Below are 57,671 nucleotides of genomic sequence, written 5' to 3'. Positions count from 1 at the left end.
GGGCCGGGGACGCGCCGTGAACGGGGCCGGGGCGCACGCCCGGGGCGGGCGTGGCGACGCCGCGAGCCCCGGTGGCGGGGCTCCGGGCGGGCCTGGCGGAGCTCCGGGCGGGCCTGGCGGGACCCCTGACGGGGGTGCGCCTGCGGTCGGTGGCACTCCGGGTCACGGTCGCACCGCGCGCAGCACCCGCACCCCCGGCTCCGGCCGTGGCCCCGACCCCGGCTCCGGCCGCGACTCCGCCTCCGGCCCCGGCCCCGGCCCCGGCCCCGGCCCTGACCCTGTTCCCGCCTCCGGCCGCGGCTCCACCTCCGGCCCTCGCCCGGGACGCGGCCTCGACCCCGGGTCCGGCACCGGCCCCGGTCCTCGCCCCGGCCCCCGCGACCTCGCGCTTCGTCCGCCCGTCGACGTCATGCGGCCCCGCTCCGCCGACGAGATCCCCGGGCAGGGAAAGCCGCCCCGGGAGCTCCAGTACTCGCTCAAGCTCGACGGGTTCCGCGCCCTCGCCTTCGTCCTCGGCGACGGGAAGGTCGTCCTCCAGTCGCGTTCCCGTCGCGACCTCGCCCCCGAGTTCCCCGGGATCGCGGCGCACCTGCGTGACCAGCTGCCGCCCGGGATCGTCCTCGACGGCGAGCTGTGCGCCTACCGGGACGGGCGGCTGAGCTTCACCGACCTGCTGCGTTCCCCCGCCGACCGGGCGCGGGCCGGCGTTCCCGTCTCGTACATCGCCTTCGACCTGCTCGCCGTCCCGGGGCGCGACGTACGGGCGCTGCCGCTCCGCGACCGATGGGAGCTGCTCGGTACGGCCCTGCTCGACGCCGAGCCGCCGCTCCAGCGGGTGCTCGCCACCCAGGACGAGGAGACCGCCCGCGGCTGGTTCCGCGATCTGCGGGCCGCGGGCGTCGAGGGGATCGTCGCGAAGTCCCTGACCTCCACCTATCGGGCCGGCTCCACCTGGGCCTGGCGGAAGATCCGGCACATGGAGACGAGCGACGGCGTGCTGCTCGGTGTCGTCGGCCCGCCCGACCGGCCCCGGGCCCTGGTCGTCCGCCTCGCGGACGGTCGTACGGTCTCCACCTCACCCAGACTCACCCCGGCGCAGTCGCGCGAGGTCGGCTCCCTGGCCGGGGACCGCGCGGGGCCGCTCGCCCAGGACCCCGAACACGGGCCGGTGCGGTGGATCGACCCGCCGCTCCCCGTCGAACTGCGGCAGCTCGCCGTGCGGCAGCGGCAGGAGAACGCCACCTTCGTCCGCGTCAGGTCCGAGGGGTAGGCGGCCGCCGGACCCCGTTCCCGGGGTGGGCACTCAGTGCAACTGCCCCGCTGCGTACCGCACATGGCGCAAAGAGACCGCAACTGGGGGTCTACGCGCGCCCGGTGTTGTCGGTAAGGCCTTGCTACCCGTCCCGTGGTGCACACTTGCTGCCTGGTACAGGGCTCACGGGGAAGGCGGCCTGGCAAATGCTGACGGGGATCGAGGAGGTCGACTGGGCCTCGTTGGGGCACGCGTACGGCCCCGCGGACGACGTGCCGGAGCTGCTCCGCGGACTCGCCTCCGCCGATCCCGCCGAGCGGGAGACGGCCCTCGACGGCATGTACGGCGCCGTGCACCACCAGGGCGACGTCTACGACTCCACCCTCGCCTGCATCCCCTTCCTCCTCGAACTCGTCGCCGACCCCGCCGTCCAGGACCGCGGCTGCATCGTCGAGCTGCTCACCAGCATCGGCGGGATCGAGCTCGACGACGACGAGGAACTGGACGAACTCGACCCCGAAGACGAGGAGTTCATCCCCGCGGCCAACTACGCGATGGCCGCCGCCGCGATCGCCGCCGGCGCCGACGTCTTCCTCGGGCTCGTCTCCGACCCCGACCCGGAGGTGCGGCTCGCCGCGCCCTGCGCGCTCGCCTCGCTGCACCCCGAGCCCGCGCGGGTGCTGACCCTGCTGCGGGAGCGGCTCACCGTCGAGCGGGACACCGAGGTACGACTCGCCCTGGTCGCCGCCGTCGGGCGGATCGCCCTGCGCCACGCGTCGCTGCGCACCGAGACCGTCGACTGGCTGGGCTGGCTCGCCCGCGCCGCCCAGGACCCCGGCCTCCGGCTCGCGGCCCTCGCCCAGCGGGCGCGCTGCGCGCCCGGCGACATCCCCGACGACATCGTGCCGTGGGTGACGGGACTCCTGGAGGAGATCAGGACCTCGGCGCTGGGACCGGTCGCACCCGGCACCGAGCGCGCCGCGACACCGACCCTCATCGGGCAGGTCCGCGAGCTCCTGGAGGAGCACGCCGCCGGCCGCCCCGCCCCCTGGACGGAGGAGCTGCTCCGGACCCTGCACGCGGCGCTCGACGACCGGGTCGACGACCGCATCGCGCTCATCCTGGCGCAGCTGCGCAGCCCCGACTGGGGGCAGCGTTCGGACGCGATCTGGTTGTGCGGCGGGTTGATACGGATCTGGCGGGGGCGGTACGAGGAGGTCGTCCGGCTCGTCGGCGCCCAGCTCAACGACCCCGAGCCACGGCTCCGGGAGGCCGCGACCTCGTTCCTGGAGCGTCTCTTCGAGCTGGGAGCGCCCGCTGCCGACGCGCTCGCCGCGCGCCTCGCCGTGGGCACCGGCACCGGCTCCGGCACCGGCACCGCCCAGGGCAGCGGCAGCGGTCTCGGCGGCAGCCCCCAGAACGGCTTCGTCGGGCGGTCCGGCCGCGACGGTGCCCTCCTCGCGCTCGCCCGCGCCGGGGACACCCGCGCCGTTCCGCTGCTCGCCCGTGCCCTGGAGGAGCGCGAGGTGCGGCGCGAGCTGCTGTACGCGATGGACGGCCTCGGGCCCTCCGCCGCCATGCTGGCCCCGCTGCTGCGGCGCCGGCTCGCCGAGGTCGAGCTCGACGAGCGGCTGTACGACCGGGCGGCGCCCCTGCTCTACGCCCTCGCGGCGGTACGGGGCTCCCAGGCCGTGCCGGAGGTCCTGCGGGTACTGCGCGGCGCGCCCTCGAACCGGCGCGACTGGGTGCGCGAGTCCGCGCTGCGGACCCTGGCGGCGTTCGGGCCCGCGGCCCAGAAGGCCGTACCGGACATGCGCAGGCTCCTCGCCGCCGACTCGGCCACCGTCGCCACGACGGCGGCGCGTGCCCTGTGGGCGGCCGAGGGTGATCTGGGTGAGGTCCTGACCGCTCTGGAGCGGTGGCTCCGGCCGGGCGCCTCGGGCGCGGACTGGTGCTCCGCCGCGCAGGCCCTCGGCGAGATCGGCCCCGCCGCCGCCTCGACCGCCGCCGCCCTCAGACCGGGCCTGGCCTCGCGGGACCTGTGGGTACGGGTCCGCAGCGCCGCGGCCCTGTGGCGGGTGTCCGGGGACGCGGCGACGGCGCTGCCGGTGCTGCTCGCGGCCTGGGAGGAGAACCGGCACGCGCGCGTGGACGTGGCCGAGTGCCTGGCGGAGATGGGCCCGGCGGCCTCGGAGGCCCAGCTGGTGATCCTCACCGAGCTGACCCGCCGACGCCGTCACAACGCCCGCGAGGGCGCCTCCGGCAGCCATGACATCCACCTCGACGAGAAGCTGCTCACGGTGTGCCGGGCGGCCCTCGCGAGGATGGAGCGGGGCGCGTTCTAGGCTGCGGGGCCGGGCCGGCCGGGCGATGGAGTCCGGCGCGGGGCGATGGAGTCCGGCCGGTGGGCGGCGGAGTCCCGGCCTGTGGAGCGGCGGAGCTCCGGCCGGTGGGGCGGTCGGTTCCGGCCGATGGGACAGTGAGCGCTGTCGAACCGACCAGGTCCGAGGTCGAACCGACCAGGTCCGCGGTCGAGCCGACCGAGCCTATGAGTAGACAAAAGGGACTTCCCTCCGAATAAGGTCTACTGGAAGCGGTCCCGGACCGGTTCCGCCGCCCGGCTGCCCGGCCACGACGGCCACCCGGCCCGCCCCCACCGATCGACCCGTACGAGGAGCAGTGTGAGACCGCGCGGAGTGCAGCTCGCCGCCGCCGGTGTCCTGTGTGCCCTCGTACTCGGCGGCGCCGTCGGCTGTGGACGCAACGAGGGCGGGCTCCAGAGCGCCGGGGCCACGCCCACCGCCGTCGGGCCCGTACGGCTCTGGCCCGACCTGCCGCCCGCCACGGATCCGCCCTTCGACTACGGGGAGTCCGACACCGAGCGCGTCCCCGGCATCAAGGTCGCCGACAACGACGTCCACACCGTCGACGCCGTCGCGGTGGTCGACGCCGAGGTGCGGGCCCACCCCGGCACGTACAGCGGCGGCGACGGGCTCTACGACGAGACCGCCCGCGCGATCAAGGCCTGCGGCACCGCGCCGGCCGCCTGTCCGGTCATGCGGCCGTACTACCGCGACCTCACCGGCAACGGCCGGGACGAGCTGATCGTCGGGATCCGGATGCCGGACCAGCAGGTCGGCGTGCGCGTCTACCTCGCCGAGAACGGCGGGCTCACCCGCATCATGGCCACCGTCGACCAGGTCATCAGCGTGGAGCTGGCCGGCCGGGACCTGATCATGCGGGTCAGTTCGGCGGGCATCCCGGGGTACGAGTACCGCACCGCCTGGTCCTGGGACGAGCAGCAGCACAGCATGCTGCCCACCCGCGACGAGATCGTCCGGGTGAAGCCCGGCCGCACCGCGCCCCCGACCGTCCCCGCGCCCCGCCTGGTCAGCCCGACGCCGACCCCGGGGCCGGCCTCGACGCCCCTCCCCCTCCCGCTCCCCCCTGACGTGGCCGTTCCCGCCGAGCCGAGCCCGTGAGGGCGCCCCGGCTGCCCGCCTGGACCGCGACCCTGACCTGGAAGGCCGCGGTCTTCATCGCGGTGATGTGCTGCGCGCTCGCCGCGCTGCTCGGCATCCTCGTCCATGTGTCGGTGACCGGTCAGACCGTGAACGACTCCCGGGAGAAGGCCCTCGCGCGGCTCACCGACGTCACCCGGCTCTACGAGGCCGGCGAACCGCTCCCCCGGTTCGCCGGGGTCGACCCGCCCGGGCTCCCGCCCTCCCTGCGCGCGCTCGCCGTCCGGGGCGAGCGCGGCACGGTGGTCGCCGACGACCGGGGCCGACCGACGATGTGGGCGGCGGGCCCGGCGGACGGCCGCGCCCTCGCCGTACGCGTCGACTACACCCAGAGCGCCGAGACGATCGACGCGCTCGACCGCTCGATCCTCGGCTCCTCCGTCCTCGCGATCGGGGCGACGCTGCTCGTGGGCGCCTTCGCGGTCACCCGGGTCACCCGGCGGCTGCACCTCACCGCGCAGGTGGCCCGCCGGATCAGCGCCGGCGATCTCGACGCGCGCGTCGACGACCCCCGTACGAAGGACTCCTCGCGCCCCCAGGACGAGGTGGCCACGGTGTCCGGGGCGCTCGACACGATGGCCTCCTCGCTCCAGAGCAAGCTGCAGAGCGAGCAGCGGTTCACCGCCGACGTGGCGCACGAGCTGCGCACCCCGCTCACCGGGCTCTCGGCGGCGGCCGAGCTGCTGCCGGAGGGACGGCCGTCGGAGCTCGTACAGGACAGGGTGCGGGCGATGCGCGGGCTGACCGAGGACCTCCTGGAGATCTCGCGGCTCGACGCCCGCAACGAGACCGTCGACCTCGCCGTGCACGAACTCGGTCCGCTCGCCGAGCGGGTGGTGCGCGCCTCGGGCACCGAGACCGAGGTGCGGGTCGTACGGGATGCGACGGTGGAGACGGACCGGCGGCGTCTGGAGCGGGTACTGGGCAATCTGATCGCCAACGCGCACAAGCACGGGGCCCCGCCGGTGGTCCTGACAGTGGACGGGCCGGTGGTGTCCGTACGGGACCACGGGCCCGGCTATCCCGCGTATCTGATGGAGTCGGGGCCGCAGCGGTTCCGTACCGAGAGCGGGGGCAAGGGGCACGGCCTCGGTCTGACGATCGCGGTGGGGCAGGCGGAGGTGATCGGCGCCGAGCTCGTCTTCGCCCGCGCCGCCGACGGCGAGGGCGCCGAGGCCCGGCTGCGGCTGCCCGAGTACGTGAGCCTCGTGGACGCGACGTCGGAGGACTGACGGCTCCGGCGCCTCCCGGAAGGTCCGGGAGAGAGCAGCCGGGTGCGGCCCACGCATCCGGGGGCGGGCGGGAGCGGCCCGCGCATCAGGGAGCAGTCGGGAGCGGTCCCTGCATCCGGCAGCAGGCGGAGCGGTCCGGAGCATCCGGGAGGCGCGCCCGGGAGCCGCCCGAAACACGCGGAACAGAACCGCGCCACACGGCACACCGTCACACAAAAGGGACATAGGGCATACCGCTTGCTACGTTGCGGCCATGACCGCACCGCGCACGGACGCTCCCCCGCCCGGGGTACGCATGCCGAAGCGCCGCGGCGTGGAACTCTCCCTCCTCGTCTGCGCCGTCCTCATCTGCGTCTACGGGTACGCCGAGGTCGGCCTCGCCCGCAGCGGGGCCGTACCGCCCGACGCCGCGCGCTACGGGGCCGGGCTGGGTCTGCTCGCGCTCGTCGCCCATCTCGCGGTCCGGTTCCGCGCCCCGTACGCCGATCCGCTGCTCCTGCCGATCGCGGTCCTGCTCAACGGCCTCGGCCTGGTGCTGATCTACCGGCTCGACCTGGAGACGCCGAAGGACCAGGCGGCGACGACGCAGCTGATCTGGTCGACGCTCGGGGTCGCGCTCTTCATCGTGGTCGTGCTGCTGCTCCGCGACCATCGCGCGCTCCAGGGGTACGCGTACGTGTCGGTGGCCGCCGCGCTCGCCCTGATGATCCTGCCGATCTTCTTCCCTGCGGTGAACGGCGCCAAGATCTGGATCCGGCTCGGCGGTCTCTCCTTCCAGCCGGGCGAGTTCGCCAAGATCCTGCTCGCGGTCTTCTTCGCCGCGTACCTCGCCGCCAACCGCAACGCGCTCGCGTACACCGGCCGCCGGATCTGGAAGGTCCAGCTCCCGACCGGGCGGGTGCTGGGGCCGATCGTGGCGATCTGGCTGCTGAGCGTCGGCGTGCTCGTCCTCGAACGGGACCTGGGCACCTCGCTGCTCTTCTTCGGCCTCTTCGTGATCATGCTGTACGTGGCGACCGGCCGGACCGGCTGGATCGCGGTCGGGCTCGTCCTCGCCGCCGCCGGTGCCTTCCTCGTCGGCTCCCTCGAACCGCATGTGCACAGCCGGGTGCAGGACTGGCTCGACCCGTTCGCCTCGATCCGGGCGGGGGACGGGCCCGGACAGCTCGCCCAGTCGCTCTTCTCGTTCGCGGCCGGCGGGATGCTCGGCTCGGGGCTCGGGCTCGGCCATTCCGTCCTCATCGGCTTCGCCACCAAGTCCGACTTCATCCTGGCCACCGCCGGTGAGGAGCTGGGGCTCGTCGGCCTGACCGCGCTCTTCCTGCTGTACGCGCTGCTCGTCGCCCGCGGCTACCGCGCCGGCCTCTCGCTGCGGGACCCCTTCGGGCGGCTCCTCGCGATCGGGCTCGCCTCGATCGTGGCGCTCCAGGTGTTCGTGATCGCGGGCGGGGTGATGGGCCTGATCCCGCTGACCGGGATGGCGATGCCGTTCCTGGCGCAGGGAGGGTCGTCGGTGGTCACGAACTGGGTGATCGTGGCGCTCCTCATCCGGGTCAGCGACTCGGCGCGCGCACCGCAGCCGGACGACGCGGACACGGGGACGCTCGCACCGGTGAAGGAGGGGGCCTCGTGATCCGGCAGCACGCCCCGGGGGGCCTCGTGGTCAGGCCGCACGCCCCAGGGGGCCCCGCGATCAGGCCGCACGCCCCAGGGGGAACCCCGTGATCCGCTACGCCCGGCGGGCCGCCGCGCTCTGTCTCGTCCTTCTCGTGGCGCTCCTGGTCAACTCCGCACGCGTGATGGTCTTCGAGGCCGAGTCGCTCGACGCCAACCCGGCCAACCGGCGCATCGCGATCAACCGCTACGCGCAGCCGCGCGGCGAGATCGTCGTCGACGGGAAACCGGTCACCGGCTCCCGGGACAGCGGACAGCAGCTCCGCTGGGAACGGACCTACCGCCAGGGACCGTTGTACGCGCCGCTCACCGGCTACTCCTCGCAGACGTACGGCACGACCCTCGTCGAGCACGCCGAGGACGCGATCCTGGCCGGCACCGACCCGATGCTGGCGCCGCTGCCGCTCTGGAACGACCTCACCCGGGGCCGGCAGCCCGGCGGCGACGTCCTGACGACGATCCGCACGTCGATGCAGGAGGCGGCGTTCCGGGGACTCGACGGGAAGCGGGGGGCGGTCGTCGCGGTCGAGCCGCACAGCGGCCGCATCCTCGCGCTGGTCAGCTCGCCCTCGTACGACCCGGGTGTCCTCTCCGGTACGGGGAAGGGGGTCAAGGACGCCTGGAAGGGGCTCACCACCTCGCCGAACCAGCCGATGCTGAACCGGGCGCTGCGGCAGACGTACCCGCCGGGTTCCACGTTCAAGATCGTGACGGCCGCGGCGGCGCTCGACGCGGGGGTGGTACGGGACGTGGACGCGCCGACGGACACCCCGGACCCGTTCGTCCTGCCCGGCACCCGGCAGGTGCTGCCGAACGAGGCGAAGGGCTGCGGCGACGCGTCCCTCGCGTACGCGATCCAGTGGTCGTGCAACACGGTGATGGCCGGCCTGGGGGTGGAGGTGGGCCTGGAGGGGATGGTCGACACGGTGGGGAGGTTCGGCTTCAACGACACGGGGCTGCGGGTGCCGTCCTGGGTGGCCAAGTCCAACTTCGACCGGGAGATGAGCCCGGACCAGCTCGCACTGTCGTCGATCGGACAGTTCGACACGACGGCGACGCCGCTCCAGATGGCGATGGTGGCGTCGGCGGTCGCCAACAACGGCGAGATCGCCCAGCCGTACCTCGTCGACCGCACGACGACCTCGGGCGGGACGACGATCGACCGTACGGGCCGCCGCAGTTACCGGCAGGCGATGAACCCCGCGACGGCGATGCAGCTCCAGCGGCTGATGGTGAAGGCGGTGACGGAGGGGACGGGGACGAACGCGGCGATCCCCGGGGCGCGGGTCGGCGGCAAGACCGGCACGGCCCAGCACGGCTTCGGCAACACCGGCACCCCGTACGCCTGGTTCATCGCCTGGGCGCAGGCGGAGGACGCCGCCCAGCCGGCGGTCGCGGTGGCGGTGGTCGTCGAGGACGCGGAGGCGTCCCGCACGGACATCAGCGGGGGCGGCAGCGCGGCGCCGATCGCGCGGGCGGTGATGGAGGAGGCGCTACGGCTGGAGGAGGCGGCGCGGGGGTAGGAGGGAGCGCGGGGGTGCAGCCCTTGGGGACTGCGCCCCGGCGGACCCGGCACCCCCAACATGGCCCTCCGCCCTCCGCGCTCCGTCCGCGCCCCCGTCAGGCGTCAGGCGTCAGGCGATCGGCTTGCGGATCTCCGCGCGGATCTTGGCCGTCTTCTCGGCGAGGTCGGCCAGGTCGATGTCCTTCGGGTCGGCCGTGGCCTCCCCGGCGCCGACGAGGGCGATGGCGGCGGCGGTGTTCTCGTCGCCCCAGGCGCACATGGGCAGCGTCGTCGTGCTGAGTCCGTCCTTCGACGTGGTGACCTGGCAGCTGACGGTCACGCCGTACCCGGCGGGGGTGAAGTCCCTGGGCTTGACGACGAGCTTGGAGCCCTTGTCCGTGGCGGCCCCCTTGAGGATGGACGAGCGGGTGGTACCGGGGCTCTTGATCTGCCCGTACAGCCCGGAGAGGACGAGGACGGACTCGTCCTTGCCGCTGTACTGCCCGACCGCCGCCGTCGCGTCCTTCACGGTGAAGTCGGGTGTGTCCTCGATCTCCTTGCCCTGGGTGTCGGAGAGGTCGGAGACGAGGGTGAACTCGCCGTCGAGGACGGTCTGCGGGACGACCAGCTTGTGCGTCGCCTCGGGGAAGGGACCGGTGACGCCGTCGAGCCCGGCCTTGACCCCGTAACCGATGCCGCCGACCACGACCAGGGAGCCGACGACGATGGCGACGATCGCGCCGGCCGACAGCTTCTTCTTCGGCGGCGGCCCCATGGGCGGCCCGCCCCAGCCGCCGGGGCCGGGCCCCGGGCCCGCCGGGTACTGCGGCGGAACACCGTACTGGGGGTAGGTCTGTTGGGGGTGGCCCGGCGGCGGGAAGCCCTGCGGGGCGCCGTACGGGCCGGGCTGCTGCGGGGGCGGCACCGGCCCGCCGTACGGGTTGTGGGGCGGCTGGTTCGGCGGTGGCGGCATGGTCATGACGGGCACGCTACGTCACCCGTACGACAACCCGTTCTTCCGAGTGCGGGCCGGGCCGGATGACGGGGCTCGGCCCGGGGACTCAGCCAGGGCTCGGCCGGGGCTCGGCCCGGGGACTCAGCCCTGCGCCGCCCCGTCCGCGATCGCGTCCGCGACCTCCGCCACCCGGGCCTGCTCCTCCTTGGCGAAGCGCTCCGCGTCGAGCTGTTCCGCGATCTCCTCGTCCTGGGTCATGAGGAGATCGAGGTTGGAGTCGCCGAGGTCGAAGACGCCCATGTCGAGGTAGGCCTGCTGGAGGCGTTCGCCCCAGAGGCCGATGTCCTTGACGCAGGGGACGATCCGGCTGAAGAGCAGCTTGCGGAAGAGGTGCAGGAACTCGCTCTGCTCGGTCAGCTCCTCCGCCTCCTTCCGCGGGATGCCGAAGTTCTCCAGGACCTCGACGCCGCGCAGCCGGTCGCGCATCAGGTAGCAGCCCTCGATGACGAACTCCTCGCGTTCGCGGAGTTCGGCGTCGGACAGCTGCTTGTAGTAGTCGCGCAGGGCCATCCGGCCGAAGGCGACGTGCCGGGCCTCGTCCTGCATCACGTACGCGAGGATCTGCTTGGGCAGCGGCTTGTCGGTGGTGTCGCGGATCATGCCGAAGGCGGCGAGGGCGAGGCCCTCGATGAGGACCTGCATGCCGAGATAGGGCATGTCCCAGCGGGAGTCGCGCAGGGTGTCGTCGAGGAGGCTCTGGAGGTTGTCGTTGATCGGGTAGAGCATGCCGATCTTGTCGTGGAGGAAGCGGCCGTAGATCTCGGCGTGCCGGGCCTCGTCCATGGTCTGGGTGGCCGAGTAGAACTTTGCGTCCAGGTCGGGGACGGACTCGACGATCCGGGCGGCACAGATCATGGCGCCCTGCTCGCCGTGCAGGAACTGGCTGAACTGCCAGGAGGCGTAGTGCCGGCGCAGGTCGCCCTTGTCCTTCTCGGTCATCATCGCCCAGTGGCGGGTGCCGTGGAGGGTCAGGACCTCGTCGGGGGTGCCGAGGGGGTCGTACGGGTCGACCTCCAGGTCCCAGTCGATCCGGGTGGCGCCGTCCCACTGTTTGTCCTTGCCCTTCTGGTAGAGGGCGAGGAGGCGCTCGCGGCCGTCCTCGTACTCCCAGGAGAAGCGGGCCGCGCCGGTGGCGGGGACCTGCCAGCTCGGAGTGGACGGGGCCGTGGTGTAGAGGTCGCGCGTCGACACTGACGCCTCCTTGGGGGGGTCGGGCCTTTTCCCGTGGTGCGAGTCCTGTGGCCAGGCCAGGCTCACACGTTGGTAGACGGATCGTCAACAAGTCGCGCACAAGGGATTGACGACGCTACTGACGGGCAGTCTGATAAAGGGTGACCACCGGTGACGTCCCGCCGTCGCGACGAGCACAACGAGGTGCGCAGACCATGACCCCCTTCACCGAGTCCCCGGCGACCACGAGGTCCACGGAGCCGGACTTCAGCCTCCTCAGGGACGCCCTGGGGCCGCTGCGCGACCGTGAGCAGGTCGCCGAACGGCTCCTGGAGTCCTCCCGCAAGCACTCCTACGACCCGGACGTCGAGCTCGACTGGGACGCGCCGTTCGAGGACGGCAAGTGGTTCTGGCCGCCCGAGCTGCTCTCCCTGTACGACACGCCGCTGTGGCGCACGATGTCCGAGGAGCAGCGCATCGCGCTCTCGCGCCACGAGGCGGCGTCGCTCGCGTCGCTCGGTGTCTGGTTCGAGATCATCCTGATGCAGCTGCTCGTCCGGCACATCTACGACAAGTCGCTGACCAGTCATCACGTCCGGTACGCGCTGACCGAGATAGCGGACGAGTGCCGGCACTCGATGATGTTCGCGCGGCTGATCCAGCAGGGCGGGACCCCGGCGTACCCGGTGCCGAGGCTCTACCACAACCTCGCGCGCCTGCTGAAGACCGTGTCCACGACCCCGGGCTCGTTCGCCTCGACGCTGCTCGGCGAGGAGATCCTCGACTGGATGCAGCGGCTGACGTTCCCGGACGAGCGGGTGCAGACGCTGGTGCGCGGGGTGACCCGCATCCATGTGGTCGAGGAGGCGCGCCACGTGCGGTACGCCCGCGAGGAACTGCGCCGCCAGATGGTGACCGCGCCGCGCTGGGAGCAGGAGTTCACGCGGGTGAGCTGCGGAGAGGCGGCGCGGGTCTTCTCGACGTGCTTCGTGAACCCGCAGGTGTACGAGGCGGTGGGCCTGGACCGGCGGGAGGCGGTCGCGCAGGTGAGGGCGAGCGGGCACCGCCGCGAGGTCATGCAGTCCGGCGCGCGCCGCCTGACGGACTTCCTGGACGACATCGGGGTGCTGCGAGGGGTGGGGCGACGGTTGTGGAGGTCGTCGGGGCTACTGGCGTGAGCCGCGCGGCGCGGCGCCTGCCGGGGGTGGGGTGGGGTGGGGCTGCCGGGGGTGGGGTGGGGCTGCCGGCCCGCCCTCCGCGGGCCGCACCAGGTGGGGCGCGAAAGGGTCCCGCTACGCTGCGGAGCATGACTGCCGCCGCCACCCCCGCGTACCGCAGGCTCAGCGTCGAGGCGCGCCGCGGCCAGCTCCTCGAAGCAGCCCAGGAGCTCTTCGCCCACCGCACCCCCGAGGACGTCTCCCTCGACGACGTCGCCGAGGCGGCCGGCGTCTCCCGGCCCCTCGTCTACCGCTACTTCCCCGGCGGCAAGCAGCAGCTCTACGAGGCCGCCCTCCGTTCCTCCGCCGACGCCCTGAACCACTGCTTCACCGAGCCGCCCGTCGGGCCGCCCACCGAGCGGCTCGGCCGGGTGCTCGACCGCTACCTGGCCTTCGTCGACGAGCACGACGCCGGGTTCAGTGCCCTCCTGCGCGGCGGCAGCGTCGCCGAGACCTCCCGTACCACCGCGATCGTCGACGAGGTCCGCCGCGCCGCCGCCGAGCAGATCCTCGTCCACCTCGGCGTGGACCGCCCCGGCCCCCGCCTCAACATGCTGGTCCGCACCTGGATCGCCGCCGTGGAAGCCGCCTCCCTCATCTGGCTCGACGAGGACAAGCGGCCCCCGGCCCGCGAGCTGCGGGAGTGGCTCGTGGACCATCTCATCGCCCTCCTCGCCGCGAGCACGGCCAGCGACGAGGAGACCGCACGCGTCGTCGGACGCCTCCTCGCCCAGGAGACGCCCGAGGGACCCGTGGCCCGGCTGGCCCGCCGGGTGATCCCGGTGGTCGGCGAGGCCGCCCATCTGCTCTGAGCAGGAATCGGAAGCCGGAGGGGACACTGGAGGGGTGAGAAGCCAGAACACCTCCTTCCGTGGCGGCCCCCTCGACGGCCGGGTCCTGCCGATCCTGCTCGGTCCGACCGGCCACCCGCCGAAGTGGTACGAGATCCCGGTCCCGGCCCACGACGGGAACCCCCCGACCCTTCACACCTACCGCCGCGAACCCGCGGGCTACACGAAGCGACTGGGGCTCCAGCGCGGCTGGGTCTACGAGTACGCCCCCGAGGGCCGCGAGCGTCGCGAGCTGAAGTGGCCGTGGTCGAAGCCGAGCACCGGCACGACCGCTCCCCGGGACGCCGCTGAGCCGAACGAGTGAGGACGCCGGACTCGCCCCCATACGTACGGTAATCACATGAAGTGACGCGTCATCATCCCCGTGGAGGTGGTGACGTGTCGCGAAGGCTGCTGCGAACGGTCTGCACGGGGGCCCTGGCCGCCGCGACCGCCCTCACAGGCGTCCTCCCGGCGGGCGCCGCCGCTCCGGAGCCACCCGCCGACCCCCCGGTGGAGGCACCGATCGCCTGGGCGGATCCGGCTGCGGAACCGGTGGAACCGGTTGACCCGGACGCGACCACGACCACATCACCCAAGGCACCCACGTCTTCCACGGCTGAGACGAACGAGGCGGGCGAGACGGCTGAGGTGGGCGAGACGGCTGAGACGGCGGCCTCGCAGGACCCGGCCGGACCCGTCACCCCCGTCACCCCCGTCACCCCCACCGACCCCACCGACGACGCCGACGACGCCGCCGCCCTCCCTCCCCCCGGCGGCGACTCCGTCACCGCCCTGCTCACGCGGATGCGGACGCTCTACCAGCAGGCCGAGGAGGCGACCGAGCGGTTCAACGCCGCCGAGGAGGCGCTGAAGCTCCAGACCGCCGACACCAAGAGGGTCACCGCCCGGCTCACCGCCGCCCGTACCGCGCTGGCGCAGGGGCGCGCCGCGGCCGGACGGATCGCCCGGGACCAGTACCGGGGCGGGTCCGAGTTCTCCTCCTACCTGCGGCTGCTGTTCGCGCCGGATCCCCAGTCGGCGCTCGACCAGGGCCATCTGATGGCGCGGGCCTCCCGGGACCGGGCGTCGGCCGTGCCGCGGCTCGAGAAGGCCGAGCGGCAGGCCGGCAGCCTGGCGAGTGCGTCCCGCAAGGCGCTCGACCGGCAGCAGACCCTCGCCGCCACGCAGCGCACCCGGCGCGACGAGGTACGGGCCCGGCTCACGGAGGTCGAGAAGCTGCTCGCGTCGCTCTCTCCCGAGCAGCTGGCCCGGCTCACCGAGCTGGAGCGGGTCCAGACGGCGGGCGCACAGCGCGAGCTGCTCGACTCGGGCGTCCTGGGGGGCCGGCGCAGCCCGTCCGGGGCGGGTGCGGAGGCGCTGCGGTTCGCGGTGGGTCAGATCGGCAAGCCGTACGAGTGGGGGGCGGAGGGTCCGGAGACGTACGACTGCTCGGGGCTCACCCAGCAGGCGTGGGCGGCGGCGGGCCTGGAAGTGCCGCGGACGAGCCAGGAGCAGTGGGCGACGCTGCCCCGGGTGCCGCTCGCGGAGCTCCGTCCCGGGGACCTGGTGGTGTACTTCCCCGGCGCGACCCATGTGGCGGTCTATCTCGGCGAGGGCCTGGTGGTGCAGGCGCCGCGGCCCGGCGGGAAGGTGAAGGTCTCCCCGATCGCGGCGAACCCGCTACTCGGGGCGGTGCGCCCGGATCCGCACGGGGAGGTCCTGGCCGCGTACACCCCGCCGGTGCTGCCGGCGGGGGCGAGGGACGGCGGGGACGAGGGGTACGACCGCGGCTGAGCGTCAACTGCCCTGCAACACACCCCTCTTGCCCTCGCACGTAATATGCAACAAGCTGTTCGGGTCCTTACTCGCCGCATCTTGCCCGAACGGACGCGGAGCCCCGCCATGCCCGGACTGCTACCCCCCAATGGCCCCCAACGCACCCTTGCCGTCTCCAACTTCGTGAACACCGTCGGCAGTGGGCTCTTCCTGACCGCCGGGGTCCTGTACTTCACCCAGGCCGTACACCTGTCGGCCGCCACGGTGGGACTCGGGCTCGGTATCGCCGGGACCCTCTCCCTCGCCGTGGGGATCGGGGTCGGCCATCTCGCGGACCGGTGCGGGGCGCGGGGCGTGTACGTGGCCACGCTCGCCGTACAGGCGGTCGCGACCGGGACCTTCGTCTTCGCGGACAGTTTCTGGCCGTTCGTGCTCGCGGTCTCGACGGCCACCGGGGCGAAGGCCGCCGGACTGGCCGCGCGTGCGCCGCTCGTCCGGCACTACGGAGGGGAGCGGCCGCAGGAGTTCCGGGCCTATCTGCGGGCCGTGACCAACGTCGGCATCTCCCTGGGCGCTCTCCTTGCGGGCTGGGCGGTCCAGGTCGGCACGCTCGGTGCGTACCAACTGCTCGTGCTGGGCAACGCGCTGGCGTTCGGGGCCTCGGCCGTCGTGCTGCTCCTGCTGCCGCCGGTGGCGCCCTCGCCCGTCGCCCGGGGGCCGCGGTGGATCGCGCTGCGGGACCGGCCGTATCTCGCGCTCACCGCGCTCGACGGGGTGATGGCGATGCAGTTCAAGGTGCTGACGGTGGCGATCCCGCTGTGGCTGGTGGGGTCCACCCGCGCCCCGCACTGGCTCGTCTCGGGCGCGATGCTGGCCAACACCGTGATCGTCGTGGGACTCCAGGTGCGGGCGAGCCGGGGCATCGACTCGCCGCGCGCGGGCGGCCGCGCCTACCGTCGCGCCGGAGCGGCGTTCCTCGTCTCCTGCGCGCTGGTCCCGCTCTCGGCGGGCGCACCGGTGGCGGTGGCGGTCGCCCTGCTCCTGGCGGCCGTCGTGGTCCACACGATCGGCGAACTGTGGCACTCCGCGGGCGGCTTCGAGGTGTCGTACGCCCTCGCCCCGCCCCGCGCCACCGGCCAGTACCTGGGTGTCTTCGGCCTCGGCGCGGGCCTCTCCGAGGCGGTCGGCCCCGGCCTGCTCATCGCGCTGTGCATCGGCTGGGGCCGTCCCGGCTGGTACCTCGTCGGCGCACTCTTCGCCCTGACGGGTCTGCTGGCGCCGTGGGCGGTCCGCCGGGCGGAGGCCGCCGGGCGCTACGAGAAGAGGGAGATGACCCCGAGGACCCAGACGCCCACCATGACGACGGTTCCCGCGAGGGCGCCGGCGCCCGCGACCACTCCCGCGAGCGTCCAGCCCCCGGGTTCCGGTGCGTCGGCCTCCTCGCCCCGGTCCGCCGCGTAGGACTCCGGGTCGTCCCAGTCGACGGGGTGCCCGAGCCGCTCGGCGCAGGCGGTCCGCACCGCGGCGAGCTGCTCGGCGGCGAAGGAGGTCGCCGCCGGCGCCTCGGGCCCGCGCCAGGCGAGGGCCTTCATCCGCCACCCGGGAGTCCCGTAGCGCTTCTCGAAGGCGGCGGTCTCCTCCGCGTCCCGGTCCTCTTCGAGGTACATCCAGCGCCCCGCCTCGGCCGCGTCCCCGTACAGCCGGTACACCTCGGCGAGCCGGCGCCGCAGCGTCAGGTCGTACGGAAACGACGAGACCAGCCCACGCAGCCGCTGCCGCGCCATGGGGACCCGCCCGGCGTCGAGGTCGGCGTCCACGCGAGCCAGGGTGTTCGACTGAGGCATGGACACATCATCGAGCACGGGGGCGGACAACTCGATCCGTTTTACGACCGCAGTCCACCGCGGTGGACTGCGAGAGCGGACGCGACCTACACCTTCGACCTGGCCGTCAACATCGCCACTGACGCCCCCTGCAACGTCACCAACACTGCCACCGTTCAGTGGTCGAACGTGCCCCTCAGGGACTCGGCGAGCGACCCCACTGTCATCACCGGTAACGGCTGCAACGGAGGCAGCGGCGGCGGGATCTCGATCCTGCCGCTCGACCGCTCTGCCGGGAACACGCGACGCCTCTGCCCGTCAGCGGACCGCTGACGGGCAGAGGGCGGGGTGACGAGATCCGAAGGCGGGCACTACCGGCCGGCGCGCGGCTCGGAGGCGGTCCGGGCCGTCCGTGGGCCGTCGGAGGGGTGCCGATGGTCACCGACAACCACCGACGGCAACCGCTCCGACACAGGTCAGCGGCCTGTCAGCTGCCGGCGACCGAGGCCAGGTACGCGTTCGTCTTCTCGGGGTCGAAGAAGAAGTTCTCGAAGTCCGACGGGTCGTTGAAGCCGTTCGCGAAGCGGTTCGCGACCGGCTGGAGCCCGCCCGCGGCGCCCAGGAGGTTCAGGACGTGCTCCGGCGGGGGCGCCAGCATCGCGTTCGTCCACTTGGTGACGTGCTGCGCGGTCTGCCAGTAGCGGTCGAAGGCCGACTGCATCCACTCCTCGTCGAAGGGCTTGTCGCCCTGTTCGACGATCGCCGCCAGATACGCGGCCGCGCACTTCGACGCCGAGTTCGAGCCCTGGCCGGTGATCGGGTCGTTGGCCACGACCACGTCGGCCACGCCGAGGACCAGGCCGCCGCCGGGCAGCCGGCCGATCGGGTTGCGGACCGTCGGCGCGTACCGGCCGGCGAGGGTGCCGCCCGCGTCGGTCAGCTCGACCTTGGTGGCCCGCGCGTACTCCCAGGGCGTGAACTTCTCCATCAGCTCCAGGGTCAGCGACAGGTGCTCCGCCGGGTCCTTGATGCCCTTGAAGGCGTCGAGCGGACCGCCGGGGACGCCCTCCCAGAAGAGGATGTCCGCGCGGCCGCCGGTCGACAGCGTCGGCATGACGAACAGCTCGCCCACACCCGGCACCACGTTGCACCGCACCGCGTCGAAGTCCGGGTGCTCCGGGCGCGGGCCGAGGCCGTGGACGTACGCGACGGCCAGCGCGCGCTGCGGCTCGCTGTACGGCGAACGGGACGCGTCCCGGCCGAACATGGAGACCAGCTCGCCCTTGCCCGCCGCGACGAGCACCAGGTCGTAGCTGCGCGAGAAGTAGTCCAGGTCGCTGACGGCCGCGCCGTGTATCACCAGCTGGCCGCCGCGCTGGGCGAAGGTCTCCATCCAGCCGGCCATCTTCACCCGCTGGTCGACCGACTGCGCGTACCCGTCGAGCCTGCCGACCCAGTCGATGGCGCGGGCGGAGTCGGGCGCGGCGACCGAGACGCCGAGGCCCTCGATGCGCGGTGCCTGGGACTCCCAGAAGTTGAGGCCGAGGTCCCGCTCGTGCTGGAGCGCGGTGTCGAACATGCACTGGGTGGACATGACCCGGCCGGCCCGGATCTCGTCCGCCGTCCGGTTCGACATGAGGGTGACCTCGTACCCCGACGACTGGAGTCCGAGGGCGAGCTGCAGACCGGACTGGCCGGCGCCGACTATGAGTATCTTCCGCATGGGTGGTGCTCCTGGCGTGACGGGGAGAGCTGAGCGATCTATTCGGGGGTGTGTTCCAGCGCGTGGGCGACCATCGCGAGCAGGCTCTCGACGACGCTGTACCGCTTGCGCGCGTCCATGATCACCACGGGGACGTGCGCGGGCACGGTCAACGCCTCCCTGACGTCGTCCGCCTCGAACAGCTCGGTGCCCTCGAAGTGGTTGACGGCCACGATGTACGGCAGCCCGCAGCTCTCGAAGTAGTCGAGGGCCGGGAAGCAGTCCGTGAGCCGCCGCGTGTCGGCCAGCACGATCGCGCCGATCGCCCCGCGCACCAGGTCGTCCCACATGAACCAGAAACGCTGCTGTCCCGGCGTACCGAAGACGTACAGCACCAGGTCGTTGTCGAGGGTGATCCGGCCGAAGTCCATCGCCACCGTGGTGGTGAGCTTGTCCGGCGTGGCGGTGAGGTCGTCGGTCTCCTCGCTCGCCCGGGTCATCAGCGCCTCGGTCTGGAGCGGGGTGATCTCCGAGACCGCGCGCACGAAGGTGGTCTTGCCGACGCCGAAGCCGCCCGCGACGACGATCTTCGTCGCGATCGGGGCGCGGGTGTGGTCGAGCTGCCAGTCCTGCGCGCCGTCCTCGGCGTCGGGCTCGGCGGTGGCCGACGCGGCCGCGGCCGATGCGGTCGTATCCCGCTGGAACAGGTCGGCCGCGGGGGCCTGGGGCTGCGCGGGAATGCCCGTCACCGCCGGTGATCCGGTGTCGGCATCGGAGACGGCGGAGGCGTCAGAGACGACGGAGTCCACTCAGCACCCTTTCGAGGAGCGCGCGGTCGGGCTGCCCGGTGCCGTGACCGGTCCCGTACACACGGATCTTTCCCTGGTCGGCCAGGTCGCTGAGGAGCACCCGGACGACCCCCAACGGCATCTTCAGAAGCGCCGAGATCTCCGCGACCGTCCGCATCCGGCGGCAGATCTCGACGATGGCCCGCATCTCCGGCATCAGACCGCGGGCGCCCGGCCCGCCGTCCGTCAGGAGCTTGCGCACGGCGGGCGCTTCGAGCGCCGCCACGAAGGTCTCGACGAGCAGGACATGGCCGAAGCGGGTCCGCCCGCCGGTCAGCGAGTACGGGCGTACGCGCGCGGGGCGGCGTCCATCTCCTCGTACGGGCAGCCGGTGGGCGTGGAACCCCGAAGAAATTGACGTCACTGGGTGCTCTCCATCGATTTGCGCAGCTCGCTGCGGACTTCGGGGGTGAGTACGTGACCGGCGCGGCCCACGAAGAGCGCCATGTGGTAGGCCACCACGCTCATGTCGCAGTCGGGCGTGGCGTGGACGCCGAGCAGCGAACCGTCGCTGATCGACATGACGAAGACGCTGCCCTCCTCCATCGCCACCATGGTCTGCTTGACCCCGCCGCCGTCCATCAGGCGTGCGGCGCCGATGGTCAGGCTGCCGATGCCGGAGACGATGGTGGCCAGGTCGGCGCTGGAGCCGCGCGGCCCGTTCGGACGGCCGGCTTCGGCGGCGGCCGTCGTGGTCTGCTGGGCGGCCGGGTCGGACGAGAGCAGCATCAGGCCGTCGGAGGAGACGACGGTGACCGAGTGGACCCCGGGCACCTCCTCCACCAGATTCCCCAGCAGCCATTGCAGGTTGCGGGCTTCCGTGCTCAGTCCGAACGTTCCCGTCGCGGTCAACTGCGTGCCTCCTCGACTGTGTCCCCCGTCATCTCCTCTGTACGTGCAGTCCTTACGTCATCTATCCGCGCCGTCTCCATCTCCGCCTCCACGTCGCGGCGCCCGGCCTTGGCGCCCTGGTGGAAGCCGCCGAGGCGGCGGCGCAGGGCCTCCGCGTCCACGCCGCCCTGACGGGGGGTCGTGGTGGCGGGGCCGGCGGGGCGGGCCACCTGCGGGGTGCGCTTGGGCAGGCCCTTGTCGGTGACGCGCTCCCACTGCGGGGTACGCGGCCCGGGAACCGGCTGGTCGGTGACCGGCTCGGGGGCGGCGGGAGTCTGCGGAGCCCAGGGCTCCTCGTGGCGGGCGGGAGCGGTGACGTCCGCCGTGCGCTCGTGGGCGTCCGGCTCCGGCGGCGGGTCGGGCAGCCGGACCTGGAGCGTGGTCTCGGAGACGCTCTCGCCGAGGGGGGCGGGCTCGTCGTGGGTGAGCTCGGGCTCGTACGACTGCGCCTCCGGCTCGTACCGCTCCTCCGACCCGTACCGCTCCTGCGGCTCCGGGTCGTACGGCGCCTCCGCCGGCTCCCGCTCGGGCTCCGGCTCCTGGTCCCGCTGCTCCCTCGCCGCCGTCACCTCGGCCTCCAGGAACGCCCGCTCCGCCGCCTCGACGAGGGGATCGCGGTTCCGGGACGGCAGCGTGTTGGAGTTGGCCTCGGCGACCGAGCCGGGCAGGTGGAGCGTGGGTGCCGCGCCCGCCACCCGTACGGGCTCCGTCACGGTGGTCGGCAGGGCGGTGGGGAGCAGGGGCTGCGGCAGGACCACGACGGCCGCCGTGCCGCCCGGCTGCTGCTCGCGCAGCTCGACGCGGACGCCGTGGCGGGCGGCGAGCAGGGCGATGACCCGCATGCCGAGGCCCTCGCCGTCGAACGCGGCGGGGTCGGCCTCGGCCAGGCGCGCGTTGAGGTCGGCGAGCCGGGAGGCGGTCATGCCGATGCCCGCGTCCTGCACCGAGAGCATCACCTCGCCGGACTCCAGGAGCCAGCCGGAGAGCTGGACCTCGGCGTCGGGCGGCGAGAAGGAGGTGGCGTTCTCCAGGAGTTCGGCGATGAGGTGGCTCAGGTCGTCCGCGGCGAAGCCGGCGATCTGGGCGTGCGGCGGCAGGGACTGGATGGTGACCCGCTCGTACCGCTCGATCTCGCTGACGGCGGCGCGCAGCACGTCGACCAGCGGGACGGGCCCGGCGTGGCCGTGGACGTGCTCGTGCCCGGCGAGGACGAGGAGGTTCTCGCTGTGGCGGCGCATGACGGTCGCCAGGTGGTCGAGCTTGAAGAGGGTCGCGAGGCGGTCCGGGTCCTGTTCGCGCTCCTCCAGCTTCTCGATGACGCCGAGCTGTCGCTCGACGAGCCCGAGGCTGCGCAGCGAGAGGTTGACGAAGGTGTGGTGGACGGTGCTCCTGAACCGTTCGAGGTCGGCGGTGAGGAGCGCGACCTGCCCCTGGAGTTCGGCGCGCTGGGTGGCGAGCTCGGCGCCGAGGGCCTCCTTGACGGCGACCAGGTCGGTCCGGTCGTCGGTGAGCCGCTCGGTGTGCGCGGCGAGGCCGGCGAGCTTGCCGTGCAGGGTGTTGAGGGAGCGGACGACCTGCGCGAACTCGTCGTTGCGGCCGGTGAAGCGGATCAGTTCCTCGGCGCCGGGCTCGGGGGCGGCGGCGAGCCGGGCGGCGCCGATCCGGAGGACGGCGAGCGGCCGGGTGAGGGTGCGGGCGACGTACGTGGAGATGCCGATCGCCACGATCAGACAGCCGCCGAGGAAGGCGATGCGCAGTTCGAGGGCGGTGACGTCGTCGTCGCGGAGCGCGCCGAGGCGTTCGACCCGCTCGGCGGCGAGGGCGGACTCGACGCCGCGCATCTGCTCGATGCGGGCGGAGACGGCGGCCTCGAGCCCGGCCGGGTCGGTCTCGCGCTCGGTCTCCGTCAGCCGGGGCTGGTCGGTGAGGGAGGCGAGGGAGCGCTCGGCGCTCTTGACGTCGGGGCCGGCCACGGTGGCGGCGAGGGAGTCGCGGGCGGTGGAGCCGGCGGCCTGGTCGAAGTCGCCGAGGGCGGCGAGCTCACGGACCCGGGCCAGCTGGGCGGCGGCGGTGAGGGTGTCGCGGGCGCGGTCGGCCTCGGCGGCGCCCTCGGGCACGTCGGGGACGTAGGTGCCGGTCTCGGCGTCGTAGTGGACTTCGCCGGTGGGCTCGGGCTGAGGCACGGAGAGCGCGGCGAGGAGCAGGCCGCGGGTGGCGGAGGCCTGTTCGACGGCGCGGCCGAGGGCGGCGGGGGCGCGGGTGGCCTCGGTGAGCGCGGTGTCGGAGGCGCGGGCCGGGGTCTTGTCGGCCAGCTCGTCGGCGAGGGCCTGGAGCTTGGTGATGACCTCCGAGTACGCCCGGTGGGCCTCCAGGGCCGTGCCCTTGCCGGTGAGGGCGGACCGGCGGACGGAGGGGACTCCGGCGAGGTCGCGGCGGAGCTCGGCGGAGGCGGCGGGCCGGATCTCGTCGATCTGGCGGTCGACGCGGGTCGATCGTGTGCTGGTGATCTGGCGCCTGTGCTTGGCGTCGCCGCTCTGGGCGTCGCGGCCGGCGGCGATGTAGGCGACGACCTCGTCGCGCTCGTCGGCGAGCGAGTGGGCCAGGGTGACGGCCTGCCGGTCGAGTTCGGCGAGGGTGACCAGGCTCTGGGAGTCGTTGAGCTCGGTGGAGGCGGCGAGGATCGCGGGCGCTCCGGCGACGAGGACCGTGATGCCGACGAGGGCGACGCCGGCGACGAGGCGGTTGCGGACGCGCTTGGGGCGGCCGGCGGGGGCGCTGCCGGGGGAGGTGGTGCCGTGGGGGGCGCTGCCGGTGGGCGCCGCGGCGCCGTCCGGGGTCGGCACCGCACCGGGGGTCTGGCTCCGCGTGCCGTTCTTGCTCCGAGGCCGCTTCATCTGCACCGGTGCTCGCATTCTTGATTCGTCCGCCCACAAAGCAGAGGTGACGGCCGGTCACATGGAGCGCCCCCACCCCTGGTACGGCTTCCGACCATTCCAGCGCTTCTGGGAAGGGGGCGCGCATCGGCCGCTCCGCCACCCGAACGAGTGAACAACACTCCTGAGTTGGCGAACAACTTCTCCGGGCGGGCCGAGGAGGCCCCGAAGGGCCCCGGTTGGATCTTCCGCGCGGGCTTTGGCAGGATGCCCGCCCGCAGCTTCCCGGAGCCCGCGGCTCCGGCTGCCCGGGGTCCTCCGCCGGGTTGGTACAGGCCATTTCCGCACGTTTGCAGGTCCGGTGAAGACGTACACCCGGAAGGTGCGCCGCTCCGGGCACACTGGTGGTCATGCGCAGCGACGTCGCCACCCTCCCCGGCAGCCCCGAACACCCCAACGAGGACTGGGTGGCCGCCGCCCTGCCCGCCTCGGGCGGCGGGGGAACCGTCGTCCTCCTCGACGGCGTCACACCACCGGTCGGCGATGACGGTTGTGTGCACACGGTGCCGTGGTTCACCGCGCGCCTCGGCGGATCTTTGACCGAACTGTCCGCTTCCCGCCGGGACATGCCCTTGTCCGAGATCCTGTCACGGGCAATCCGGCGCACCGCGGACGCCCATCGGGGCACCTGTGACCTTTCTCACGTACGTACGCCCCAGGCGACGGTCGTGCTCGCCCGCTGGGACGAGACCTCGGTCGAACACCTCGTCCTCTCCGACTCCGCGCTCCTCCTGGAGTCGCCGGACGGGGCCGTACGGGCCGTGCTGGACGACCGGCTCGACCGCGTCCCCGAGGAGATCCTGCGGTCCCTGGCGGCGACGGACCGGCTGCGGAACCGGGAGGGCGGCTTCTTCACGGCGGCGGCCGACCCGGCGGTCGCCGGGCGGGCGGTGACGGGGACGAGTCCGCGCGCGGAGGTACGGGCCCTGGCGGCGCTCACGGACGGGGCGAGCCGCTGGGTGGAGCTGTTCGGCGAGGGCGACTGGACGGACTGCTTCGGCGTTCTGCGCAAGGAGGGCACGCTCGGGCTGCTCCATCGCGTGCGCGCCCTGGAGGCGGCGGACGGGTCGGCCGGCGGGACGCGCCGCTGGAAGCTGCACGACGACGCGACGGCGGTACTGGTGGAGCTGGGCGCCGGCTGAGGCGGCGGTGCCGGTGGGGCTGGGGGCCGCCGAGCGGCGGTGGTGCTGGTGGACCTGGGGCCCGCCGAGCGGCAATGGCACTGCTGGAGCCCGTGGTCCGCCGAGTCGCGGCGGCGCCACTGAGCCCGGCGGCCCGCCGAGCGGCGGCGGCGCTCCTGGACCGGGTTCCGCCGAGCGGCGGCGGCCCGCACGGGCCCGTTCAGCCCTCGGATCGGACGTTGAAGTGGTTCAGGAGGCGGGCGAGTTCGGCGACCTCTGCGCGGTCCCAGTCGGCGAGCTTGCGGACGTACCGCTCGCGCCGCGCGTCCCGGACGTGCCGGAAGCGGTCCCGGCCCTCCTCGGTGAGCCGGACCAGCGAGGCGCGTCCGTCGGCGGGGTCGGGGTCGCGGGCGACGAGCCCGAGGTCTTCGAGGGCCCGGAGCTGCCGGCTCATGGTCGCCTTGCCGACCCCGAAGTACCCGGCGAGTTCGGTGGCCCGCTGGGGGCCGGCGTCGTCGAGCCGTACGAACAGGCCGTAGGCGGCGGGCTCCAGTTCGGGGTGGACCTCACGGGCCATCTCGCCGGACTGGGCACGGGCGCGGCGCAGGAAGACCGCGAACTCGCGTTCGAGCGCCAGGAACTCCCGGTCGACCCCGCCGGACGGGGCGAGGGGCTCGCCGCCGACGGTCGGCGGGACCCCGCCTTCATTTCCCGTACCGCTTCCGTGCACGTCAGCACCTCTCACACGTTCTCCGGCGACCCGCCGACGGCTTTCCGGCCGCTGAAAGTTTCTTTCGGCCGAGGCCATCGCCGCAGCTCTTCCAGTATTTCGCAGGCGTAGACCAACGGCGGTATCCAGGCCCCCTTCCATGGGCCGGGTCTACGTGCGTAGCGTCGTCCACGACGCCCTGCTGACATGTCCACACCATGAATGCCGGACGGGCGTCCAGGACCGTCGACATCGCTCCCCCCACCGATCCTTTCGGAGGCACGCAATGCGTGTGCACAGATCCGGAACGACCCTCGCCGGCGCCGCGCTCGCGGCCCTGACCCTCCTCATCCCCCTCGCCGCGTCCGCCGGAGCCGCCCAGGACCCGGGCGTCCACAAGGCACCCCCGCGCGGCTCCGCCAGCATGGGCATGGGCGTCCTCGCGCACGACGGGCGCGGCAGCGCTCCCGGCGGCGCCTCCGCCCAGGCCGTCCAGACCGAAGGCGTGGACGTCTCCAGCCACCAGGGCAACGTCGCCTGGTCCACCCTGTGGAACAGCGGCGTCAAGTGGGCCTACGTCAAGGCGACGGAGGGCACCTACTACAAGAACACCTACTTCAACCAGCAGTACACCGGCTCGTACAACGTCGGCATGATCCGGGGCACGTACCACTTCGCGACCCCGGACACGACGACGGGCGCGGCCCAGGCGGACTACTTCGTCGACAACGGCGGCGGCTGGTCGAAGGACGGCAGGACGCTGCCGGGCGTGCTCGACATCGAGTGGAACCCGTACGGCGCGACCTGCTACGGCAAGTCCCAGGCCGGGATGGTGGCCTGGATCCGCGACTTCGTGAACCGGTACAAGGCCAGGACCGGCCGGGACGCCGTCATCTACACGGCGACCAGCTGGTGGACGCAGTGCACCGGCAACTCCTCCGCCTTCGCCACGACCAACCCGCTGTGGATCGCGCGGTACGCCGCGTCCGTGGGCGAACTCCCGGCCGGCTGGCAGTACTACACGATGTGGCAGTACACCTCCTCCGGCCCGACGGTCGGCGACCACAACCACTTCAACGGCGACCTCTCGCGGGTGCAGGCGCTCGCCAACGGCTGACGTCTCCCGCGTACGGCGGCCCCCGGGTGTGCGGCACCCCGGGGGTCGCTTCGGCTTTTCCGGCCCTCCCCCTTGCTTATTGGTATGGACCAATGCGAGGCTCTACGGCGATCGCCCGGGATTCAACTTCCGTGCGCTCAGCGCGCGTTGCTCGTCCGTCCTCCCCCACGCACGAGAGAGAGCCCCCGCATGCAAGCCACCCGCCGCACCGCCGCCGGCGTCGCCACCCTGTCCGCCGCCGCAGCCCTCGTCACGCTCACCCCCACCACCGCCGGCGCCCACGGAGCCGTCTTCAACCCCGTGAGCCGCGTCGCCGCCTGTTACGCGGAGGGTCCCGAGACCCCCAAGTCACAGGTGTGCAAGGACCTCGTCGCCGACTCCGGCACCCAGCCGCTCTACGACTGGAACGAGGTCAACATCGCCAACGCCGCCGGGCAGCACCAGGCCCTCATCCCGGACGGCAAGCTCTGCTCGGCGAACCGCGAGAAGTACCGGGCGCTCGACTGGGCGCGCACCGACTGGCCGGCGACGGCGGTCGCGGCGGGCAGCTTCGCCTTCAAGGTCCGGGTGACGGCCGCCCACTCCGGCACCATGACCGTCTACATCACCAAGCCGGGCTTCGACCCCACGCAACCGCTGAAGTGGTCGGACCTGGACGCGACCCCCGTCGCCGTCTACAACACCACCCGCACGGCCACCGACGGCTACTACAACTTCACGGGCAACCTCCCCGCCCGCACCGGCCGCCACATCGTCTACAAGGTGTGGCAGCGCAACGACAGCCCCGAGGCCTTCTACAGCTGCTCGGACGTCACCTTCGGCGGTGCGGCCGCGCAGCCGGCCGCGGCGAAGGCCCAGGCACCGAGCGAGGCGAAGATCGCGGCGGGCGCGTCCCTCTCCACCGTGAGCCACGCGGGCCACGGCGGCGACGAGCAGGCCCCGGCCCCCTCCGCCGAGACGGCCGACACCCCCTCCTCGCCGCTGCCCATGGCCCTCGCGGGCGCAGGCGCCCTCGCCGCCTTCGGCGCGGGCAGCCTGCTCCTGGGCCGCCGCCGGAACTCGTCGGCCTCCTAGGAGCCCTCCGGAACCGTCCGGCTCCCGGGGCGCGGTCCCGAGAGTCCTAGGAGCCGGACGTACCGAGCGGGAAGAGGGCGGTGAGCCGGGGTATCGCCACCCCCTCCGGACGAGACCCCCGGGCCTCGCCGCCTTCTTCCCACTCCCCCTCGAAGCCCCCCTGCTCACCCTCGAAGTCCCCCTGGAGCTCGTCCGCGAGCTCCTCGGCACGCTCGTCCACGGCGTCGTCGAACTCCTCGCCGTGGTCGTCCTCCTGGCCGGTCAGCTCGTCGTACGCGTCCTGCGCGACGTAGTCCAGCCCCTCCCACTCCGGCCACTCGTCGTCGTCCCACTCGTCCCGGTGCCGGCCCACCAGGGCCCGTATCCCCGGCGCGTCGGCCAGCGCGTCAGGGTCGGCGACGACCGAGTCGTACACCTTCCGCCCCTGCCCGACCAGCCAGAGGGTGAAGTAGTGGAAGCCGTCGTCGGTGCAGGCTCCGCTCTCGATCCGGTTCGCCGCCCGCCACAGCGCGCGGGTGCCCGCGACCTCGCACGCGTCGTCGAGGCGCACCTGGAACTCCACGCTCTCGGCGGCCAGGCGCCGGAGCAGCTCCGTGCGCAGCCACTCCGTCCGCTCATCCAGGTCTCCGGTGCGGCGGCTCAACTCGTCGATGAGAGCCCAGAAGGCGTCTTCGTTCATGCGTACGAGCATGACACCCCCGGCTGACATCCGGGTGACGATTTACCTGCGAGTATGCGCACCCGCCGGGCATGACGGAGGGGTGCCCCCTGTCGAGGGCACCCCGCTCCGTCTCTCCGTCGTACGGGTGTCGTACGGGAGCTACGCCGCCGCCACTCCCACCGGCACCGCCGCCGGCGCCAGGGCGATCTCCAGGACCTGGCGGACGTCCGTCACCGGGTGGACCTCCAGCCTCTCCAGGATCTCGGCCGGGACGTCGTCCAGGTCGGCCTCGTTCCGCTTGGGGATCACGACCGTGGTGATGCCCGCCCGGTGCGCGGCGAGGAGCTTCTGCTTCACGCCGCCGATCGGGAGGACCCGGCCGGTGAGGGAGACCTCGCCGGTCATGGCCACGTCCGTACGGACGAGCCGCCCGCTCAGCAGGGAGGCGAGGGCGGTCGTCATGGTGACGCCCGCGCTCGGGCCGTCCTTGGGGACCGCGCCCGCGGGGAAGTGGATGTGCACGCCACGGTCCTTCAGGCCGGTGACGGGCAGTTCCAGTTCCGCGCCGTGCGAGCGGAGGAAGGAGAGCGCGATCTGCGCCGACTCCTTCATCACGTCGCCCAGCTGACCGGTGAGGGTCAGCCCGGCGGCGCCGGTCTCCGGGTCGGCCAGGGACGCCTCGACGAAGAGGACGTCACCGCCCGCGCCGGTGACGGCGAGCCCGGTGGCGACACCCGGCACGGCGGTACGGCGCTCCGCGGGGTCCTGGGCCGACTCCGGCACGTGGTGCGGCCGCCCGATGAGCTCGCGCAGGTCGTCGGGACCGACCGTGAACGGCAGTTCCCGGTCGCCCAGTTCGTGCTGGGCCGCGACCTTGCGGAGCAGCCGGGAGATGGCCCGCTCCAGGGTGCGTACGCCCGCCTCGCGGGTGTATTCGCCGGCCAGCCTGCGCAGGCTCGCGTCCTCCAGGACGACCTCGCCGGGCTCAAGGCCCGCGCGCTCCAGCTGCCGGGGCAGCAGGTGGTCACGGGCGATGACGACCTTCTCGTCCTCCGTGTAGCCGTCGAGCCTGACCAGCTCCATGCGGTCGAGCAGGGCCTCCGGGATGGCTTCGAGGACGTTGGCCGTGGCCAGGAAGACGACGTCCGAGAGGTCGAGTTCGACCTCCAGGTAGTGGTCGCGGAAGGTGTGGTTCTGCGCCGGGTCGAGGACTTCCAGGAGGGCCGCCGCGGGGTCGCCGCGGAAGTCGGAGCCGACCTTGTCGATCTCGTCGAGCAGGATCACCGGGTTCATGGACCCGGCCTCCTTGATGGCCCGCACGATCCGGCCGGGCAGGGCGCCGACGTAGGTCCTGCGGTGGCCGCGGATCTCCGCCTCGTCCCGGACGCCGCCGAGGGCGACCCGGACGAACTCGCGTCCCATCGCGTGCGCGACGGACTCGCCGAGCGAGGTCTTGCCGACGCCGGGCGGGCCGACGAGGGCGAGGACGGCTCCGCCGCGGCGGCCGCCGACCACGCCGAGGCCGCGCTCGGCACGGCGCTTGCGCACCGCGAGGTACTCGGTGATCCGCTCCTTCACGTCGTCCAGGCCGGCGTGCTCGGCGTCGAGGACGGCGCGGGCGCCGCGGATGTCGTACCCGGCAGCGCCGTCATCGGATCGCTTGTTCCACGGGAGTTCCAGGACGGTGTCCAGCCAGGTGCGGATCCAGGAGCCCTCGGGGGACTGGTCGCTGGACCGCTCCAGCTTCTCGACCTCCTTGAGGGCGGCCTCGCGGACCTTCTCGGGCAGGTCGGCGGCCTCCACGCGGGCGCGGTAGTCGTCGGACTCGTCGCCCTCGGCCTCGCCGTTGAGGTCGCGGAGCTCCTTGCGGACGGCTTCGAGCTGGCGGCGGAGGAGGAACTCGCGCTGCTGCTTGTCGACGCCCTCCTGGACGTCCTTGGCGATGGTCTCGGCGACGTCCTGCTCGGCGAGGTGCTCGCGGAGCTGGGCGGTGGCGAGCTTGAGCCGGGCGACCGGGTCGCCGGTCTCCAGGAGCGCGACCTTCTGCTCGACGGTGAGGAAGGGCGAGTATCCGGAGTTGTCGGCGAGGGCGCCGACGCCGTCGATCTGCTGGACGCGGTCGACGACCTGCCAGGCACCGCGCTTCTTGAGCCAGCTGGTGGCGAGCGCCTTGTACTCCTTGATCAGGTCGGTGACCTGACCGGGCAGCGGTTCGGGCAGGGTCTCCTCGACGGTGCTGCCCTCGACCCACAGGGCCGCGCCGGGTCCGGTCGTGCCGGCACCGATGCGCACGCGGCCGAGGCCGCGGATCAGGGCGCCGGGGTCGCCGTCGGACAGTCGTCCGACCTGCTCGACGGTGCCCAGGACGCCGGTCCCGGCGTAGGTCCCGTCGACGCGGGGCACGAGCAGCACCTTCGGCTTGCCCGCTCCGGGCCGCGCGGCGGCCTGGGCGGCCTCCACCGCGGCGCGTACGTCGTTGTCGGACAGGTCGAGCGGCACCACCATCCCGGGCAGCACGACCTCGTCGTCAAGCGGCAGCACGGGCAGAGTGAGCGGCACGGACGGCTTGGAGTCAGAAGCCATGATCTCCCCTTCGGCAGTCAAGTTGAGCTATGCCGACTCAATGCATGTGAGCCCGTGAATGTTCCCGGACGCCCGTTCGCTCTGAGCGATCACTCTCGCACGGAACACTTTCGGCCGATGTAATGACTGCATGGATATTGCAGCTCTTACATCGGCGTGGGTGGCGGGCTGGACCGTCTCCCGGGGGACCCCGGCCGCCGTCCACGAGCCCTGGGGCCACCGGATCGAGGTGGGGCTGCCCCGGCACGTCGTACGGCACGTGCTGCCCGCCCCCGACGCGGCCACGGTCGGCGCGCTCTGCGCGCGGCTGACCACCCCGTACAGCTGGCTCAAGATCATGGCCGGGCCCGAGGACGCGCACGCGTGGATCACGGAGGGATGGACGGTCCCCGACGACCCCGGCTTCATGATGGTCAAGCCGCTGGACCCCGGCGCCCGGCCGGCTCCTCCCGAGGGATACGCCCGGACCACCGAGGTCACGGACGGTGTCATCCGGGTCCGTGTCCTGGCGCCCGACGGCACCCTCGCCGCCCGCGGCCAGATCGCCCCGACCGGTTCCACGGCCGTCGCCGACCAGATCGAGACCGACCCCGCGCACCGGCGGCGCGGGCTCGGCGCCAACGTCATGCGCACCCTGGAGGCGGCCGCCGCCCAGGCCGGCGCCGAGACCGGGGTGCTCGCCGCGACCACGGACGGCCTCGCACTGTACGACTCCCTCGACTGGCGCTACCGGGGGCCGCTCACGGGCATCGTCCGGGACGGCGGCGGGACCGGGGCCGGGACGGGGACGGGGACGGGCTGACGGTCGGGTCCGGTCCGCGAGCCGGAGGCCGGGGCACGGGCCCGAACCTGCCCGTCCGGCTGCGCGCGGTGCCCGTCACCCGGCATGCTCGGTCCATGGTGAGAGGCGTACGGGGAACGTGGTGCGGGACCCTGCTTCTGGTGGGGGTCCTGGTCGGCGGTACGAGCGGCTGCGGGCCGGAGACTCCGCCCGAGCCGGGCGGGCCGCCGTCGGGGGCGAGCGGACCGACCGAGCCGGGCGCCACGGCGACGACCTCGGCCCCAGGAGCCACGACGCCCCCGGGAGCCACGACGGCGCCGGGCACCACCACGGCTTCCGGCACCCCCACAGCTTCCGGCACACCCACGGCGGACCCCCACCCCGCCGAGGTCCTCGTCGAGGTCGTCGTCAACGGCGGCCTCGCCGGTGTCCGCAACAAACTCGTCGTCCACTACGACGGCTCCTGGACCAGCCGCTCCGGCACCAAGCAGCCCCGCACCGGCCGGCAGACCCCCGCCGAGGCCGCCGAGCTCCGGGCCGCCCTGGAGGACCCCGCGTACGCCCGGGTCCCGGAGCGGCCGACGGGCGACCCGGTCTTCGACGGCTTCCAGTACTACGTGACGTACCGCCACCGCCTCGTCGTCTCGGGCGACGGCGAGCGCCCTGCCGCGCTCCAGCGGGTCTTCGCCGCCCTCCCGGAGGGCGGCCCGCCGACGAACCCCTGAGCCGGGCCGCCGCGCCCCCGCCCCGGACCGACCCACTCCCGAATCGGCACCGGCACCGGCACCGGCACCGGCACGGAGAACCGAACCGGGGCACGCGCGCGATAGAGAAGGCGTGAGACTGTTGCGCCCCGCAGGGGGAGGCCCCTCCGGGGGCGACGAGGACGACACGGCGCTGCTGCGCGCGGTCGCCCGGGGGGACTCCGAGGCGCTCGCCGTGCTGTACGACCGGCACGCCGGCTGGCTGCACGCCCGCCTCGCCCGGCGCTGCCCGGACGAGGAGACCGTACGGGAGGTCCTCCAGGACACCTTCGTCACGGTCTGGCGCTCGGCCGGCGGCCACCGGGGCCGGGGCGAGGCCGGCGGCTGGATCTGGGTGATCGCGGCCCGGCGCCTGGTCGACGCGCAGCGGGCCCGGGCCCGCGCGGAACGCGTCGTGGAACGGGCGGCCGAACACGCCGCCGTGCCCACGGAGCCGTCCGCCGCCGCGTCCTCCGCCGAGGACCGGGTGCTCGCCGGGCTGGAGTACGGGGAGGTGGGCGCTGCCCTCGATCGGATCTCGCCCGAACTCGCCGAGGTCCTGCGGGCGACCGTCGTCGACGGCCTGACGACGCGCGAGACCGCCCGGCTCCTCGGCATACCCGAGGGCACGGTCAAGACCCGCGCCCTGCGCGCCCGCCGCGAACTGCGCGCCGCGCTCGGGGCGGCCCACCCCGGCGGCCCACACGCCTTGGGAGGCACCGCATGACGACACGACGCCCCCCTGTGGACGGCCCCGGGACCCCCGGGCTCCCCTGGCACGTCTCCGACGCCCTCGCGCGCCGGTACGCCGACGGGTCCGCCGCCGAGACCGACGCCTGGTCGCTGGAGAAGCACGTCGAGTCCTGCGCGGGCTGCGCGGGCCGCGTCTCGGCCGCCGTACGGGCCGGAACGGCCGGCCCGGTCCTCGCGAGCGTCCGCGCCGAACTGCTGGCGTCCCTCGGACCCGGTCGGGCGCCGGCGGGCGCCCGGACCGGGCGCCCCGGTTCCCCCGGCCACCGGACCGCACCCGCCGCGTCCCCGGGGCGCCGTTTCGCGGCCTCCGCCTTCCTCGGGCGTCGACCCGAATCCGCCACCGCGCCCGGGCGCGCACCCGAATCCGCCACCGCGCCCGGGCGCGCACCCGAATCCGCCAGCTCGCCCGGGCGCCGGCGCGATTCCGGCGACGCCCCCGGGCGCCGAACCGAATCCTCCGCCTCCCCCGGCAGTCGGCCCGCCCCCGTCGCGCACGCCCCCGCACCGGCCGCGCCCACCCCGTACGCCCCCACCCCCCTCGGCCGGTGGGCCCGGCTCTGGTGGGCCGTCGGGCCCGCCCTCCGCGGGTCCTGGGTCGTCGCCGTGCTGCTGGTCGTCGGCGGGGCCTTCGGGCTCGCCCACGGAGCCGGGGTCCAGGGGGCGCGGAGTCTGCTGCTCGCCCTCTCGCCCGTCCTTCCGCTCGCCGGTGTCGCCGTCTCGTACGGACGTCACGCCGACCCGCTGTACGAGATCACCGCCGCCACCCCGTCCGGCGGGCTGCGGCTGCTGCTCACCCGTACCGCCGCCGTCCTCGCCGTCTGTGTACCGCTGCTGACCGCGGGCGGCGCCCTGCTGCCGCCGGTGGCCGGTTTCCCGGGGGCCGCCGCCTGGCTGCTTCCCGGCCTCGCACTGACCCTGGCCACGCTCGCGCTCGGCTCGTTCGTGGGCTGCCGGGCGGCGGCCGCGACGCTCGGCGGCGGGTGGCTGCTCGCCGTCACGGGTCCGCTGCTCGGACCCGCGGACACGGCCGCCCCGGCCACCGCGCTCGCCCCGTACCTCTCCGGCCCCGCCGCCCAAGGGGGGTGGGCCGCCGCCGCGCTGGCCTGCGCGGCCCTCCTCGCGCTGCGGCGCCGTTCCTTCGACCACCTGGAGTCCCGGTGAACGTCTCGACCGCCGTCGCGGTGAGCGGACTGACCGTCCGCCACCGCCGTACCGTCGCCCTCGACCGGCTCGATCTGTCCCTCGGTCCCGGCGTCCACGGCCTGCTCGGCCCGAACGGCGCCGGCAAGACCTCCCTGATCCGGGTCCTCGCGACTGTCGCCGCACCCTCCTCCGGCCGGGTGGAGCTGCTCGGCGGGGACGCGACCAGTCACCGCGAACGCACCGGCATCCGGCGCCGGCTCGGCTATCTGCCGCAGGACTTCGGCTACTACCCGGCCTTCACCGTGCGGGAGTTCGTGGCCTACGTCGCCTGGCTCAAGGAGGTACCGGTCGCCCGCGTTCCGGCGGCCGTGGAGCACGCGGTGGCTCGGGTCGGGCTCGGCGACCGGATCGACGCGAGGATGAAGACGCTGTCGGGCGGCATGGTCCGGCGCGCCGGAATCGCCCAGGCCATCGTGAACGAACCGGAGTTGCTGCTGCTCGACGAACCGACCGCTGGACTCGATCCGGAACAGCGGGTCGATTTCCGGGCCCTGCTGCGGGAGTTGGGCACGGAGGCGACGGTGGTGGTCTCCACCCACCTGGTGGAGGACGTGGCCGCGGCCTGCACCGACGTCGCCCTCATCGAGTCGGGCCGCCTCGCCTTCCAGGGCTCGACGGCCGAACTCACCGTGCTCGGCGGGGAGTCCACCGACGGGAACGACTCCACGACGCACGCCGTCGAGCGCGGCTACACGGCCGCCCTGCACGCCCACCGGGCCCCCTCGGACGCCGCGAAGGGAGCGCTCCGGTGACCACCACCCTCACTCCTCCCCCGCCGCGCACCGCCGGACGGGCCACCCGCGCGCCGGGGGCCGTTCTCATCGAGCTGCGCCGTGGGCTCGGCCCCTGGACCGGTGTCGCCGTCCTCCTCACCGTCCTCGTGACGATGTACGGCAAGGCGCCCGGCTGGCAGGGCCGTTGGGCCGACGCCACGAACATGCTGCACGTGGCCACCGGGCTGCTCGCCGGACCGCTCGCGCTAGCGGCGGGCTGCTGGCAGGGCGGCCGGGACCGGCGCCGCGGGACGCTGGACCTCTGGGAGTCCGTGCCCCGCTCGCCGCTCCGCCGTCTGCTCGTCGCGGTCGCCCCGTCCGCGCTCTGGCCGGCCGCGGGCGTGGTCCTCGCCGATGCCGTCTGTCTCCTCGCGACCTGGCCGTACGCCTCCGGCGGCCGCCCCTTCCCCGAACTCCTCGCCGCCGACGCGGTCGCCGTCGCCGCCCTGGGCGCGTTCGGTCATGTCGTCGGTCGTACGGTCCGCTGGCGGCTGACGGCCCCGCTCCTGGGCATCGTCGGATACGTCGCACTGGGGGTCGGCGCGTACAGCCAGGGCCCCGCCCGCTGGCTCGGCCCAGCCGCCGAGCACCAGTTCCTCTGGGACCGGCCGGTGTGGTGGTTCGGTCCGGTGTCGATGGCGTGGACGGCCGGGCTCGCCCTCACCGTCCTCCTGGCCTACGGGCTCCGCCGGGCACGACGACCGCTCGCCCTGGTCCCGCTGGCCGTGGCGGTCGCCGCCGCCGCGGTGATCCTTCGCCTGCCGGCGGACGAGGGCCCGTGGCGTCCGGACCCCGCCCTGGCCCGCCCGCTCTGCGACGACGGCACGCCGCAGATCTGCCTCACGGCCGTGGACGAACGCCTGCTGCCGGAGGTGTCGGCGGCGCTCGCCCCGCTCAACGCACGCCTCAAGGGGGTGCCCGGCGCCCCGGTCCGCTGGGTCGGCGGCCCGTTCGGACCCCCTCGCCCCGGGGACGTCGAACTGCCCAACGCGGCGGCTGACGCGGTGCGCGGCCGGCTCCCGCGCCCGGATCTGTATCTGAACTCGGCGGTGTCGTGGCTGTTCTCGGACACGTGCCGGCCGGGTGACAACACCGGTCCGAACGCGGAGCGGGCGAGCATCATCAACCTCGCCGTCATCGAGTGGCTGGCGCCGACACCCGAGGACTACGGCCCCGATCCGACCGCCGCCCAGCCGTACATCGACCGCCTCCGCGCCAAGTCCCCGGCCGCCCAACGCGATTACCTGGGCCGCTATCTGGCGGCGAACACCTGCCACCCCGACGAGGTACCGGTCCCATGAGGCCTTCCTCCCTGCTCTATCTGCGCTCCCGCGCCCTGCCCGGCGCCCTGGCCGCCCTCGCCGGAACGGCGGTGGCCGCCGCCTGGGCTGCCCGGTGGCTGGAGTCACTGCCCGACTTCGACCACACGGCCCGGCTGCCGGTCGTCGTCCTCGGCCCGCTGCTCGCGGCCGCCGCGATCGGCACCAGCCTCCACACGCCGAGCGACGAGCTGGACCGTACGGCGGTACGCGCGTGGTGGCCCCGCCGTCTCGCCCATGTGCTCGCCCCGGCCGTCCTCGCCGTCGTGCTGCTCGCCCTGGCGGTGCCGGGGCACGCGGAGGAGTTCGGCGCGCTCGCCGCCGTACGCAACGCCCTCGGGCTCGTGGGGGTGACGGCGGCCGCCGCCGCCGTCGTCGGCGCCCGGCTGAGCTGGCTGCCGCCGGCCTTCTTCGTGGGCACGGTCTATCTCGCGGCCCCGTCCGCCCCGGGCGGCGGGGCGCAGTGGTGGGCCTGGGTGATGCAGCCGGGCACCCAGGCGGGGGCGTGGACGGTGGCGGTCGCCTCGCTCGTGGCGGGCACGGGCCTGTACGTGTGGCGGGGCGCCCGGCGGGTGACGGGCGAGTCCTGAGGACCCCGCGCGCCGTGAGGTCCGTACCCGCGCCGTGAAGTCGGTGCCACGCGCCGTGAAGTCGGTGCCACGCGCCGCGAGGCCGGTACCCGTGAAGTGGGGTCGGTACCCGTGAAGTGACCGGGTGACTTCGAAGTGCCTTCTTCCCCGATTCTCCGCCGTGCCGCAGGATTTCCCCATCGAGGCGTGGGAATCCCGCGGCACGGCTTTCTCCTTGTGTCGCGGCCTCTTCCGGGCCGGCTTCTCACGCGGACTCCAAGGGAACGCCACGCGCCCGTCGCAGGAATGCGGCCGATTCCCCACGACCATTCCTTCGCGCACAAGGAGCAATTCTGTGTCCACTCAGAAATCCCCGTCGAGCAGCGGTACGGACCGCATGAGCGGGCGCGCCTGGGGCGTGCTGTTCGTGCTGTGCGGCGCGATCTTCCTCGAGGGCATCGACGTGGCCATGCTCAACGTGGCCCTGCCGTCGATCCGCGAGGACCTGGACATGTCGACCGGCATGCTCCAGTGGGTGATGAGCGCCTACGTACTCGGCTACGGCGGGTTCATGCTGCTCGGCGGCCGGGCCGCCGACCTGTTCGGACGCCGCCGGATGTTCGTCCTCTGGCTCGTGGTCTTCCTGCTCTTCTCCGGCCTCGGCGGGTTCGCCACCGAGGGCTGGATGCTGATCGTCGCCCGCTTCGTGACCGGTGTCGCCGCCGCGTTCATGACTCCGGCGGGGCTGTCCATCATCACCACGAGCTTCGACGAGGGCCCTCAGCGCAACAAGGCCCTGCTCGTCTACTCCGGCACCGCGGCCGGCGGCTTCTCGATCGGGCTCGTCGTGGGTGGCCTGCTGGCCGCCGTCGACTGGCGCTGGGTGTTCTTCGCGCCGGTCGCCCTCAGCCTTCTCATCCTGATCGCGGCGATCGCCCTCATCCCCAGGTCGCCGCGCCCGGACCGCACGGGCCAGGGCGTCGACCTGGCGGGCTCGATCAGCGTCACCGGCGGCATCCTGCTCCTCGTCTTCGGCGTCGAGCGTGCCGCGCACGTCTCCGTGGCCTCGACGATCGGCACCGTCGCGGCGAGCCTGGTGCTGTTCCTGGTCTTCGTCGCCGTCGAGCGCAGGTCGTCCTCGCCGCTGGTGCGCCTGGGCATCTTCCGCAACGGTTCGCTGGTCCGCGCCAATCTGGCGGGGCTGCTCTTCGCCGCGGGCTTCTTCGGCTTCCAGTTCATCGCGGTGCTCTACCTGCAGGAGCTGCGCGGCTGGTCGACCCTGCAGACCAGTTTCGCCCTCATCGTCATCGGTGTGGACGCGGTCCTCTCCCCCACCCTCACTCCCAGGCTCGTGGCCCGGTTCGGCAACGCCCGGGTGATCTTCGGCGGTCTGCTCCTCGCCTCGCTGTCGTACGCGCTGTTCCTGCCGGTCGGCGCCGACTGGACGTACCTGGCGATGTTCCCGAGCCTGATCATCCTGGGGCTGGCCTTCTCCCTGGCCTACGGGCCGCTGACCATCGTCGCCACCGACGGCATCGCCGAGGAGGAGCAGGGCGTCGCCGGCGGCCTGCTGTACACGTCCTTCCAGTTCGGCGCCGCGCTGGGCCTGTCCACCGTCGCCGCGGTGAACATCGCGGCCACGGACGGCACCTCGCCGACGGCGCTCCTCGACGGCTACCGGGCCGCCCTGGTCGTGCCGCTCGTCGCCGCGCTCCTCGCCGCCGTCGTCAGCGCCTTCGGACTCCGCGGCAGGGCGAGGGCTGCGGACACCGACGCCGGACCCGTGCCCGCGGATCTTCCCCGTACGGCCGAGCGCGTCGACGCGTCGAGGTAGTTCCTTCCGTCGACCATCGGATGCCGAAAGGAAATCGATATGGCCACACGCGTGGAATCCTTCTCGGAAATCGAAGACGCATTCAACACCTATATCCAGGACATCGTCTACTGCACCATGATCACGGTGGACAGCGCATCGCGCCCCAGAGCCCGGGTGCTGCTGCCCGTCTGGGAAGTGGTCGACGGAAAGCCGGTCGGTTGGCTCGCCGCCTACAAGACGCCCGTCAAGGCGGCGCATCTGGCCGGCAACCCGCACACCACCTACTCCTACTGGAACCCCCGCCAGAACGCCGTGTTCATCGACAGCGTCTCGACCTGGGCCGAGGACCGGGAGAGCAGGCGGTACGCGTGGGACCTCTACCGCGAGGGAAGCCCCGCGGGCGTCGGGTACGACCCCGCCGGATTCTGGCGGGGCGGTCCCGAGGACCCCGGGTACCACGTCCTGCGCATCGAACCGTGGAGGGTGCAGGTGGTCCGCGGCTCGGACCTCGGCAGCCGCATCTGGACGGACGGGACCCGCCGCTGAACGCGGCGCGGGCGGCGAAGGCCGCTCGGCACGGGCGGGGCGAGCGGCGCGGCACGGCGGGGAGTCGGCCACTCGCACGGCCGTCCGATCCCATCTCCCGTTCTCCGAAACGGGTTTGTCCCCACCGCCGTCACCCAGCGAGGATGGCCGGGGACCCACTGCCGAGCCGAGAGCGGAGCGACCGACCGTGCCAGGAACCGTCACCCTCGACCGCCGAGAAGGACCGTACGGAGAGGTCGTGCTCCGCCGTCGCGCGGAGCACTACGAGATCATCGCCAACGGCACCTTCCTGATGGACACCTCCGACGGGCGCTCCGAGCGGCTCCTGATCGACGCGGCGCAGGCCGCGCTCCCCGAGCGGTCCCGCTCCGGCGCGTCCGTCCTCGTCGGCGGTCTCGGCGTCGGTTTCTCGCTCGCCCATGCCGCCGCCGACCCCCGCTGGGGCCGGATCACGGTCGTCGAGCGGGAGGAGGCGATCATCGAATGGCACCGCCAGGGGCCCCTCGCCGCGATCTCCGGGGCCGCGCTCGCCGATTCCCGGACCGTGATCCTGCACACGGACCTGGTGGACCACCTCCACACCTCCCCGGACACCTACGACGCCCTCTGTCTGGACATCGACAACGGGCCCGACTGGACGGTCACCGAGGACAACGAATCCCTGTACGCAGCCGAGGGTTTGGCGGCCTGTGCGGCCCGTCTGAACCACGGCGGAGTGCTCGCCGTTTGGTCCGCCCGGCCCTCCGCCGATTTCGAAGGGGCCTTGCGGAATGCCGGATTCAGCGGGGTACGGACGGAAGAGATCCCCGTTGCCCGGGGCGTCCCCGACGTGGTTCACCTCGGCATCCGTCCCGAGTAAGTCCTGGATAGCCGGGACGCCGCCGGTACCTCTAGGCTGCAGAGCCGACATCGGCGACGCGAGGCGGGGCAATGGAGCAGACACACACCACTCACCACGGTGCGGCGGCCACTCCGGGTGCCCAGCGCCGGGTGCTCGTGGTCGAGGACGACGCCACGATCGTGGAGGCGATCTCCGCTCGGCTCCGCGCCGAGGGCTTTCTCGTCCAGACCGCGACCGACGGCCCCGCGGCCGTCGACGCGGCCGAGGCATGGCAGCCGGACCTGATGGTCCTCGACGTGATGCTGCCCGGATTCGACGGCCTGGAGGTGTGCCGCCGGGTCCAGGCCCAGCGCCCCGTCCCGGTCCTCATGCTGACCGCCCGTGACGACGAGACCGACATGCTGGTCGGCCTCGGCGTGGGCGCGGACGACTACATGACCAAGCCGTTCTCGATGCGGGAGCTGGCCGCCCGGGTGCACGTGCTGCTCCGCCGGGTGGAGCGGGCCGCGCTGGCGGCCGTGACCCCGCGCAGCGGCATCCTGCGCCTCGGCGAGCTGGAGATCGACCACGCGCAGCGCCGGGTCCGGGTGCGGTCCGAGGACGTGCACCTGACCCCGACCGAGTTCGACCTGCTGGTCTGCCTGGCGAGCACGCCGCGGGCGGTCCTCTCCCGCGAGCAGCTGCTCGCCGAGGTGTGGGACTGGGCGGACGCCTCGGGCACCCGGACCGTGGACAGCCACATCAAGGCGCTGCGCCGGAAGATCGGGGCCGAGCGGATCCGCACGGTCCATGGCGTCGGTTACGCGCTGGAGACCCCGGCGCTGTGAGCCGGCGGGGGCCCTGGTGGCCGAGGGAGCTGCGGGGGCCGGACGGCGGCGTACGCCGGCCGCGCCGGATCGTGATCTCGATCAAGACCAAGCTGGGCACGCTGGTCGTCGGGGCGGTCCTGCTGACCTCCGGGCTCGCGCTGGTGGCGATCCGCACGTCCACGGAGTTCCGGTACATCACGATCTTCGCGATGATCGCGACCCTGCTGATCACCCAGTTCGTGGCGCAGTCCCTGACGGCGCCGCTGGACGAGATGACCACGGTGGCCGGGACGATCTCCCGCGGGGACTTCACCCGGCGGGTGCGGGGCGCGGACCGGCGCGACGAGCTGGGCGACCTGGCGTCGACGATCAACCGCATGGCGGACGACCTGGAGGCGGTGGACCGGCATCGCAAGGAGCTGGTCGCCAATGTGTCGCACGAGCTGCGGACCCCGATCGCCGCGCTCAGGGCCGTACTGGAGAACGTCGTGGACGGGGTCTCCGAGGCGGATCCGGAGACGATGCGGTCGGCGCTGAAGCAGACCGAGCGACTGGGCCGGCTGGTGGAGACGCTGCTCGACCTGTCACGTCTTGACAACGGTGTCGTGGCGCTGAGGGCGAGCCGTTTCGAGGTCTGGCCGTATTTGTCCGGGGTTCTGCGCGAAGCGAACCTGGCCGCCTCGCAGCGCGGCCTCTCGTCCACCTCGGGCCTGCACAACCGCACGGACGTGCATCTGCACCTGGACGTGTCGCCGCCCGAGCTGGTGGCGCACGCGGACGCGGAGCGGCTGCACCAGGTGATGGCGAACCTGATCGACAACGCGGTGAAGCACTCGCCGCCGCACGGCCGCGTCACGGTCCGGGCCCGGCGCGGCCCGTACCCGGACTCCCTGGAACTGGAGGTCGAGGACGAGGGCCCCGGCATCCCGGAGTCGGAGCGGCACAGGGTCTTCGAGCGGTTCAACCGGGGCACGGCCCCGCACCGGCAGGGCCCCGGGAGCGACGGCGGCACGGGGCTCGGCCTCGCGATCGCCCGCTGGGCGGTGGATCTGCACGGCGGCGGGATCGGGGTGGCCGAATCAGCACGTGGCTGCCGGATCAGAGTCACTCTTCCGGGCAGCCTCCCTCCGAGAGATTGACGTAGGGTTCGAACCGGAGCAGCTCGTTCTGCGTGTACGTGAGGGAGACCTCCGCGCACGTGAGCGGGAGCTGGTCAGAGGTGCGGTCGAAGGCGGCCGTGCCTGCGCTTCTCCCTACCCTCACACATGCGGAACCACGCTTGTTTCCCGCCATTCACGGCCCCGAAACACCCCGTCAAGTGTGACTTGCGCGACGTTGGCGCTCCCCGCCTGCACCTCTCGGCCGGACAGGCGTAGCCTTTATTTCCGCTGTCCATCACCTTGTGAAGCGGAAGAGGGCGGTTGCCGCCGTGTCGTCTCAGTCCCCCAGTACCCCGAGCTCCCCGACCGACCAGGACGGGCAGGGCAAGAGCCCCGCAGCCGCCTTCGGTGCCAATGAGTGGCTCGTCGACGAGATCTACCAGCAGTACCTCCAGGACCCGAATTCGGTCGATCGTGCCTGGTGGGACTTCTTCGCCGACTACAAGCCCGGAGCGTCGGAGACCCCGACCGCCCCGGCTTCCACCACGCCGAGCGCCTCTGCGGCGCAGCAGGCGGGCCCCGCACAGGCCTCGCCTGCCGCTCCTGCGGCCGTTCCGGCTCCCGCGCCCGCTCCGGTCGCGGCTCCGGCCCCCGCGCCCGCCCCGGCACCCGTGAAGGCCGCCGCGGCCCCTGCCGCGCCGGCCGCCGCGAAGCCGGCCGCCGCCGCTCCTGCCCCGGCCAAGGCCGCTCCGGTCGCCGCCAAGCCGGCCGAGGCCCCCGCGGGCCCCGAGCTGGTCACGCTGCGCGGTCCCGCCGCCGCGGTCGCGAAGAACATGAACGCCTCCCTGGAGGTGCCGACGGCCACGTCCGTCCGCGCCGTCCCGGTGAAGCTGCTCTTCGACAACCGGATCGTGATCAACAACCACCTGAAGCGCGCCCGGGGCGGGAAGATCTCCTTCACGCACCTGATCGGCTACGCGATGGTGCAGGCGATCAAGGCCATGCCGTCGATGAACTACTCCTTCGCGGAGAAGGACGGCAAGCCGACCCTGGTCAAGCCGGAGCACGTGAACTTCGGTCTCGCGATCGACCTGGTGAAGCCCAACGGCGACCGCCAGCTCGTCGTCGCGGGCATCAAGAAGGCCGAGACGCTCAACTTCTTCGAGTTCTGGCAGGCGTACGAGGACATCGTCAAGCGCGCCCGTGTGGGCAAGCTGACGATGGACGACTTCACCGGCGTCACCGTCTCCCTGACCAACCCCGGCGGCCTCGGCACCGTCCACTCCGTGCCGCGTCTGATGCCCGGACAGTCGGTCATCATGGGCGTCGGCTCGATGGACTACCCGGCCGAGTTCCAGGGCACCTCCCAGGACACCCTGAACAAGCTGGGCATCTCGAAGGTCATGACCCTGACCTCGACGTACGACCACCGCGTCATCCAGGGCGCCGCCTCCGGCGAGTTCCTGCGCGTCGTCGCCAACTTCCTCCTCGGCGAGGCGGGCTTCTACGACGACATCTTCAAGGCCCTGCGCATCCCCTACGAGCCGGTCCGCTGGCTCAAGGACATCGACGCGTCGCACGACGACGACGTCACCAAGGCCGCGCGCGTCTTCGAGCTCATCCACTCCTACCGGGTCCGCGGCCACGTCATGGCCGACACCGACCCGCTGGAGTACAAGCAGCGCAAGCACCCCGACCTGGACATCACCGAGCACGGCCTCACCCTGTGGGACCTGGAGCGGGAGTTCGCGGTCGGCGGCTTCGCCGGCAAGTCGATGATGAAGCTCCGCGACATCCTCGGCGTGCTGCGCGACTCGTACTGCCGCACCACCGGCGTCGAGTTCATGCACATCCAGGACCCCAAGCAGCGCAAGTGGATCCAGGACCGCGTCGAGCGCCCGCACTCCCGCGTGGAGCGCGAGGAGCAGCTGCGGATCCTGCGCCGGCTGAACGCCGCGGAGGCCTTCGAGACCTTCCTGCAGACGAAGTACGTCGGCCAGAAGCGCTTCTCCCTGGAGGGCGGCGAGTCCGTCATCCCGCTGCTCGACGCGGTCATCGACTCGGCCGCCGAGTCGCGCCTCGACGAGGTCGTCATCGGCATGGCCCACCGCGGCCGGCTGAACGTCCTGGCGAACATCGTCGGCAAGTCGTACGCGCAGATCTTCCGCGAGTTCGAGGGCAACCTCGACCCGAAGTCGATGCACGGCTCCGGCGACGTCAAGTACCACCTGGGCGCCGAGGGCACCTTCACCGGCCTCGACGGCGAGCAGATCAAGGTCTCCCTCGCCGCGAACCCCTCGCACCTGGAGGCGGTCGACCCGGTCCTGGAAGGCATCGTCCGCGCCAAGCAGGACGTCATCAACAAGGGCGGCACGGACTTCACCGTCCTGCCCGTCGCCCTGCACGGTGACGCGGCCTTCGCCGGCCAGGGTGTCGTCGCCGAGACGCTGAACATGTCGCAGCTGCGCGGCTACCGCACCGGCGGCACGGTCCACATCGTCATCAACAACCAGGTCGGCTTCACCGCCGCCCCGGAGTCCTCGCGTTCCTCGATGTACGCGACCGACGTGGCCCGCATGATCGAGGCGCCGATCTTCCACGTGAACGGCGACGACCCGGAGGCCGTGGTCCGCGTCGCGCGGCTCGCCTTCGAGTTCCGCCAGACGTTCAACAAGGACGTCGTGATCGACCTCATCTGCTACCGCCGCCGCGGTCACAACGAGGGCGACAACCCGCAGTTCACCAACCCGCAGATGTACAACCTGATCGACAAGAAGCGTTCGGTGCGCAAGCTGTACACCGAGTCGCTCATCGGTCGCGGCGACATCACCCTCGAAGAGGCGGAGCAGGCGCTCCAGGACTTCCAGGGCCAGCTGGAGAAGGTGTTCGCGGAGGTCCGCGAGGCCACCAACGCCCCGGCGACGGCGACCGTCCCGGACGCCAAGGCCGCGTTCCCGGTCGGCGTCACCACCGCGGTCTCCGCCGAGGTCGTGAAGCGGATCGCCGAGTCGCAGGTCAGCGTCCCGGAGCGGATCACGGTCCACCCGCGTCTGATGCCGCAGATGCAGCGCCGTGCCGCCTCCGTCGAGGACGGCACGATCGACTGGGGCATGGGCGAGACCCTCGCCATCGGCTCGCTGCTGATGGAGGGCACCCCGGTCCGGCTGTCCGGCCAGGACTCCCGCCGCGGCACCTTCGGCCAGCGCCACGCGGTCCTGGTGGACCAGGAGACCGGCGAGGACTACACCCCGCTGCTCTACCTGGCCGAGGACCAGGCCCACTACAACGTCTACGACTCGCTGCTCAGCGAGTACGCGGCGATGGGCTTCGAGTACGGCTACTCGCTGGAGCGCCCGGACGCCCTGGTCGTCTGGGAGGCCCAGTTCGGTGACTTCGTCAACGGCGCCCAGACCGTCGTCGACGAGTTCATCTCCTCGGCCGAGCAGAAGTGGGGCCAGACCTCCGGCGTCACGCTGCTCCTGCCGCACGGCTACGAGGGCCAGGGCCCGGACCACTCGTCCGCGCGCCCGGAGCGCTTCCTCCAGATGTGCGCCCAGGACAACATGACGGTCGCCATGCCGACGCTGCCGTCGAACTACTTCCACCTCCTGCGCTGGCAGGTCCACAACCCGCACCACAAGCCGCTCATCGTCTTCACCCCGAAGTCGATGCTGCGTCTGAAGGCCGCGGCGTCCAAGGCGGAGGAGTTCACCACCGGCGGCTTCCGCCCGGTGATCGGTGACGCGACGGCGAACCCGGCCGACGTCCGCAAGGTCGTCTTCTGCGCCGGCAAGGTCTACTACGACCTTGAGGCCGAGCGTCAGAAGCGCGGCGACACGGAGACCGCGATCATCCGCCTCGAGCGTCTGTACCCGCTGCCGGGTGCCGAGCTCCAGGCCGAGATCGCCAAGTACCCGAACGCCGCGAAGTACATCTGGGCGCAGGAGGAGCCGGCGAACCAGGGTGCGTGGCCGTTCATCGCGCTCAACCTGATCGACCACCTGGACCTGGCGGTCGGCGCGGACATCCCGGCGGGCGAGCGCCTGCGCCGGATCTCGCGTCCGCACTCCTCGTCCCCGGCGGTCGGCTCGGCCAAGCGCCACCAGGCCGAGCAGCAGCAGCTGGTCAACGAGGTCTTCGACGCCTGATCGTCGTACCGCGTGAGGAGGCCCGGCACCCCCGAGGGGGTGCCGGGCCTCCGGCGTTCCGTCCCGCCGTACGCCGGAGGCACAGGTCAGAGCCGTACGCCGGAGGCACAGGTCAGAGCCGTACTCCGGAGCCGTACGTCAGAGGTTGGCCTCGAAGTCCCAGTACGGGCGGTTGCGCTGGCGGGCCGAGAGGGTGTGCGGGTGCTGGGCGCCGAGCGTCCTGGTGAGGGTGAGCAGGGCGTCCTCCTCCAGCTTCGAGGCCTCTTCGGTCTCGCGCAGTCCGCGCAGGTCGGTGGCGAGCGAGACCTGGCAGGAGAGGGTCAGCGGGTGCTCGTTGCCCATGACGTGCCGGGCCCGGCGCAGGGTGTCCCGGCTGAGTTCCGCGGCGTCGGACACGCGCCCGTTGAAGTTGCGGGCGGCCGTGGCGTTGAGGGCGCAGCCGAGGACCCAGGGGTGGTCGGGCCCGAGCGCGGCGGTGAGTCCGGCGAGCGCCGCCTCCAGCATGGTCATGGCCTCGGTGCGCTCGCCGGCGGACTGCATCACGAGGGCGGTGTTGGCGAGGACGCCGGTGGAGACGGGGTGGGCGGGACCGAGCAGGGCGCGGTAGCCGGCCTCGGCCTCGTTGATGAGTTCGCGGGCCCGGTCGAGGTCCCCGTGTTCACGCAGGTAGTTGGCGTAGTTGGTGACCGCGGAGAGCGTGAGGTAGTGGCCGCGTCCCTGGGCCTGTTCGAGGTGGTCGAGGACGCCGGCCATGACGGCGCCGATGTCGTCCTTGAAGCCGCCTTCACGGCGCCGGCAGAGGGCGAGCTGGCTGCGTGCGTAGAGGGTCTGCTGGTGCTGCGCGCCGAGGATCTTCACATGGAGGCGGACGTTGGCCTCCTGGCGGCCGAGCGCCTCGCGGTACCGGCCGAGCAGCCGGAGGTCCTGGGCGACCGCGTTGTTGGAGTTGAGGGTGGAGGGGTGGTGGGGGCGCAGGATGTTCTCGCAGCGGGAGAGGGTGTCGGCGTCCTGCTCGTGCGCCTCCTGGTAGCGGCCGAGCATCCGCAGGACGACGCCGACGTTGTGGCGGGCGGCGAGGGTGAGCTGCTGGGTCTCGCCGAGGAGGCTCTGCGCCTCGGCGAGGACCTCGCGCTGGAGGCGTTCGGATTCCTTGTACTGGCCGAGGAAGCGAAGGTCGCGGGCGATGCAGATCTTGGACTTGAGGTCGCCGAGCTCGTCGGGGTGGTCGGCCGAGGCGAGCAGGGTGCGGCGGGCGAGATCGAGTTCGTAGGCCTCGCGGAAGCCGCCGCTGCGGCGCAGGATGTCGCCTTCCACGGTGGTGAGTTCCTGCATGTGCGGGGAGAGCGGGTCCATGAAGCCGGTCCAGTTGCCCCGGATGCGTCCGGCGAGGCGGGTGCCCGCCTTGTACTCGCCGCTGCGGTCGCAGTAGCGCAGGCAGTTGAGGACGGTGGTCTGGATGCGCGGGTCGGTGCTGCGCAGTGCCCCGGAGGGCTCCAGGTGGGGCAGCAGCTCGGAGTAGCGGGGCCAGTTGCGGCTGTCCGTCGGGTTCCCCGGGTCGGCCTCGGCGAGCAGCGTACGGACGGCCTTGCGGTGGGCGTCGCGGTGCTCGCCGTCGGTGAGCCGGGAGACGATGTCGTGCACGAGCCGGTGCATGTGGATCGACTCCTGCTGCGGTGCGGCCTCCTCGCTGGTGACGGGGCCGCGGGTCTCCCGGGTGAGCACCGAGTAGTTGACGAGGGTGTCCAGCGCCCGGGTCCAGGCGGGCAGGTCGGTGGCCATCCACCGCAGGTCCTCGGGGAGGGAGGCCTGCGGGTGGGCACGGACGATGCCGAGGGGGATGCGGCCGGGGGCGAAGGAGGCGCAGAGGCTGAGGATGTCGATGGCCTGCGGCTGGGCGCGTCGGAGCCGGTTGATCAGTATCGACCAGGAGGTGAGCGAGGTGTTGGGCATGCCGTCGCCGGTGCTCGGCTCGTCGACGGTGGAGAGCCGTCCTTCGCGGACCATGCGCAGGTACTCGGAGGCCTCCATGCCGGACTCGCCGAGCCAGGCGGCCGCCTGGACGAGGGGCAGGGGTACGTCTCCGAACTCGGCGGCGACCTCGTCGGCCTCGACGGCGGTGATGTGCGGGGCCCGGCGCATGAGGTAGCCGGTGGATTCCGCGCGGTCGAAGTTGCGGACCGGGAGCACGTCGGTGTGTTCGCGCCAGCCGTGGTTCCGGGAGGTGATGAGGACGTGTCCGGGTCCCTGCGGGACCATGACGTCGACGTCCCTGATGTCGTCCCAGCCGTCGAAGACGACGAGCCAGCGGCTGTGCGGGTCGCCGCGGCGGAGGGCTTCGCGGACGGCGCGGATGCGTTCGCCCGGCTCGCTGCCGGTGGGCAGTTCGAGGGAGACGGCGAGTTCGCCGAGGCGGTCGCGCTGGACGTTCCGGTCGTCGGAGCTGACCCACCAGATGACGTCGTAGTCGGAGCTGAAGCGGTGGGCGTACTCGGCGGCGATCTGGGTCTTGCCGATGCCGGACATGCCGAGGAGGGTGTACGCGGCGTTGCCGCGCTCGGCGTCCATGAGCCGTTCCTGGAGCTCGGTGAGGAGGTCGTCGCGACCGGTGAAGCGGGGGTTGCGACGGGGTACCTCGCCCCAGATGTCCGGCGGGGTCTCGGGGTAGCGGACGAGGGCGTTCGGCGCAATCCGGCGGGCGGGGGAACGGCGCGGTTCGATGTCGAGCCTGCTGAGGAGCCGGGCCTCCGCCTCCTCCTCGCCGACGCCCCAGAGGCTGACCGGTTCGAGGACGGCCGTGGAGGGGAGGAGGGTGCGGTTGGTGAGGTTGACGGCGGCGAAGCGGTCGGCCTGGCTCGCGACGAAGCCGCGCAGGACGTCGTTCCATTCGCCGGCCGGCCGGGGGCCGAGCTCGAAGAACCAGTCGTCGAGGACGAGGAGGACCCGGCCGCGGGCGAGGAGCAGGTCCCCGAGGGAGTCCTCCAGGGGGACCTCGCGGGGCGGGTCCCAGCGTTGCAGGGTGGCGCGGACACCGTGGGTGTCGAGGCGCTGGTTGATCCAGGCCGCCCACGGCCGGTGGTAGCCGGGAAAGACGACGAGGACGTGCTCGGGAGCAGCTCTGCCACCGTGGTCCGCCGAAGCGCCGCCCGACCGCTGTTCCGCCATGTGTGCATCTCCCGTCCCGCTCACGCGCAACGCAGTGTCATGTGCCGTGGGCACAGTGTTACGCAAGGGCTCGCCGGCCGGAGCTGAGGCTCGCAAGGTGCTTCCTCATTTGCCGGGCGAACTCCCTTCCCTCATTGGTCAGTTCATCGGATTCAAGCAGTATCGCAAGAGCTTCGACCACCTGATCGTGGACATGGTCGAAACGTTGTGCGGACCGTACGCGCCACTGCTCGGGCACACCGGAGGCGCGGGTGCCCCGGGCCGCCCGGTGCCACAGGTCGGCGAGCGCCAGATGGGCGTAGACCCCCTGGAGGACGCCGGCGACCGGGCGGGCGTCCGTGCGCCAGCCGACCCGGTAGGTGGGGGCCACCCGGTCCGGCGGGTGGGGCCGGTGGAGCGGGACCAGCTCGTGGAGCGTGGCGAGCTTGCTGTGGTGCAGTTCGTGGACCAGGGTCTCGGCCATGTCCGCGGCACCGGCCGAGGGCGTCATGAGGACCGCTCCGGGGGCGGCGCTCAGCGTGGCCCCGATGGCACGCGTCCCGCGCGGGACGAGGGGCACGACGGCGTCGACCGAGCGGCCCACCTCGACGGCCCGCTCCCGGTCGGTCCCGCGCAGCAGACGGCGGGCGGCGGTCCAGCGGTCGGCCCAGCCGGCGTGGTCGGTGTCTGCGTGGTCGGCCGCGGCCCGGGCCGGGATGCCCATGTCCGGCGGCAGCCGGTACGGGTCGAGGTCCTCCAGCCGGGTCGCGCCGCCGGGCAGGGCGCGCAGCCCGCGCCAGCCGGGGCCGCTGCCGGTCAGCGTCCTCGCGGGGCCGTTCGCACGGCGGCGGAGCACGGCGCGGGAACCCGTACCGTCCCCGCCCCCGATCCGTACCGCGCGGGAGCGGGCGTCGATCCGGAGCCGGCCCGCGCCGCCCGCCTCGACCCGGCCGACGCCGGGGAGCGGGAGCGCTCCGCCGGGGACATCGACGACCAGGTCCACCGAGAGCCCGGCGCGCAGGGCGGCGGTGAGGGCGAGGAGTTCGAGATGGGCGAGGTGGCGGTCGAGGCCGGCCCCGAGCGGCTCGGTGAGCGCGGCCGCGAGCCAGGCGCCGGTGGTCGGGTAGTCCAGGACGGCGCGGACGACGTCCGGGCGGGCGCGCTCGGCCCGTTCGAGCAGGAGCCAGCCCGCCTCGAAGCCGCGCAGCACCGCGGGCGCCACCGTCTCGCGGTGACGCTGGACCCGCACCAGGAGGGTCTTGAGCAGGAGCAGCCGACGGGCGTGCAGCCCGGCGCGCAGCAAGGACGCCCCGGCCGGTCCGGGGCGTGTGGTGGCGAGACCCGCGAGAACCACCGGGTCCGGAGGGGCGGCGATCACCCACGGCTCCGGACGCGCGACCGGCCGCCGGGCGGGCCGGACGGGCGACCGAGGGGCGACCGGTCGCCGGGTGGACCGGACGGGCGGCCCAGGGGCGACCGGTCGCCCGTCGTCGATACGGCCGAAAACGATCGCCCCGTACGCTCGTCCCGCGCGTGGACCCGGCCGTCAGCCGATGAACTCGTCCTCTTGCCAGGACTCGACAAGATCCGAGGGGCGGAGCAGCACTCTCTCCACCGCCGCCCCGAGGGCGGCGTCGTCCATGACCCGCAAGGTCCGCAGGTCGACGGCCGCGAGATCGGACAGTTGCGGAGACCTGACGGCATCCCGGCCGACACCGGTCGCCCACCCCGTGTGCTCGAACACTCTCGGCTCCTCCTCACCGACGCTGTCCCCCACGGTCGTAGCGGTGCGGCGGTTCTTCCCGACGCCAGGAGACCGGAAACCCATTCGATTCAACTGCCCCCATGTGCGCCCCCGTTATCCAGCCGTCCAGGACCACCACGGGGGCATGACGCGGCGGCGCTCATCGGAGGTGAGCGGCACCCCCTCCCTCGCCCTGGGGCTCTCCACCCCCGCGAGCAGCGCCCGGGTCCGCTCCACGTCGTCCCAGTCGACCTCCACCAGCTCCCCGGTGAGACGCCGCCACTGCGTCGTCGCCGCGAGCAGCACCGCCCGGGCCCGCGCCGGGCGGCCCATCAGGACGAGCACCGCCCCCTGGCCGTGCAGCGCGCGGGCGCCGGTGACCGTTCCCGGGTCCTCGCCGTGGGCGGCACGGGAGTCCTCCCCGGCGTTGCGGTACGCGGCGAGGGCGTCGCCGATCACCCCGTCCCGCGCGGTTTCGGCCAACTCCAGGCGGACCCTTCCGAGCTGCAGCCACACCTCGGCGCGGTCGCCCGGGTCGTGGGTGCCCCGGAGCGCCTGTTCGAGCACATGGCGGCTCTCGAAGAGGTCGGGCAGGAACCCGGCGCGGTGGAAGCGGAGCGCGAGGACGCTGCCGATCAGGGTGCGCGCCCGCGCGCGCTCGGGCGCTCCGGCGGGCAGTCGTGTGAGGGCCTCGCGCAGGACTCCCTCGGCCCGGTCCACCGGTGCCGTGCCCGTCCCCGCGGCGGCCCGCCGCAGCAGCGACCCGCCCCAGGTGAGCAGGAGCGGTCCGCGCTGCTCGCTGTCGGCGGGGGCGAGCAGGGTGGCCTCCTCGTACGCCGCGTCGGCGGCGACCCCGTCGCCCTCCGTGTCGTACAGCCGGGCGCGTGCGGTGGTGAAGCGCAGCCGCAGGGCGCGCGCGTCGCCGAGGAGGGGTTCGGCGCGGTCGAGCACGAGGCCGATGCGGCCCGGGTCGGCCGTCGCGAGGTGGAGGGCGTCGGCGAGGTCGAGGAGGGCGGCGGCGCTCTCGTGCAGGGTGAGGGCGGCGGTGAGTTCGGTGGCCGCCTCCTCGCCGTCACCGCGCGCGAGGAGCAGCCGGCCGCGCCGCAGATGGAGGGTGTGGCGGGCGGTTTCCGGCCAGTGGTCGGCGTCCTCGGCGAGGGCGGTGAGGGCCGCGTCGAGATGGCCGGTCTCGTCGCTGTCCCGCCATAACGCGTGGTGGACGACGGCCAGTTCGAGCCGGGACTCGGCCCATGCCTCCCCGCCTGCCCTGGCGAGCTCCCCGGCCCTTACGAGCGTGTCGGCGGCCTCGCCGAGGAGCCCGGGGCGGCGGCCGGTGCGGCGGGCGGCGGCGGTGCCGGCCTCGGCGTACAGGGCGCGGGCGAGGACGATGCGGGCCTCGACGGGTTCGGCCGGGAGTGCCGCCTCGGCGCGCTCGCGTGCTCCGGCGAGCAGAGCCGGGTCGGACTGGGCGCGGCCCTGCGCGAGGAGGCGGCGGGCCTCGGTGAGGGGGTCGGGGGTGACGAGGTCGGGGTGGTAGAAGCGGAGTACGCGCGCGGGGATGCGGGCGAAGAGCTCGGTCTCGGGGCCGTCGGGTCCCAGCGGCTCGTCGGTCGCCTCGGTCTCCTCGGGGAGGTCGGCGGCCCGGCCGGGACTCCGGCGGGTCCCCGGGCCGTCTCCGGTCCCGGTGTCGGCCTCGGTGTCGGCGCCCGCGAGGCGCGCGGCGGCGAGCGCCGGGAAGTTGAGCATGCCCTGGCCGAAATTGCGTTCCACGTACGCGGAGCAGTGCTTGAGGACGAGGGCGGCGGCGCTGGGGTCGAGCGAGCCGAGGAAGTGCTGCTGGATGCCGGGCGGATAGCTGAAGCAGGGGTACGGGGTGGGCCCGGGCAGTCGTCGCAGGAGTCCGCTGAGCAGGACCTCGGCCAGCTCCATGGGGCCGGTGTCGGGGAGCATGGCGCGCTGCACGAGCTGCATCACGGGCAGGGTCAGCGGGGCCGCCGCCAGGTGGACGGCGAGCCGGAGCGCGCCGGGGGAGGCCGCGGCCCGGAAGGCGCGCAGGAGGTCGTCGTCGCTCCGTGCGGCGCGGGGGGTCCCGGGCGCGCGCGGCTCCACCGCTTCGGGGGCGAGCCAGGCGGCCCAGCCGCGTACGGCGTTGCCGCCGTGGCCGGTGTGGAGGCGGGTCCAGGAGGCGAAGGCCTCCGGGGTCGGGGTGAGCACGGGGACGGCCCGGCGGCCGGGGACGAGCGGCCCCCAGGGCTCGTCGTCGGAGCGGAACGCGGTGTGGCCGCCCGGGGTGGCGGAGCGCTGGAAGGTGCCGGGCTCGGCGGGGAGCGCGGTGCGCGGCCAGAGGCGCGGCGGCAGCGGCTGGACGAGGGCGAGCGGGGAGTTGCGGGGCCACTGGCGCAGGAAGCGCTGGGCGGCGCCGCGCTGCCAGAGTGGTCCGACGCAGTCGCTGACGACCAGGGTGAACCGGCGGCCGGTGGGGTCGTGGAGCTGGTCGACGGGGCGCAGCCGGGGGCGGCCGTCGGCGCCGGAGGTGGTGGTGACGAGCGGGGGGCCTTCGCCGGTGTCGTAGAGACGGTGCACCTGGACGTCCCGGAAGGCGCCGGACTGCTGGCAGGCCTGGCGGAGTTCCTCGACCATCCGGCTCCAGACGACCATGGCGGGGCCGGTGTCCATGAGGAGCTGGATGTCGGGGCGCCGGCCCGCCGCCGGGCGCATCACGGGGGTGAGGATGCCGGCGGCGGCGCTGCGCTCGGCGGTGGCCTCCTCGTCGAGGACGCCCTCGCCGGGGCGGTGGGGTGCGAGGGCGTAGGCGCGCAGGGGGCGGAGGGCCTTCTGGAGTCCCAGGAGTCCGGGCAGGGCGTTGGCGCCGGGGGCGCGGACGGGCAGGGTCGCGCCCCGGTCCGTACGCCGGTCTCCGCCGGTGGCCCCTGTGTCCCCCGGGGCGCGGGTGGTGTCGGTGGTTCCTGTGCCGTCGGCTCCGGTGCCGTCGACTCCGGTGCCGTCGGCGACTCCTGCTTCCCCGGCTGCTCCCGTGGCTCCCGTGGCTCCCGTGGCCATGTGAAGGGAGACGGAGTCGCGGGGGCCGCCCGGCCCTCCCGCCGCTCCCCCGTCCTCGCCCGCGGCACCGGCTACGCCGCCGCCCGGGTCCCGGCCGTCGGCGGAACCCTCCCCGGCCTTCTCCCGCCGAGGATCGCCCGGCGGTCCCTCCGCCCCTTCCGGCCCCTCCTGATCCGGGGTGGGGCCGGGAAGCCATTGGGACAGCCAGAGGGCGTCCGCGACGTCCTCGGCGGTGGGGTCCTGGCCACCGGCCCGCAGTCTGCGGGTGAGTTCCTCCAGATGCATCCGGTGCATCCGATCGTCACCTCGGCTGATCGAGCGGTTGCATGAGCATGTCGGCGATGCGTTCCCTGGTGACCCGTTCGGCGCGGGAGGCGTGCTGGGTCAGATAGAGGGCGTTGAGGAGCTGGTCGGTGGCGATGACCTCGCCGGGCTCGCGGTTGAGGAAGCGCTGGACGAGGCCCTGCTCCCCGTCGCCCGCGGCGGTCTCGCTGCCGAGGTGGGCCTCGATCATCGCGCGGAGCTGGTCCTCGCCGGGCGCTTCGAGCTCCAGGCGGATGCAGCGGCGCAACAGGGCGGCGGGGAAGTCCCGTTCGCCGTTGGAGGTGAGCACGATGAACGGGAAGGTGGTGCAGCGGACCCGGCCGCCGAGCACGGCCACCTTGCGGCCGTCGTCGCTGAGCACCTCGACGACGGGCTCCCGGTCTGCGAGCCGCTCCAGCTCGGGAATGGCGAACTCGCCCTCCTCCAGGGCGTTCAGGAGGTCGTTCGGCAGATCCAGGTCGCTCTTGTCGAGCTCGTCGATGAGCAGCACCCGTGGCTGCTCGGAGGGGAGCAGCGCGGTGCCGAGCGGGCCGAGCCGGATGTACGAGCCGATGCCGGCCGGCGCCGCGGCGGCCGAGCCGGGCGATCCGGCCTGGGCGCGCTCCAGCTGGACGTCCTGGAGCCGGCCGATGGCGTCGTACCGGTAGAGCCCGTCCTGGAGGGTGGTCCGGCTGACGATCGGCCACCGGAGCACCCGCCCGAGGCGCAGTTCGTGGGCGACGGCGTGGGCGAGGGTGGACTTGCCGGTGCCGGGGTTGCCGGTGACGAGGAGCGGACGCCGCAGGTACAGCGCGGCGTTGACGGCGTCGGTCTCGGCGGGCCTGGGGTGGTGGTTCTGGACGAGTCTGCGCTTGACGCCGAGCCGCCGGTCGGAGCCCGCCAGGGTGTCGTCGGCGCTGCCCGCGGAGAAGTCGCGCCAGGGCGGCGGGGCGGGCAGCCGCTGTATCTCGTCGTGCGGAAGACCGGCACCACGGTAGATCCGCCAATCGTTCACGATGGACTCCTCCTGGCTGTGGTGTCGATGCCGGGTCCGTCGACCGTACCGCCCGCGAGCGGGGCCTGCCGATGGCTTAATCGGACGGATCGCGGGGCCGTCGTCCCGGTGGGCACTCCGGTCACTGCTCCCCCTCCCCCAGCAGCTGCGGGGGCTCCAGACGGCCGCCGTGCGGAGGCCGGTCGGGCGGGTCCAGGATCAGGGCGATGCTCTCGGCCCACGCGTACGCGGCCAGCGCCTCGGGGCCCGCCGCCCGGTCCGACGCGCGCGTGCGCAGGGATCTGACGGGTCCTCGGACGTCCCAGGCGGTGGGGGCTGCGGAGATCAGCCGGTCGGCCCGCTCGTGGAACTCCGCGCAGTCGGTGTGGTCGTGGGCGCCGGTCCGCCAGAGGGCGAGCGGATGCCCGGCGGCGAGCGCCGCGTGCATCGCCATGAGCCCGTCGCCGCTGCCCACCCGGCCGCAGTACACGGGAACGGTGCCGCCCTCGGCCTCCCGCAGCCGGTCGTACGTCTCCGCCCAGGTCTCCCGGCGTACGCGCGCGGTGTGGGCGTCCGGGCCCGCCCCGGGCACCTCCGCGCGCAGCGGGGCGGCTCGGAGCGGCCCGCTCTCCGCCGCCTCCCAGCGCTCGCGCCATTCGGGGGCCGGTTCCCGGTCGTAGCGGCGGCGGTCGCGGATGACGACGAACCTGCGTTGGCCGAGGGTGGTCGCCCAGGCGTCCTCGGGGCCGCCCTGGGGCGGCTCCAGCCGCCAGGTGTCGAGGGGTTCGTCGAAGAGTTCGAGCGGCAGCACCGCCTCCACGGCGGCCAGGTGCCGTCCGCTGTCGCCGCGCCGCAGGGCGTCCGCGAGCGGCTCGCGCAGGGCCTCCCTGAGCTGGGCCCGCTCGACGCCCCGCTCGTCGAAGTGGAGCGGGCTTACCGTGTGCCCGTCGAGGAGGAGCTTGACCCGCCACGGGTAACGCCGGTCGTAGATCGGGGGGTCGATCTCCAGGAGGACGTCGGCACGCGCGCGGGGTTCGCGTACGGAGAGGGGCGCCGGCCGGCCGGGGCTGACGAGCCGGTCGATCTCGCGCCGGAGGTGCCGGTCGGCGTCGCCCGACTCGTCGACGATCCAGTGGGTGAGGTCCGCGGTGTCGACCCGCTCGCCGTACCGCCCGCGCACGTGCCGGGCGACATGGGCGGCGTACAGGAGCACCGCGTCCAGTTCGAGGTCGCGGACGCCGTCCCTGCGGGGTGCCCGCAGACCGCGCAGGAGTCCCGCGCCCTCGCTCCACGTGCGCGGGTCGTCCTCCAGGGCGTCCGGCAGTTCGTCGTCCCTGATCCAGGCCTTGACCTGGTCGATGAGGTCCATGATCTCGCCGGGCGCGGTGGGCGCGGGCAACTCGGCGAAGTGTCCGTACAGCTGGGTGCGCAGTCCCGGACTGACGCCCGTGGCGCCGGTGAGACGCCCCTGTGTCCGGGTCCAGTCGGGCCGGTCGTCGAGGGAGCGGTAGCGGGCGAGGTGGTACCGGTCGTGGGCGCGCAGCGCCTCGCCCATCGCCTCGCCGCCGGGGAGGTCGTGCAGCCGGCGCAGCGCGGTGACGGGGACGACGGCGCCGCCGTCGCGGCCGCGTCCCTTGTTGAGGCCGACGACGGCGCCCTGCTGGTGGTCGACGACGGGTCCGCCGGAGCAGCCCTCGACGGGCATGACCCAGTCGGTGATGAGCGCCTTGCCGTCCGTGCCGATCAGGGTGCCGTGGACGTGTCGGATGCCGAGCTCGCCGGTCTCCCGTGACCAGCCGTGCAGTCCGACGGAGGCCGGCGGGACGGGCGGGCGCTCGCCGAGGCGCACACAGGACGCCTTCTGCGCGCCGGGCACGCGGACGAGCGCGATGTCGGGGAAGGCCCACCGGTCCGGCGGGTCGTCGGGCCGTTCGGGGCGCGGCAGGGCGAGCACGACGGTGCCGGTGGTCTCCCGGGAGGTCTTTCCGTCCTCCCAGGTGATGCCGACGGCGGGCTCGCTCCTCCACACCGCGCTTCCCCCCTCGGCCACGACATGGGCGCAGGTCAGCACCCAGCCGGGGGCGATGAAGAAGCCGGTGCCCCAGTACCGGTCGCCGTGCGGGTCATACCCGCAGTCGGGAGCGGCGATGCGTACGAGTGCGGGGCGCACGAGAGCGTCGAAGGCGCTCATGCGGGCTCATCGGCCGCCGGGTCCGGTGTCGAGGGGTCGGGTGCGGGCGGCCGGGGTGCGGGAACGGCCGCGGGATCCGCGGCGGAGTCCGGCGCGGGACCGGCGTCGGCCCCGGCGGCCCGGCCCGGTTCGGTCCAGGTCAGGGAGACGTTCACGGAGGCCTTGCCCGAGCCGTCGGCGA

The 57,671-nt window shown here is 73.4% G+C and carries 44 protein-coding genes and 1 pseudogene (1 of these 45 running past the window's edge); 27 read left to right on the top strand and 18 right to left on the bottom strand.

Annotated elements, in window-relative coordinates; all coding sequences use genetic code 11:
• The first annotated feature begins 409 nt into the window (after positions 1 to 409).
• The 6 genes from E0F75_RS12165 to E0F75_RS12140 all read left to right on the top strand — a co-directional run bounded on the left by E0F75_RS12165 (position 410) and on the right by E0F75_RS12140 (position 9,202).
• Positions 410 to 1,270, top strand: a complete 861-nt coding sequence (locus E0F75_RS12165) for a DNA ligase (protein ID WP_187622519.1) — start codon at positions 410 to 412, stop codon at positions 1,268 to 1,270.
• 188 nt (positions 1,271 to 1,458) lie between these two features.
• Positions 1,459 to 3,597, top strand: a complete 2,139-nt coding sequence (locus E0F75_RS12160; RefSeq protein WP_187622518.1) for a PBS lyase — start codon at positions 1,459 to 1,461, stop codon at positions 3,595 to 3,597.
• A 336-nt stretch (positions 3,598 to 3,933) separates the two neighbouring features.
• Complete coding sequence (locus E0F75_RS12155; protein WP_187622517.1) at positions 3,934 to 4,734, top strand: hypothetical protein; 801 nt, start codon at positions 3,934 to 3,936, stop codon at positions 4,732 to 4,734.
• Positions 4,731 to 6,005: a HAMP domain-containing sensor histidine kinase gene (locus E0F75_RS12150; RefSeq protein WP_187622516.1), complete on the top strand. Its 1,275-nt coding sequence runs from the start codon at positions 4,731 to 4,733 to the stop codon at positions 6,003 to 6,005. The genes E0F75_RS12155 and E0F75_RS12150 overlap by 4 nt, the downstream gene beginning before the upstream one ends.
• A gap of 253 nt (positions 6,006 to 6,258) precedes the next feature.
• Positions 6,259 to 7,638, top strand: a complete 1,380-nt coding sequence (locus E0F75_RS12145; protein WP_187622515.1) for an FtsW/RodA/SpoVE family cell cycle protein — start codon at positions 6,259 to 6,261, stop codon at positions 7,636 to 7,638.
• An 88-nt stretch (positions 7,639 to 7,726) separates the two neighbouring features.
• Positions 7,727 to 9,202, top strand: coding sequence for a penicillin-binding transpeptidase domain-containing protein (locus E0F75_RS12140; RefSeq protein ID WP_187622514.1), 1,476 nt, complete (start codon positions 7,727 to 7,729; stop codon positions 9,200 to 9,202).
• Between the two features lie 111 nt (positions 9,203 to 9,313).
• On the opposite strand, the gene E0F75_RS12135 is transcribed toward E0F75_RS12140, so the two are convergent.
• Complete coding sequence (locus E0F75_RS12135) at positions 9,314 to 10,162, bottom strand: hypothetical protein (protein ID WP_187622513.1); 849 nt, start codon at positions 10,160 to 10,162, stop codon at positions 9,314 to 9,316.
• A 117-nt stretch (positions 10,163 to 10,279) separates the two neighbouring features.
• Positions 10,280 to 11,389, bottom strand: coding sequence for a ferritin-like domain-containing protein (locus E0F75_RS12130; RefSeq protein ID WP_187622512.1), 1,110 nt, complete (start codon positions 11,387 to 11,389; stop codon positions 10,280 to 10,282).
• Positions 11,390 to 11,583: 194 nt separating this feature from the next.
• On the opposite strand from E0F75_RS12130, the gene E0F75_RS12125 reads away from it, so the two are divergent.
• The 5 genes and pseudogenes from E0F75_RS12125 to E0F75_RS12105 all read left to right on the top strand — a co-directional run.
• Positions 11,584 to 12,546 carry a diiron oxygenase gene (locus E0F75_RS12125; protein WP_187622511.1) on the top strand — a complete coding sequence of 321 codons (963 nt, stop codon included), beginning with the start codon at positions 11,584 to 11,586 and terminating at the stop codon, positions 12,544 to 12,546.
• A gap of 128 nt (positions 12,547 to 12,674) precedes the next feature.
• Positions 12,675 to 13,397, top strand: coding sequence for a TetR/AcrR family transcriptional regulator (locus E0F75_RS12120; RefSeq protein WP_187622510.1), 723 nt, complete (start codon positions 12,675 to 12,677; stop codon positions 13,395 to 13,397).
• Between the two features lie 34 nt (positions 13,398 to 13,431).
• Positions 13,432 to 13,740 (top strand): hypothetical protein, encoded by a 309-nt coding sequence (locus E0F75_RS12115; protein WP_187622509.1) that lies wholly within the window; start codon positions 13,432 to 13,434, stop codon positions 13,738 to 13,740.
• Between the two features lie 74 nt (positions 13,741 to 13,814).
• A complete protein-coding gene (locus E0F75_RS12110) occupies positions 13,815 to 15,212 on the top strand; it encodes a C40 family peptidase (protein WP_187622508.1) in 1,398 nt (465 codons plus the stop codon).
• A gap of 45 nt (positions 15,213 to 15,257) precedes the next feature.
• Positions 15,258 to 16,187 (top strand): annotated as a pseudogene (locus tag E0F75_RS12105) (MFS transporter); the annotation flags it as partial.
• A 320-nt stretch (positions 16,188 to 16,507) separates the two neighbouring features.
• Here E0F75_RS12105 and E0F75_RS12100 read toward each other — a convergent pair.
• From E0F75_RS12100 to E0F75_RS12075, 6 genes are all read right to left on the bottom strand, one after another.
• The gene (locus E0F75_RS12100) at positions 16,508 to 17,038 is read right to left on the bottom strand and encodes a DUF6584 family protein (protein ID WP_187622507.1); all 531 of its coding nucleotides are present in this window, start codon (positions 17,036 to 17,038) and stop codon (positions 16,508 to 16,510) included.
• Between the two features lie 466 nt (positions 17,039 to 17,504).
• Positions 17,505 to 18,740: a styrene monooxygenase/indole monooxygenase family protein gene (locus tag E0F75_RS12095; protein ID WP_187622506.1), complete on the bottom strand. Its 1,236-nt coding sequence runs from the start codon at positions 18,738 to 18,740 to the stop codon at positions 17,505 to 17,507.
• Between the two features lie 38 nt (positions 18,741 to 18,778).
• Positions 18,779 to 19,528, bottom strand: coding sequence for an ATP/GTP-binding protein (locus E0F75_RS12090; protein ID WP_374115393.1), 750 nt, complete (start codon positions 19,526 to 19,528; stop codon positions 18,779 to 18,781).
• On the bottom strand, positions 19,509 to 19,931 hold the full coding sequence (locus E0F75_RS12085; protein WP_187622505.1) for a DUF742 domain-containing protein: 423 nt from the start codon (positions 19,929 to 19,931) through the stop codon (positions 19,509 to 19,511). The genes E0F75_RS12090 and E0F75_RS12085 overlap by 20 nt, the downstream gene beginning before the upstream one ends.
• Positions 19,928 to 20,419, bottom strand: coding sequence for a roadblock/LC7 domain-containing protein (locus E0F75_RS12080; RefSeq protein WP_187622504.1), 492 nt, complete (start codon positions 20,417 to 20,419; stop codon positions 19,928 to 19,930). The genes E0F75_RS12085 and E0F75_RS12080 overlap by 4 nt, the downstream gene beginning before the upstream one ends.
• Positions 20,416 to 23,370 (bottom strand): nitrate- and nitrite sensing domain-containing protein, encoded by a 2,955-nt coding sequence (locus E0F75_RS12075; RefSeq protein WP_187622503.1) that lies wholly within the window; start codon positions 23,368 to 23,370, stop codon positions 20,416 to 20,418. The genes E0F75_RS12080 and E0F75_RS12075 overlap by 4 nt, the downstream gene beginning before the upstream one ends.
• 371 nt (positions 23,371 to 23,741) lie before the next feature.
• Between E0F75_RS12075 and E0F75_RS12070 the strand changes: the two genes are divergently transcribed.
• Positions 23,742 to 24,533 (top strand): protein phosphatase 2C domain-containing protein, encoded by a 792-nt coding sequence (locus E0F75_RS12070; protein ID WP_187622502.1) that lies wholly within the window; start codon positions 23,742 to 23,744, stop codon positions 24,531 to 24,533.
• 199 nt (positions 24,534 to 24,732) lie between these two features.
• Here the strand turns inward: E0F75_RS12070 and E0F75_RS12065 are convergent, their stop codons facing one another.
• On the bottom strand, positions 24,733 to 25,242 hold the full coding sequence (locus E0F75_RS12065) for a MarR family winged helix-turn-helix transcriptional regulator (RefSeq protein WP_187622501.1): 510 nt from the start codon (positions 25,240 to 25,242) through the stop codon (positions 24,733 to 24,735).
• A 265-nt stretch (positions 25,243 to 25,507) separates the two neighbouring features.
• Here E0F75_RS12065 and E0F75_RS12060 point away from each other — a divergent pair, with 265 nt between their 5' ends.
• Both E0F75_RS12060 and E0F75_RS12055 read left to right on the top strand, forming a co-directional pair.
• Positions 25,508 to 26,338, top strand: a complete 831-nt coding sequence (locus tag E0F75_RS12060; RefSeq protein ID WP_187622500.1) for a lysozyme — start codon at positions 25,508 to 25,510, stop codon at positions 26,336 to 26,338.
• Positions 26,339 to 26,527: 189 nt separating this feature from the next.
• Positions 26,528 to 27,412 (top strand): lytic polysaccharide monooxygenase, encoded by an 885-nt coding sequence (locus tag E0F75_RS12055; protein WP_187622499.1) that lies wholly within the window; start codon positions 26,528 to 26,530, stop codon positions 27,410 to 27,412.
• Between the two features lie 46 nt (positions 27,413 to 27,458).
• Here E0F75_RS12055 and E0F75_RS12050 read toward each other — a convergent pair whose 3' ends face one another.
• Positions 27,459 to 28,091: a DUF4240 domain-containing protein gene (locus E0F75_RS12050; protein ID WP_229312646.1), complete on the bottom strand. Its 633-nt coding sequence runs from the start codon at positions 28,089 to 28,091 to the stop codon at positions 27,459 to 27,461.
• A 141-nt stretch (positions 28,092 to 28,232) separates the two neighbouring features.
• Entirely contained in the window at positions 28,233 to 30,656 is a 2,424-nt protein-coding gene (gene lon, locus E0F75_RS12045) for an endopeptidase La (RefSeq protein WP_187622498.1), read from the bottom strand.
• A 130-nt stretch (positions 30,657 to 30,786) separates the two neighbouring features.
• On the opposite strand from lon, the gene E0F75_RS12040 reads away from it, so the two are divergent.
• The 13 genes from E0F75_RS12040 to E0F75_RS11980 all read left to right on the top strand — a co-directional run bounded on the left by E0F75_RS12040 (position 30,787) and on the right by E0F75_RS11980 (position 46,057).
• On the top strand, positions 30,787 to 31,458 hold the full coding sequence (locus E0F75_RS12040) for a GNAT family N-acetyltransferase (protein WP_187622497.1): 672 nt from the start codon (positions 30,787 to 30,789) through the stop codon (positions 31,456 to 31,458).
• A 95-nt stretch (positions 31,459 to 31,553) separates the two neighbouring features.
• Positions 31,554 to 32,162, top strand: a complete 609-nt coding sequence (locus E0F75_RS12035; RefSeq protein ID WP_187622496.1) for a hypothetical protein — start codon at positions 31,554 to 31,556, stop codon at positions 32,160 to 32,162.
• A 112-nt stretch (positions 32,163 to 32,274) separates the two neighbouring features.
• Positions 32,275 to 32,907 carry an RNA polymerase sigma factor gene (locus E0F75_RS12030; protein WP_187622495.1) on the top strand — a complete coding sequence of 211 codons (633 nt, stop codon included), beginning with the start codon at positions 32,275 to 32,277 and terminating at the stop codon, positions 32,905 to 32,907.
• Positions 32,904 to 34,094, top strand: a complete 1,191-nt coding sequence (locus E0F75_RS12025; protein WP_374115392.1) for a zf-HC2 domain-containing protein — start codon at positions 32,904 to 32,906, stop codon at positions 34,092 to 34,094. Before E0F75_RS12030 ends, E0F75_RS12025 begins: the two co-directional genes overlap by 4 nt.
• Entirely contained in the window at positions 34,091 to 34,888 is a 798-nt protein-coding gene (locus tag E0F75_RS12020; protein WP_187622494.1) for an ABC transporter ATP-binding protein, read from the top strand. Before E0F75_RS12025 ends, E0F75_RS12020 begins: the two co-directional genes overlap by 4 nt.
• Positions 34,885 to 36,210, top strand: coding sequence for a hypothetical protein (locus E0F75_RS12015; RefSeq protein ID WP_187622493.1), 1,326 nt, complete (start codon positions 34,885 to 34,887; stop codon positions 36,208 to 36,210). Before E0F75_RS12020 ends, E0F75_RS12015 begins: the two co-directional genes overlap by 4 nt.
• Entirely contained in the window at positions 36,207 to 36,818 is a 612-nt protein-coding gene (locus tag E0F75_RS12010; protein ID WP_187622492.1) for a hypothetical protein, read from the top strand. Before E0F75_RS12015 ends, E0F75_RS12010 begins: the two co-directional genes overlap by 4 nt.
• Positions 36,819 to 37,194: 376 nt before the next feature.
• Complete coding sequence (locus tag E0F75_RS12005; RefSeq protein ID WP_187622581.1) at positions 37,195 to 38,631, top strand: MFS transporter; 1,437 nt, start codon at positions 37,195 to 37,197, stop codon at positions 38,629 to 38,631.
• A gap of 39 nt (positions 38,632 to 38,670) precedes the next feature.
• Positions 38,671 to 39,159 carry a pyridoxamine 5'-phosphate oxidase family protein gene (locus E0F75_RS12000; protein WP_187622491.1) on the top strand — a complete coding sequence of 163 codons (489 nt, stop codon included), beginning with the start codon at positions 38,671 to 38,673 and terminating at the stop codon, positions 39,157 to 39,159.
• 187 nt (positions 39,160 to 39,346) lie between these two features.
• On the top strand, positions 39,347 to 40,018 hold the full coding sequence (locus tag E0F75_RS11995) for a spermidine synthase (RefSeq protein ID WP_187622490.1): 672 nt from the start codon (positions 39,347 to 39,349) through the stop codon (positions 40,016 to 40,018).
• 71 nt (positions 40,019 to 40,089) lie between these two features.
• Positions 40,090 to 40,827 carry a response regulator transcription factor gene (locus E0F75_RS11990; RefSeq protein ID WP_030207163.1) on the top strand — a complete coding sequence of 246 codons (738 nt, stop codon included), beginning with the start codon at positions 40,090 to 40,092 and terminating at the stop codon, positions 40,825 to 40,827.
• Between the two features lie 29 nt (positions 40,828 to 40,856).
• Positions 40,857 to 41,948: a HAMP domain-containing sensor histidine kinase gene (locus E0F75_RS11985; RefSeq protein ID WP_187622580.1), complete on the top strand. Its 1,092-nt coding sequence runs from the start codon at positions 40,857 to 40,859 to the stop codon at positions 41,946 to 41,948.
• 290 nt (positions 41,949 to 42,238) lie between these two features.
• Positions 42,239 to 46,057, top strand: a complete 3,819-nt coding sequence (locus E0F75_RS11980) for a multifunctional oxoglutarate decarboxylase/oxoglutarate dehydrogenase thiamine pyrophosphate-binding subunit/dihydrolipoyllysine-residue succinyltransferase subunit (RefSeq protein ID WP_187622489.1) — start codon at positions 42,239 to 42,241, stop codon at positions 46,055 to 46,057.
• Positions 46,058 to 46,195: 138 nt separating this feature from the next.
• Here E0F75_RS11980 and fxsT read toward each other — a convergent pair whose 3' ends face one another.
• The 7 genes from fxsT to E0F75_RS11945 all read right to left on the bottom strand — a co-directional run.
• Entirely contained in the window at positions 46,196 to 49,219 is a 3,024-nt protein-coding gene (gene fxsT, locus E0F75_RS11975) for an FxSxx-COOH system tetratricopeptide repeat protein (RefSeq protein ID WP_187622488.1), read from the bottom strand.
• Positions 49,220 to 49,277: 58 nt separating this feature from the next.
• Positions 49,278 to 50,576, bottom strand: a complete 1,299-nt coding sequence (locus E0F75_RS40405) for an HEXXH motif-containing putative peptide modification protein (protein ID WP_229312645.1) — start codon at positions 50,574 to 50,576, stop codon at positions 49,278 to 49,280.
• A gap of 168 nt (positions 50,577 to 50,744) precedes the next feature.
• Positions 50,745 to 50,942: a hypothetical protein gene (locus E0F75_RS11965; protein WP_143204875.1), complete on the bottom strand. Its 198-nt coding sequence runs from the start codon at positions 50,940 to 50,942 to the stop codon at positions 50,745 to 50,747.
• A 114-nt stretch (positions 50,943 to 51,056) separates the two neighbouring features.
• Positions 51,057 to 54,296, bottom strand: a complete 3,240-nt coding sequence (locus E0F75_RS11960; protein ID WP_187622487.1) for an SAV_2336 N-terminal domain-related protein — start codon at positions 54,294 to 54,296, stop codon at positions 51,057 to 51,059.
• 7 nt (positions 54,297 to 54,303) lie between these two features.
• Positions 54,304 to 55,320: a MoxR family ATPase gene (locus tag E0F75_RS11955; RefSeq protein ID WP_187622486.1), complete on the bottom strand. Its 1,017-nt coding sequence runs from the start codon at positions 55,318 to 55,320 to the stop codon at positions 54,304 to 54,306.
• 121 nt (positions 55,321 to 55,441) lie between these two features.
• Positions 55,442 to 57,490 (bottom strand): trypsin-like peptidase domain-containing protein, encoded by a 2,049-nt coding sequence (locus E0F75_RS11950; RefSeq protein WP_187622485.1) that lies wholly within the window; start codon positions 57,488 to 57,490, stop codon positions 55,442 to 55,444.
• Positions 57,487 to 57,671, bottom strand: the final stretch of a protein-coding gene (locus E0F75_RS11945; protein ID WP_187622484.1) for a CU044_2847 family protein. 268 nt of this gene lie beyond the right edge of the window; 185 of the gene's 453 nt are visible here — the last part of the coding sequence; its start codon lies off the right edge, out of view; the stop codon is at positions 57,487 to 57,489. Before E0F75_RS11945 ends, E0F75_RS11950 begins: the two co-directional genes overlap by 4 nt.

Origin of the sequence: Streptomyces sp. CB02980 (assembly GCF_014451325.2) — a bacterium.
Lineage (GTDB): Bacteria > Actinomycetota > Actinomycetes > Streptomycetales > Streptomycetaceae > Streptomyces.
The sequence above is the reverse complement of the archived record's forward strand: the minus strand, read 5'-3'. Positions and strand labels throughout refer to the sequence as shown.

Excerpts from the sequence above, each read along its gene's own strand:
- lon (WP_187622498.1), bottom strand. The coding sequence starts at position 30,656 with ATGGCTTCTGACTCCAAGCCGTCCGTGCCGCTCACTCTGCCCGTGCTG.
- E0F75_RS12095 (WP_187622506.1), bottom strand. The coding sequence starts at position 18,740 with ATGCGGAAGATACTCATAGTCGGCGCCGGCCAGTCCGGTCTGCAGCTC.
- E0F75_RS12055 (WP_187622499.1), top strand. The coding sequence starts at position 26,528 with ATGCAAGCCACCCGCCGCACCGCCGCCGGCGTCGCCACCCTGTCCGCC.
- E0F75_RS12000 (WP_187622491.1), top strand. The coding sequence starts at position 38,671 with ATGGCCACACGCGTGGAATCCTTCTCGGAAATCGAAGACGCATTCAAC.
- E0F75_RS12070 (WP_187622502.1), top strand. The coding sequence starts at position 23,742 with ATGCGCAGCGACGTCGCCACCCTCCCCGGCAGCCCCGAACACCCCAAC.
- E0F75_RS12035 (WP_187622496.1), top strand. The coding sequence starts at position 31,554 with ATGGTGAGAGGCGTACGGGGAACGTGGTGCGGGACCCTGCTTCTGGTG.
- E0F75_RS12120 (WP_187622510.1), top strand. The coding sequence starts at position 12,675 with ATGACTGCCGCCGCCACCCCCGCGTACCGCAGGCTCAGCGTCGAGGCG.
- E0F75_RS12100 (WP_187622507.1), bottom strand. The coding sequence starts at position 17,038 with ATGCCTCAGTCGAACACCCTGGCTCGCGTGGACGCCGACCTCGACGCC.
- E0F75_RS12040 (WP_187622497.1), top strand. The coding sequence starts at position 30,787 with ATGGATATTGCAGCTCTTACATCGGCGTGGGTGGCGGGCTGGACCGTC.
- E0F75_RS11990 (WP_030207163.1), top strand. The coding sequence starts at position 40,090 with ATGGAGCAGACACACACCACTCACCACGGTGCGGCGGCCACTCCGGGT.
- E0F75_RS11960 (WP_187622487.1), bottom strand. The coding sequence starts at position 54,296 with ATGCACCGGATGCATCTGGAGGAACTCACCCGCAGACTGCGGGCCGGT.
- E0F75_RS12005 (WP_187622581.1), top strand. The coding sequence starts at position 37,195 with ATGAGCGGGCGCGCCTGGGGCGTGCTGTTCGTGCTGTGCGGCGCGATC.
- E0F75_RS12145 (WP_187622515.1), top strand. The coding sequence starts at position 6,259 with ATGACCGCACCGCGCACGGACGCTCCCCCGCCCGGGGTACGCATGCCG.
- E0F75_RS12025 (WP_374115392.1), top strand. The coding sequence starts at position 32,904 with ATGACGACACGACGCCCCCCTGTGGACGGCCCCGGGACCCCCGGGCTC.
- E0F75_RS12060 (WP_187622500.1), top strand. The coding sequence starts at position 25,508 with ATGCGTGTGCACAGATCCGGAACGACCCTCGCCGGCGCCGCGCTCGCG.
- E0F75_RS12075 (WP_187622503.1), bottom strand. The coding sequence starts at position 23,370 with ATGCGAGCACCGGTGCAGATGAAGCGGCCTCGGAGCAAGAACGGCACG.
- E0F75_RS12125 (WP_187622511.1), top strand. The coding sequence starts at position 11,584 with ATGACCCCCTTCACCGAGTCCCCGGCGACCACGAGGTCCACGGAGCCG.
- fxsT (WP_187622488.1), bottom strand. The coding sequence starts at position 49,219 with ATGGCGGAACAGCGGTCGGGCGGCGCTTCGGCGGACCACGGTGGCAGA.
- E0F75_RS11950 (WP_187622485.1), bottom strand. The coding sequence starts at position 57,490 with ATGAGCGCCTTCGACGCTCTCGTGCGCCCCGCACTCGTACGCATCGCC.
- E0F75_RS12165 (WP_187622519.1), top strand. The coding sequence starts at position 410 with ATGCGGCCCCGCTCCGCCGACGAGATCCCCGGGCAGGGAAAGCCGCCC.
- E0F75_RS12050 (WP_229312646.1), bottom strand. The coding sequence starts at position 28,091 with ATGAACGAAGACGCCTTCTGGGCTCTCATCGACGAGTTGAGCCGCCGC.
- E0F75_RS12135 (WP_187622513.1), bottom strand. The coding sequence starts at position 10,162 with ATGACCATGCCGCCACCGCCGAACCAGCCGCCCCACAACCCGTACGGC.
- E0F75_RS12010 (WP_187622492.1), top strand. The coding sequence starts at position 36,207 with ATGAGGCCTTCCTCCCTGCTCTATCTGCGCTCCCGCGCCCTGCCCGGC.
- E0F75_RS12160 (WP_187622518.1), top strand. The coding sequence starts at position 1,459 with ATGCTGACGGGGATCGAGGAGGTCGACTGGGCCTCGTTGGGGCACGCG.